Source organism: Streptomyces ipomoeae 91-03 (genome assembly GCF_000317595.1).
GTDB classification, from domain to species: Bacteria; Actinomycetota; Actinomycetes; order Streptomycetales; family Streptomycetaceae; genus Streptomyces; species Streptomyces ipomoeae.
The window spans coordinates 1-57671 of sequence record NZ_AEJC01000406.1; the positions used below are offsets into that span (position 1 = coordinate 1).

Annotated in this window: 38 protein-coding genes and 1 riboswitch (1 of these 39 running past the window's edge); of the genes, 12 read left to right on the forward strand and 26 right to left on the reverse strand. The window is 71.6% G+C overall.

Annotated features, from left to right (window positions below):
• From STRIP9103_RS26775 to STRIP9103_RS26795, 6 genes are all read right to left on the reverse strand, one after another.
• A partial coding sequence (locus tag STRIP9103_RS26775; protein ID WP_009323909.1) for an RtcB family protein occupies positions 1-270 on the reverse strand: 270 nt, incomplete at its 3' end.
• A 651-nt stretch (positions 271-921) separates the two neighbouring features.
• Complete coding sequence (locus STRIP9103_RS26780; RefSeq protein WP_009323945.1) at positions 922-2136, reverse strand: hypothetical protein; 1215 nt, start codon at positions 2134-2136, stop codon at positions 922-924.
• Between the two features lie 229 nt (positions 2137-2365).
• Positions 2366-3565 carry a vWA domain-containing protein gene (locus STRIP9103_RS26785; protein WP_009323934.1) on the reverse strand — a complete coding sequence of 400 codons (1200 nt, stop codon included), beginning with the start codon at positions 3563-3565 and terminating at the stop codon, positions 2366-2368.
• Complete coding sequence (locus STRIP9103_RS50125) at positions 3562-3717, reverse strand: hypothetical protein (protein ID WP_009323937.1); 156 nt, start codon at positions 3715-3717, stop codon at positions 3562-3564. Before STRIP9103_RS50125 ends, STRIP9103_RS26785 begins: the two co-directional genes overlap by 4 nt.
• Complete coding sequence (locus STRIP9103_RS26790) at positions 3714-6410, reverse strand: DUF5682 family protein (protein WP_009323947.1); 2697 nt, start codon at positions 6408-6410, stop codon at positions 3714-3716. Before STRIP9103_RS26790 ends, STRIP9103_RS50125 begins: the two co-directional genes overlap by 4 nt.
• A 95-nt stretch (positions 6411-6505) precedes the next feature.
• Positions 6506-7798, reverse strand: coding sequence for an ATP-binding protein (locus tag STRIP9103_RS26795; protein ID WP_234022299.1), 1293 nt, complete (start codon positions 7796-7798; stop codon positions 6506-6508).
• Between the two features lie 133 nt (positions 7799-7931).
• On the opposite strand from STRIP9103_RS26795, the gene STRIP9103_RS26800 reads away from it, so the two are divergent.
• Together STRIP9103_RS26800 and STRIP9103_RS26805 are read left to right on the forward strand one after the other, a co-directional pair.
• On the forward strand, positions 7932-9302 hold the full coding sequence (locus STRIP9103_RS26800) for an SWIM zinc finger family protein (protein ID WP_009323920.1): 1371 nt from the start codon (positions 7932-7934) through the stop codon (positions 9300-9302).
• 220 nt (positions 9303-9522) lie between these two features.
• Positions 9523-11130, forward strand: coding sequence for a DUF5691 domain-containing protein (locus tag STRIP9103_RS26805; RefSeq protein WP_009323951.1), 1608 nt, complete (start codon positions 9523-9525; stop codon positions 11128-11130).
• Between the two features lie 271 nt (positions 11131-11401).
• Here STRIP9103_RS26805 and STRIP9103_RS26810 read toward each other — a convergent pair whose 3' ends face one another.
• Positions 11402-11818, reverse strand: a complete 417-nt coding sequence (locus STRIP9103_RS26810; RefSeq protein ID WP_048821040.1) for a cobalamin B12-binding domain-containing protein — start codon at positions 11816-11818, stop codon at positions 11402-11404.
• Positions 11819-12528: 710 nt separating this feature from the next.
• On the opposite strand from STRIP9103_RS26810, the gene STRIP9103_RS26815 reads away from it, so the two are divergent.
• Positions 12529-13389 carry an esterase/lipase family protein gene (locus STRIP9103_RS26815; RefSeq protein ID WP_009323949.1) on the forward strand — a complete coding sequence of 287 codons (861 nt, stop codon included), beginning with the start codon at positions 12529-12531 and terminating at the stop codon, positions 13387-13389.
• A gap of 404 nt (positions 13390-13793) precedes the next feature.
• Positions 13794-15434 carry a M23 family metallopeptidase gene (locus tag STRIP9103_RS26820; RefSeq protein ID WP_048821041.1) on the forward strand — a complete coding sequence of 547 codons (1641 nt, stop codon included), beginning with the start codon at positions 13794-13796 and terminating at the stop codon, positions 15432-15434.
• Between the two features lie 352 nt (positions 15435-15786).
• Here the strand turns inward: STRIP9103_RS26820 and pcrA are convergent, their stop codons facing one another.
• Positions 15787-18315 carry a DNA helicase PcrA gene (pcrA, locus tag STRIP9103_RS26825; protein WP_009323925.1) on the reverse strand — a complete coding sequence of 843 codons (2529 nt, stop codon included), beginning with the start codon at positions 18313-18315 and terminating at the stop codon, positions 15787-15789.
• Positions 18316-18599: 284 nt separating this feature from the next.
• A riboswitch (cyclic di-AMP (ydaO/yuaA leader) is annotated at positions 18600-18773 on the forward strand.
• Between the two features lie 9 nt (positions 18774-18782).
• Here pcrA and STRIP9103_RS26830 point away from each other — a divergent pair.
• Positions 18783-19979 (forward strand): C40 family peptidase, encoded by a 1197-nt coding sequence (locus STRIP9103_RS26830; RefSeq protein ID WP_009323953.1) that lies wholly within the window; start codon positions 18783-18785, stop codon positions 19977-19979.
• 16 nt (positions 19980-19995) lie between these two features.
• Here STRIP9103_RS26830 and STRIP9103_RS26835 read toward each other — a convergent pair whose 3' ends face one another.
• Positions 19996-20349 (reverse strand): hypothetical protein, encoded by a 354-nt coding sequence (locus tag STRIP9103_RS26835; RefSeq protein ID WP_009323967.1) that lies wholly within the window; start codon positions 20347-20349, stop codon positions 19996-19998.
• A 481-nt stretch (positions 20350-20830) separates the two neighbouring features.
• On the opposite strand from STRIP9103_RS26835, the gene STRIP9103_RS26840 reads away from it, so the two are divergent.
• Positions 20831-21910 (forward strand): C40 family peptidase, encoded by a 1080-nt coding sequence (locus STRIP9103_RS26840; protein ID WP_048821042.1) that lies wholly within the window; start codon positions 20831-20833, stop codon positions 21908-21910.
• A gap of 295 nt (positions 21911-22205) precedes the next feature.
• Here STRIP9103_RS26840 and STRIP9103_RS26845 read toward each other — a convergent pair whose 3' ends face one another.
• Together STRIP9103_RS26845 and STRIP9103_RS26850 are read right to left on the reverse strand one after the other, a co-directional pair.
• Positions 22206-23009 (reverse strand): LuxR C-terminal-related transcriptional regulator, encoded by an 804-nt coding sequence (locus STRIP9103_RS26845; RefSeq protein WP_009323912.1) that lies wholly within the window; start codon positions 23007-23009, stop codon positions 22206-22208.
• A complete protein-coding gene (locus STRIP9103_RS26850; RefSeq protein ID WP_009323929.1) occupies positions 23006-24331 on the reverse strand; it encodes an ATP-binding protein in 1326 nt (441 codons plus the stop codon). The genes STRIP9103_RS26845 and STRIP9103_RS26850 overlap by 4 nt, the downstream gene beginning before the upstream one ends.
• 130 nt (positions 24332-24461) lie before the next feature.
• Here STRIP9103_RS26850 and STRIP9103_RS26855 point away from each other — a divergent pair, with 130 nt between their 5' ends.
• Entirely contained in the window at positions 24462-26078 is a 1617-nt protein-coding gene (locus tag STRIP9103_RS26855) for a PspC domain-containing protein (RefSeq protein WP_078614053.1), read from the forward strand.
• 591 nt (positions 26079-26669) lie between these two features.
• On the opposite strand, the gene STRIP9103_RS26860 is transcribed toward STRIP9103_RS26855, so the two are convergent.
• On the reverse strand, positions 26670-27206 hold the full coding sequence (locus STRIP9103_RS26860; protein ID WP_009323917.1) for a DoxX family protein: 537 nt from the start codon (positions 27204-27206) through the stop codon (positions 26670-26672).
• A 451-nt stretch (positions 27207-27657) separates the two neighbouring features.
• Positions 27658-28911 carry a hypothetical protein gene (locus tag STRIP9103_RS26865; RefSeq protein WP_009323972.1) on the reverse strand — a complete coding sequence of 418 codons (1254 nt, stop codon included), beginning with the start codon at positions 28909-28911 and terminating at the stop codon, positions 27658-27660.
• Between the two features lie 349 nt (positions 28912-29260).
• Between STRIP9103_RS26865 and STRIP9103_RS26875 the strand changes: the two genes are divergently transcribed.
• Positions 29261-30139 carry a DUF4429 domain-containing protein gene (locus STRIP9103_RS26875; protein ID WP_009323956.1) on the forward strand — a complete coding sequence of 293 codons (879 nt, stop codon included), beginning with the start codon at positions 29261-29263 and terminating at the stop codon, positions 30137-30139.
• Positions 30140-30170: 31 nt separating this feature from the next.
• Here the strand turns inward: STRIP9103_RS26875 and STRIP9103_RS26880 are convergent, their stop codons facing one another.
• Positions 30171-30965 carry a class II aldolase/adducin family protein gene (locus STRIP9103_RS26880; protein WP_009323931.1) on the reverse strand — a complete coding sequence of 265 codons (795 nt, stop codon included), beginning with the start codon at positions 30963-30965 and terminating at the stop codon, positions 30171-30173.
• Between the two features lie 262 nt (positions 30966-31227).
• Between STRIP9103_RS26880 and STRIP9103_RS26885 the strand changes: the two genes are divergently transcribed.
• Positions 31228-31704, forward strand: a complete 477-nt coding sequence (locus STRIP9103_RS26885) for a pyridoxamine 5'-phosphate oxidase family protein (protein ID WP_009323922.1) — start codon at positions 31228-31230, stop codon at positions 31702-31704.
• An 18-nt stretch (positions 31705-31722) separates the two neighbouring features.
• Here the strand turns inward: STRIP9103_RS26885 and guaA are convergent, their stop codons facing one another.
• Positions 31723-33303, reverse strand: a complete 1581-nt coding sequence (gene guaA / locus STRIP9103_RS26890; protein WP_009323897.1) for a glutamine-hydrolyzing GMP synthase — start codon at positions 33301-33303, stop codon at positions 31723-31725.
• 362 nt (positions 33304-33665) lie between these two features.
• On the opposite strand from guaA, the gene STRIP9103_RS26895 reads away from it, so the two are divergent.
• A complete protein-coding gene (locus STRIP9103_RS26895) occupies positions 33666-33968 on the forward strand; it encodes a chorismate mutase (protein ID WP_078614054.1) in 303 nt (100 codons plus the stop codon).
• A 733-nt stretch (positions 33969-34701) separates the two neighbouring features.
• Here STRIP9103_RS26895 and STRIP9103_RS26900 read toward each other — a convergent pair.
• The 6 genes from STRIP9103_RS26900 to STRIP9103_RS26925 form a co-directional block, all read right to left on the reverse strand.
• A complete protein-coding gene (locus tag STRIP9103_RS26900) occupies positions 34702-35388 on the reverse strand; it encodes a hypothetical protein (RefSeq protein WP_234022300.1) in 687 nt (228 codons plus the stop codon).
• A gap of 474 nt (positions 35389-35862) precedes the next feature.
• A complete protein-coding gene (locus STRIP9103_RS26905) occupies positions 35863-37662 on the reverse strand; it encodes a GMC family oxidoreductase N-terminal domain-containing protein (RefSeq protein WP_009323893.1) in 1800 nt (599 codons plus the stop codon).
• Positions 37663-37741: 79 nt separating this feature from the next.
• Positions 37742-39373: a succinic semialdehyde dehydrogenase gene (locus STRIP9103_RS26910; RefSeq protein WP_009323974.1), complete on the reverse strand. Its 1632-nt coding sequence runs from the start codon at positions 39371-39373 to the stop codon at positions 37742-37744.
• 148 nt (positions 39374-39521) lie between these two features.
• Positions 39522-41360 carry a serine/threonine-protein kinase gene (locus tag STRIP9103_RS26915; protein WP_009323936.1) on the reverse strand — a complete coding sequence of 613 codons (1839 nt, stop codon included), beginning with the start codon at positions 41358-41360 and terminating at the stop codon, positions 39522-39524.
• 138 nt (positions 41361-41498) lie between these two features.
• Complete coding sequence (locus STRIP9103_RS26920; RefSeq protein WP_009323911.1) at positions 41499-42890, reverse strand: diacylglycerol/lipid kinase family protein; 1392 nt, start codon at positions 42888-42890, stop codon at positions 41499-41501.
• Between the two features lie 22 nt (positions 42891-42912).
• A complete protein-coding gene (locus STRIP9103_RS26925) occupies positions 42913-43461 on the reverse strand; it encodes a hypothetical protein (RefSeq protein ID WP_009323965.1) in 549 nt (182 codons plus the stop codon).
• Positions 43462-43610: 149 nt separating this feature from the next.
• Here STRIP9103_RS26925 and STRIP9103_RS26930 point away from each other — a divergent pair, with 149 nt between their 5' ends.
• Positions 43611-44516: an alpha/beta fold hydrolase gene (locus tag STRIP9103_RS26930; RefSeq protein WP_009323961.1), complete on the forward strand. Its 906-nt coding sequence runs from the start codon at positions 43611-43613 to the stop codon at positions 44514-44516.
• On the forward strand, positions 44492-46789 hold the full coding sequence (locus tag STRIP9103_RS26935; protein ID WP_158696913.1) for a glycosyltransferase family 4 protein: 2298 nt from the start codon (positions 44492-44494) through the stop codon (positions 46787-46789). The genes STRIP9103_RS26930 and STRIP9103_RS26935 overlap by 25 nt, the downstream gene beginning before the upstream one ends.
• 38 nt (positions 46790-46827) lie before the next feature.
• Here the strand turns inward: STRIP9103_RS26935 and STRIP9103_RS26940 are convergent, their stop codons facing one another.
• From STRIP9103_RS26940 to STRIP9103_RS26960, 5 genes are all read right to left on the reverse strand, one after another.
• Entirely contained in the window at positions 46828-48525 is a 1698-nt protein-coding gene (locus STRIP9103_RS26940) for a serine/threonine-protein kinase (protein WP_048821044.1), read from the reverse strand.
• A gap of 163 nt (positions 48526-48688) precedes the next feature.
• Positions 48689-50473 carry a serine/threonine-protein kinase gene (locus STRIP9103_RS26945; RefSeq protein WP_009323969.1) on the reverse strand — a complete coding sequence of 595 codons (1785 nt, stop codon included), beginning with the start codon at positions 50471-50473 and terminating at the stop codon, positions 48689-48691.
• A 470-nt stretch (positions 50474-50943) separates the two neighbouring features.
• Positions 50944-52791 (reverse strand): serine/threonine-protein kinase, encoded by a 1848-nt coding sequence (locus STRIP9103_RS26950; protein ID WP_009323923.1) that lies wholly within the window; start codon positions 52789-52791, stop codon positions 50944-50946.
• 242 nt (positions 52792-53033) lie between these two features.
• Positions 53034-56237 (reverse strand): protein kinase, encoded by a 3204-nt coding sequence (locus tag STRIP9103_RS26955; RefSeq protein ID WP_009323899.1) that lies wholly within the window; start codon positions 56235-56237, stop codon positions 53034-53036.
• 462 nt (positions 56238-56699) lie between these two features.
• Positions 56700-57671 carry the final stretch of a serine/threonine-protein kinase gene (locus STRIP9103_RS26960; protein ID WP_009323943.1) on the reverse strand. The gene runs 1239 nt beyond the window's last position, so the window shows 972 of its 2211 coding nt (coding positions 1240-2211); the start codon falls outside the window, past its right edge; it ends in the stop codon at positions 56700-56702.

The window sequence follows — 57671 nt, forward strand, 5'->3', positions numbered from 1 at the left end:
CAGATCCCGCGGGAGGTCGGGGTGCCCGGGCGGGAAGGCGCGGGTGGCGCCCTTGCGGTGCACGCACAGTCGGCGCCGTGCTCCGGCCACCGTATGGGTCTCGATCTTGGCGAGATTGTGGGAGACGTCGTACACCAGCGTCAGCCGGGCTCCCGTGGCGCGGCGGAAGACCCGGCGGGCCGCGTCCGACAGCAGTTGGCGGTTGGCCCGGCCGTAGTTGGCGGCGGCGGCCATCGCCCCGAGATAGGCGCGTCCTTCGGGCCCCTTCAAGGCCCTCCCATACCACAGAAGGGCCCCCGGCGGGTGATCCCCTCCCCAATGGGGACCATCCGCCCACCCTCCGCCCGCCTCCCCCGAACACGACCGACGGATTTCGGCCGTCCGGGTTCACACCGGTCGGAGAGTCAAGTTGTGAGCCGGTTTCCCTGCGCTGGTTGCCGTGCGCGGGCCGACTGTCCGCTCGCCGACTGTCCGCTCGCCGACCGCCCGTCCGCCGACCGCGCGTTACGTCAACTGCCTGCACGCCGGTCGTACCGGGACGCCGGTCGACCGCTGTCCGCCGACTACCTCAGCCGCCTGCTGCGTCGGCCGCCTGCCACGTGGCCCGTCACCCTCGGACGCGGCGCGGGACGTAGCCGGGCGCGACCTGGACGATGGCGGTGGTGGGCGATGGTGGAGGTGGTGGAGGCGGCCCGTCGGTGACGTCGCTCCGGCCGCGCCGTCGCTTCCGTTGCCGGTCCGGGAGTGGGGGACCAGCGGCCGGGCACCTGGGGACTGCCGTCACCGTCAATCCGACGAGGTCGTGGCTCCGGCCCCGAGGGGCCTGCGCCCGGGCCTCCGGAAAAGGGAAGCGTGCCCGGACGACAGGCAGGCCCTGCTCCACCCCCGCGACAGGTCTGGCGGGGAAGCGGCCGGCCTGTCCTAGCCGGGGAACTCGGGGATGTCCCGGTGCCGGTCCCGGGTCCCGTCCGCGACATCGGCCGCGGAGACGCCGGGCACGAGGCTCAGCGGCGCCCTGTGAAGAGAAGTGACGGCGAGCGGCTCGGCATGCCGTGGCCCACCGTTGTCGGCGGCGGAGTGCCCACCGAGCGCGCCGGTCGGAAGGTCGTCGGGACTCTGCGGCCCGGGCAACCGCGCGGTCCGCGCATCCCCGACCCCGGCGTCCCGATGCCCCGCCGCCACGGCCACCACGCCGCCGCCCCAGGCCTGCGGCCCCTGCACGACGACATCCGGCCCGGCGTCCCGCTCACCGCCGACGACCTCGACAGCACCCGCCCTCTCGGCCCCGGCGCCGCCCGGCACCTGCGGCGCCACATCAGCGGGCAGGGTCTTCCCGGGCAGCACGGGCGACACCGGCAGCCCGGGCAGTTCCGGCAACTCCGGAAGCCCAGGCAGCTCCGGAAGCTCCGGCACCTCGGTCACCGGCGGAAACTCCGACGACACCTCGCCCAAGCCCTCGGCCACCGACTCCACGACCTCACCGATCGGCCGTACGACCTGATCGGCGACGGGCTGCACAAGGCCCTCGGCGACGGGCTGAACGAGGTCTTCGGTGATGGGGCGTACGACGTCATCGGTGACGGGCCGTACGACGTCATCGGCGACCGGCTCTACGAGGCCCTGGTCGACCGGCCGTACGACGTGCTCGGAGACCGGCTCAACCACCTGCTCGGCAACCGGCTGGACCACAGGCTTCGTCACCGGCTGGACCACAGGCTTCGTCACCGGCTCGACGACGCGCTCCCTGACCGGGACCACCGCATGACCGACCGGGGACACCGCACGGACCGCACGGCCGACCGGGACCACGGCGCGACCGACGGGCGACAACGTCCGGTCGATCAGATCCTCGTCGGCGCCCGTGTGCCGCCCGGCCTTCCGGACGGAGCGGCCCGTCTCCTCCGCGGTCGCCCCCGCCGAGGGGACGAGCCCCGTCGCGGTCGAAGTCAGCGTCGTACCCACAGAAGGCGGTGACGTCGGCACCCCGTCCGCCGCGCTCGCCCGCTCCCCGGAGAGCAACCCGAGCACGAACAGTCCGCCGACCAGCAGCATCACCTGCGCCACTCGGCGTCCGGCGGCCCCGCGCAGCACGCGCAGGGCGACACCGGCACCGGGCGGAACGGCTGCTGGAGTCAAGGCGGGGAGCTTCCTCCCGTGCGGCGGAACGACGAAGCAAGGGTGAAGATGCGAACAACCGTGTGAAGGTCGTGAGGCGTTGCCGATCCTCGCACGGGAATCCCGTCGTCGCGCAAGCCTCGGGTCACCGATGCGTTGTCATGTCCGCTTTTCCACGTCCTCTGTCCGGTTCTCAACTCTTGCCACGGACGACGCCGCCCAGGCCCACGCTCACCCGCCGCCCGACGGATCACGCGCTCTCCGGTATCGGCAACGGCCGCTTCTCGATCGCCGCCGCCATCACCTCGGGGAACAGGTCGGGCGTGCAGGCGAACGCCGGTGCGCCCAGGGCCGAGAGAGCCGCCGCGTGCTCGCGGTCGTACGCCGGCGCCCCTTCGTCTGAGAGCGCGAGCAGCGTCACGAACTGCACCCCCGACGCCTTCATCGCCGCCACCCGCTTCAGCATCTCGTTGCGTATCCCGCCCTCGTAGAGGTCGCTGATCAGCACGACCACCGTGTCGGCGGGCCGGGTGATCTGCGACTGGCAGTACGCGAGCGCCCTGTTGATGTCGGTGCCGCCGCCGAGTTGGGTGCCGAAGAGGACGTCGACGGGGTCGTCGAGCTGGTCGGTGAGGTCGACGACGGCCGTGTCGAAGACGACCAGCCGGGTGCTGATGGACCGCATGGACGCGAGCACCGCCCCGAACACGGACGCGTAGACGACGGACGCCGCCATCGACCCCGACTGGTCGATGCAGAGGACGACTTCCTTCTTCACCGACTGCGACGCCCGCCCGTAACCGATCAACCGCTCGGGTACGACCGTCCGGTACTCCGGCAGATAGTTCTTGAGGTTGGCCGCGATCGTGTGGTTCCAGTCGATGTCGTGGTGGCGCGGCCGGTTGACGCGGGCGCTGCGGTCGAGGGCGCCGGTGAGGGTGGCCCGGGTGCGGGTGGCGAGCCGCTTCTCCAGATCCTCGACGACCTTGCGTACGACGGCACGCGCGGTCTCCTTGGTCGTCTCCGGCATGGCCTTGTTGAGGGAGAGCAGCGTGCCGACGAGGTGGACATCGGCCTCCACCGCCTCCAGCATCTCCGGCTCCAGCAGCAGTGTGGACAGCCCGAGCCGGTCGATGGCGTCCCGCTGCATGACCTGCACGACGGAGGAGGGGAAGTACGTCCGGATGTCCCCCAGCCACCGAGCCACCGACGGCGCCGACGCCCCCAGCCCCGCCGAACGGTCCCGCCCCGACTGCGGCTTGTCCCCCTTCCCGTACAGCGCGGTCAACGCCTTGTCCATCGCCGCGTCCTGCCCGCCCAGCGCACACCCGGTGCCGTCCGCCGCGTCCCCGCCCAGCACCAGCCGCCAGCGCCGCAACCGCTCGTCGACGGCGCCCGCGTCCGGGTCCACCTCGGCCGTCCCCGGCGTCCTTGCCTCGCCTGTCGTCATCCGCGCACCCCCGTACGAGGCCGGTCCCAGAGCGGGATCACCCGCACGGTCGCCGTGGCACCGTCGCCGGATCGCGCCCCGGGCCCATGCCCGTACCCGGCGTCCACCGCGACGGCGGCCTGCCTCGGCTCCCTCGGTTCGTCGGTCTTCATCCCGTCACCCCCACGAAGTCGTTCACAAGGTCATGCGCGATGTCGTCGGCGCCGGCCCTGCCGTTGTCCTCGGCGTTCCCCTGGTCGCCGTCCAGGCCGAGCAGCAGCCGCACCACCGGCAGCACCGCGTCCGCACGGTCGCCGTCGAGTTCGGCCGCGAAGCCCGGTATGCCGGCCCCGCCGGGCGCCGCGCTTTCCCGCCGCCCCGGCCCGCGCCGCACCAGCTCGCCCAGCGTTCTGCGCACCCCCGGCTCGTACGCCGAGAACGTCCGCCGCAGCAACGGCAGTACGTCGGTGAACGCGTCCCCCGGCACCCCGGTCAGCCAGGCGTCCACCAGCCCGAGCAGCCGCTCGTCGTGCACCAGCAGCATCCCGCCGCCCGAGCCGCCGCCGACGAACCCCTCGATCCACGCCGCCGCGTCGGCCGGCGCCGTACCGGGCGACAGCACGAGCCCCATGAGCCGCGCCGCCTCGTCCTGCGCCAACTCCCCGTCGTCCAGCAGCAGTCGCACGGCGCGCCCCCGGATGACGCCCGGAACGGTGTCCCGCCCGGAGAGAACGCGGAGCACGGAGTGCCAACGGGCCCGGATGCCGCTCCGCGTGTCACCGTCCGGTGCCGCCGACTCCGCCTCGTCCGGCTGATTCGTCCGGTCGATGTGATCCGCCCGATCAGCCGGGGCGGCGTGCTCCACCGCTACGGCGTCGCCCAGCAGCCCCACCGCCCCGTGGACCGCGTCCACATGGCGACGCATCTCCTGCGCGGCTTCCGCGTCGAGGGCGGCACAGGCGGGCGGGAGCCCGACGAAGATCCGCTCGGCGAGGCCGGCGGCGACCTCGGCCAGCGCCCGGGTGTCGGTGGCGCGGACGTCGCCGTAGCGGAGGGAGCGGACCAGGGCCGGGAGGGCCTGGGCGAGGTGGCCGACGTCGGCGTCGAGGGCGGCGCGGTCGGCGAGCACCCGCATCACCACCGGCAGGGCGTCCGGCAGTTCGGCGAGGAGACAGCGCTCGGCGAGTGCGGTGATGTCGGCGAGCGACTGGGCGGAGAGGGCGTCGGCCTCGGCCTTCGCGGTGGCCGCGGAGAGCACCGTGGTGCCCCACACCCCGGCCTCGGCGACCCGCACCGCCAACTCCGGTTCCCAGCGCAGCCGCCAGGTCTCCCGGAACGTCCCCGTGCTGCCGCGCGAGGCAGCAGGCTCGCCCCACTCGATGCCGAGCAGCCGCAGCCGGTGCAGGAGGCGGCTGCGTTCGGCGTCGTTCTCCTTGCGAAGGTCGAGTTCCAACTCCCGCTCCAGCGCCTCCGGCTTGAGCCGCAGCCGCCGCTGCAAGCGCGCCAAATCCCGCTGCAACGGCACCGCCGGAGCCGCCGCCGGCACCTCCCCCAGCACATCGCCGACCACCAGCCGGTCGTGCACCAGCGACAGCGGCACGTCCGAGCCGTCGCACATCACCGCCCGTACGGCGTCGGTGGTCTCCGTCAGCCCCGGCAGCGGGCGCCCGCGCATCGCGGCGAGCGTCTCGGCCAGCCGTACCGCCTCGATGACATGCGCGGAGGAGACGATCCTGTCCTCCTCGCGCAGCAGCCGGGCCACCTTGGTCAGCCACCGCTCGACGGGACGGTCGGGCGCGCCGAACAGATGCCCGTACCAGCCCGGCGAGTCGATCCCCGCCCCGTAACCGCTGGCCCGCGCCAGCCTCCGGTGCGTCCACGGCACCCAGGTCATGTCGGCCTTGACCTTGGGCAGCCCTCTCAGCAGCGCCCGGTCGGCCGCCACGGTCCGCTTCTCCCGCAGCGCGGGCACATGCCAGGCCCCGCACACCACGGCCACCGCGTCGTCCCCGAACTCCTTCTGCGCGGCCCGCACCTGCAACCGCATATACGCCTCACGCACCGGATCCCGGTCGGGGCCGCCGTCCCCGTACACCTCCCGCAGCGCCCCCATCGCCTCCTCCAGCACGACGAACGGCGCGAAGACGTCCCCACCGGTCCCCCGATGCTCGACCACGTCCTCCCACCACCGCTCGGCATCGTCGTAACCAGCGGCTTCGGCAAGAGCCCCGAGCGGATCGACCCGGGCCGCTTCCCCGGCCGGCTCCCCATCCGCCTCCCCGGTCGGCTCCCGATTCGGGTCCCCGGTCGGCTCCTCGGCCGGCGCTTCCCCGCTCGGCTCCGCAGCCGCGCCCTCGGTCTCCTGCCCACCCGAGGCCGCCGCTCCTTCAGCCGAGTCCTCAGCCGAAGCCGCCACGTCGGCCGAACCCCCGGGAAGGGCCGCCTCCTCATCAGATGCGGACGCCCCAACCGCGGCCGCTTCCTCCGGCGGCGCGCCAGAACCCTTCGGCGGTGAGCCGGTCCCCTTCGGCTCGGCAGCCGCCGTCTCCTCCTTCGCCCAGGCCAATGTGTGCGTGGCCGGCAGGTCGATGAAGCGGGCGGGGACGCCGTGGCTCAGGGCCCAGCGGATGGCCACCCACTCCGGGGAGAACTCGGCGAGCGGCCAGAACGCCGAGCGGCCGGGTTCGTCGACGGCGTGGGCGAGGAGGGCGACCGGGGGCCGCATGTCCTCGTCGGCGGCGAGCGGGATCAGGGCGTCCGCCTCCGGTGGCCCCTCGATCAGCACCACCCGGGGCCGGGCCGCCTCCAGCGCGGCCCGCACCGCGCGCGCCGACCCCGGCCCGTGATGCCGCACCCCGAGCAGCAACGGCCCACCGTCAGTCGACCGGCCCCGTCCCGGCTGCCCCTCCCCCTGACACTCGTCGGACGACTGCACCCCGACTCCCCGCTCCTCATGCCCCGTCACGCGCTCACCTCACGGCAGGCGCGGTAGAAGTCCGTCCAGCCGGTGCGTTCGCGGACGACGGTCTCCAGGTACTCGTGCCAGATGACGCGGTCGGCGGCCGGGTCGCGGACGACGGCGCCGAGGATGCCGGCGGCGATGTCGGAAGCGCGCAGGACGCCGTCGCCGAAGTGGGCGGCGAGGGCGAGGCCGTTGGTGACGACGGAGATCGCCTCGGCGGTCGACAGCGTGCCGCTGGGCGACTTCAGCTTCGTACGGCCGTCCGCCGTGACCCCGTCGCGCAGCTCGCGGAAGACCGTGACGACGCGGCGGATCTCGTCGATGCCGTCCGGCGCGGCCGGCAGGTCGAGGGAGCGGCCGATCTGGTCGACTCGGCGCGAGACGATGTCGACCTCGGCGTCGGCGCTCTCCGGCAGCGGCAGCACCACCGTGTTGAAGCGGCGGCGCAGGGCGCTCGACAGGTCGTTGACCCCGCGATCGCGGTCGTTGGCCGTGGCGATCAGGTTGAAGCCGCGGACAGCCTGTACCTCCTGCCCCAGTTCCGGGATCGGCAGCGTCTTCTCGGAAAGGATCGTGATCAGCGTGTCCTGGACGTCGGCCGGAATGCGGGTCAGTTCCTCGACGCGGGCCGTCATGCCCTCCGCCATGGCCCGCATGACGGGGCTGGGCACGAGGGCGTCACGGCTCGGGCCGTGGGCGAGCAGCTGCGCGTAGTTCCAGCCGTAGCGGATCGCCTCCTCGGGCGTGCCCGCCGTGCCCTGCACGAGCAGCGTGGAGTCGCCGCTGACGGCCGCGGCCAGATGCTCGGACACCCAGGTCTTGGCCGTGCCGGGCACACCGAGCAGGAGCAGGGCGCGGTCGGTGGCGAGGGTGGTGACGGCGACCTCGATAATGCGTCGCGGACCCACGTATTTGGGTGTGATGATTGTGCCGTCGGGCAGTGTGCCGCCGAGCAGATACATGGCGACGGCCCACGGCGACAACTTCCAGCGGGCCGGACGGGGCCGGTCGTCCTGTGTTGCCAGCGCGGCGAGTTCGGCCGCGAAGGCGTGCTCGGCGTGCGGTCGCAGGGCCTCACCGCCGACCGGTTCCGCGATTCCTTCGACTCGTTCCGATCCTTCTGCCCCCTCCGGGCCTTCCGACAGCTCCCCGGGCTGTCCCGTGGGCGTGTCCGTGCGTACGTCTGCGCGCTCACCCGGGCGCGCGTCTCCGTGCGCATCCGTGTGCGCGTTCGCGGGCGCGGACTGGTTGTGGCTCGGGTCGACGGTGGTCGTTTCAACGGACGCAGGCATGGCTGAGTCCCCCTCCAGCTCGGCCGGTTCGGATCTGGTCACCAGACTGCACCAAGCCACTGACAATCCAGTCTGACCTGCGAAAATTGACTGGCGCAAGCCAATTGTCAGTGGTGGGATCTACCTTCGAAACATGACTCAGCAGGGGGTGCGCTGGACGGCTGAGCAGGTGCTGGCACTGGCGCCTGACGCAGCGTCGCGCAAAGCCGGAAGCAAACTCGCCGCGGCCGGACCATGGTCGCAGGCGGGCACTTCGGACGAGGGGACGGTGTGGGGACTATGCAAGGGCAGTGGAAGCAAGCCGTATCAAACGATCGTCGACGTAGCGGACTCCGCCGGGCCCGCGTACAAGTGCAGTTGTCCGAGCCGCAAGTTCCCGTGCAAGCACGCGCTGGGGCTGCTGCTTCTCTGGGCGGGCGGCGACGGTGCGGTGTCACCCGGGCAGCCGCCGGACTGGGCGGAGCAGTGGTTGTCCGGCCGCCGCGCGCGTGCGGCGGAGAGGACGACGATGACGGGCGCGGCATCTGGGGCCACGTCCGCTGATCCCGAGGCGGCGCGCCGCCGGGCCGAGCGTCGCGCCGAGCGGATCACCGCCGGCGCGACGGAGCTCGAACAACGCCTGACCGACCTGCTCCGCGGTGGCCTGGCCACCGCGGAGCAGGCGGGGTACGGGCTGTGGGAGGAGACGGCGGCCCGTATGGTCGACGCCCAGGCTCCCGGACTCGCCGCGCGGGTCCGGGAGTTGGGGGCCATACCGGGATCGGGCCCGGGCTGGCCGGTCCGGTTGCTGGAGGAATGCGCCCTCCTCCACCTCCTCGACCAGGGCTGGCTCGGCCGGGACCGGCTCCCCGAGGGCCTCGCGGCCACGGTCCGCTCCCGCGTCGGCCTGCCCGCTTCCCCGGACGGGCCGCCGATCCGCGACCGCTGGCTCGCCCTCGCCCAGTACGACACCTCCGACTCCCGTCTCACCACCCGCCGTATCTGGCTCCACGGCGCCGAATCGGGCCGTACGGCACTGCTCCTCTCCTATGGAGCCGCCGGCCGCGCACCCGAGCTGTCGCTTCCTGTGGGGCTGGCGTTCGAGGCGGAGCTGTCCGCATACCCGGGCGCGGGGCAGCTACGGGCCGCCCTGGGCGAACGATTCACGGCACCCGAGCCGTCCGACATACGACCACCGGGGACGACCCCGGCCGACGCGGCGGCCCGCTACGGCGAGGCCCTGCGCGACGACCCATGGCTGGACTCCTACCCGGTCACCCTCACCCGCGTCATACCGACCCCGGACGGCGACTCCTGGCAACTGACCGACGCGGACACCGACCTGGCTCTCCCCATCACCCAGTCCGCCCTCTCCCGCCCGGGCCTGTGGCGCCTGGTCGCCCTCTCCGGCGGCAACCCCGTCACCGTCTTCGGCGAATGCGGCCATCGCGGCTTCACTCCCCTGACGGCATGGGCGGAAGGGGCACAGGGGCCGACGGCCGGGCAGGCGGTGGCATTGTGCTGAGGAAAGCGGGCCGATCTCGCCCCCGGGACTCAATCGCACTCAACTCCCCGGGGCTTGCCCTCACCCGTCGCCCCGGGCTCGACGGCACGCGGTACGACCAGGTCGGCACGCGCGTGGACCACAGTCACCCCGTCTGCGATCCCGCGCGGCTCCCCGGGACTGACCGCACTCGCCTCCCCAGACCTGTACGACCGACCGTCCCGGCACGGAAGGAACACTCATGACCAGCACTTCGGCCGCTTCGACGGGGCCCTCCTGGGAGGAGCTCGTCACGACGGCGCTGCTCGGCACGGATCGTCGTACGCCTCCGGGGTCGGGGCCCGGCCGGGAGGCGCCAGTGGCGCTGCTGGACGCGGCGGCGGTGGAGACCGTGCGGCGCAGGGCGGGGATACGGCCCGTACGGGCGGCGGCGCGGCCGGAGCCGGCGCTCGCGGACGTACGGCCGCCGCTGCCGCCCGCCGCGGCGCGCAGGCTGGCGACGCTGCTGGCCGACCGGCCCGGCGCGGGTGGGGGCCGCCGGGGTGCGGCTCCCGATCTGATGGAGCTGTTGCCCCAGTGGCTGGCGCTGGCGAACGCGTACGGCTACGCGCCGCCACCGGAGACGCTGCCCGCGCTGCTCGACGCGGCGCGTGGCCGTACCGACCTGCGGCCCGCCGCCCTGGCCTTCGCCGGCCCGCGGGCGTTGTGGCTGGCCCGGCTGAACACGGACTGGCGTTTCGCGCTGCGGGCCGCTCCCGGCAGCGGCGAGGCGCTGCCGGCAGCGGCCGAGCCGGAACGCGTCCAACGGCTCTGGCATGAAGGCCTGTTCGCGGAGCGCGTCGCCCTGCTCACGGCGCTGCGGGCCCAGGACCCCGCCGCCGCACGCGAGTTGCTGGCCGCCACCTGGTCGACGGAACGGGCCGAGGACCGGCTCATGTTCCTCGACACTCTCCGAACGGGGCTGGGGGCGGAGGACGAGCCGTTCCTGGAAGGGGCTTTGGCCGACCGCAGTCGCAATGTGCGGGCCACGGCGGCGGAGTTGCTGTCCGCGCTGCCCGCCTCGGCGCTCGCGGGGCGGATGGCGGAGCGGGCGACCGCCTGCGTCTCCGTCGACCACATGAGCGACACGCCCACGATCGTGGTCGAGGCCCCGCACGAGTGCGACCCGGGCATGGAACGCGACGGTGTGCAGCCGAAGGCTCCCGCCGGGCGGGGCGAACGGTCGTGGTGGCTGGGCCAGTTGGTGGAGGCGGCACCGCTCGGGGCGTGGTCGCGGCGGTTCGGGGGGCGTACGCCGGAGGAGATCCTGGCGCTGCCGGTCGCGGACGACTGGCAGGGGGAGCTGCACGGGGCGTGGTGCCGGGCGGCGGTGCGGCAGCGGGATGCCGGGTGGTCGCGGGCGCTGCTGGGCGCGCCCTCCACGCCCGAGGCCGGGGGGCCGGGGGCCGTGTCGCTGGCCGAGCGGGCCAAGTTGTTGGCGACGTTGGGGGATGAGGAGCGGGCCGAGTGGGTGGCCGGGTTCATCGGCACGCACGGGTTGTCGGAGGCGTTTCAGTTGTTGGGGGTGTGTGCGGTCCCGTGGGCTGCGCCGTTGGGGCGGGCGGTGGTGGACGCGCTCGACATCGCGCGGGATGCGGGGAGTTATCCGTGGAGTTTCAGTGGGGTGATGGGGTTGGCCGAGCGGTGTCTGGATCCTGGGGAGGTGGGGCGGTTGGAGCCGCTCGCGGCTGTCGCCGAGGAACCCGAGGATGCGGTGCCGGGGGCCGGGGGGTACTGGGCCGAGGCGTTTCAGCGGCTTGCGACGACGCTGCGGTTGCGGGCGGCGATGTGGGCCGAGCTGGCGCCGTGACTTGTCCCTCTTGTCTCGCCCCCGCCGCCCCATCTCCCAGGGGCTGCCGCCCCTTCGGCCCCGCCACGCCATCCAGCTCGAGAGGAGGGGGTTGGTTGGCGGGTGCGGGTTGTGTGTGATTGCTCACGCAGTTCCCCGCGCCTGAAAGAGCCCGGGCGCGCCCCGCGCTTTGAGGGGCGCGGGGCTGTATCGATGTGCGGCTTCGCCGCGATGGGGGAGCGGCCAGCCCCCACTCATCCGCAGCCGACAATGCGGCCCGACCGCCGGAGGCCTACGCCTCGGCCGGCTGGCGGACGTTCGTGCGCACCCAGTCCACGATGGACGCGGTCGTCGCGCCCGGGGTGAAGATCTCGGCCACACCCTTCTGCTTGAGAAGTGGGATGTCGGCGTCGGGGATGATGCCGCCGCCGAAGACGAGGATGTCCTCGGCGTCGCGCTCCTTGAGGAGGTCGATGACGGCGGCGAAGAGCGTGTTGTGGGCGCCGGAGAGGATGGAGAGGCCGATCGCGTCGGCGTCCTCCTGGATCGCGGTGTCGACGATCTGTTCCGGCGTCTGGTGGAGGCCGGTGTAGATGACCTCCATACCGGCGTCGCGCAGCGCCCGCGCGATCACCTTGGCCCCGCGATCATGGCCGTCGAGTCCCGGTTTGGCCACCACCACGCGGATCGGACCGGCTGCCACACCCATCACTTCCTCCATGAAACGACTACAACCAACCCGTAACTAAGCACAGCCGCACAAAAGGCGCGAACCGTGCGCACCGCACACTCACTACCCGCCGCACTACGTCCGCACGCCATCGGTTCCGCATCCACAGAACGGCTACCAGCACCACACCACCGGAGAAGTGAACGAACGTTATCTCCAGCATCCCGCACCCCGCAGTTTCGCGGTGGATACCGAGGGGGAAATCACACGTAGGACACGTTCGCCGCGCACTGTTCCCGGTTTCCGCGGCTCACGCGTCGCGGGGATCGAGGATGATCACGGCATCCGTGCCGTACGTCCGGGCCCTGTGGCGTGCGCGCCAAGGGGCGGGTGCGGCCGCAAAGGAGAGTCGTCGAGAGGGCGCCGCACCACCCCGCTGTCCGTGGGAGGCCACGGCGCGGTGGGGCGGACCGGCGTTCGGCAGGCGGCGGATGACAGAAGGGCAGCAGCGACAGACGGGACGCGGGGGAATCAGGAGGGCCCTCGCCACAGCACCGCTGCACCATGCGTCGCGCACTCATCACGTGCCGTAGTAGCTGTGGGACGCATCACGCACGCACCAGCGTCCGCGTACCGCCTACGTTGCGCACACAAGTCATCCGTCATCCGTCACCCGTGATTTCGGCTCTTCACAAAAGCATACGGGGGGAGGCAGAATCGGCCGCCCGTTTGTCGCCGGGAGGTCGGGCATGAAGGTCATCGGGGCGATAGCGCCTTTTGTACCGCTCTGTGAGCGGTTGCTGCCGATCAGGCTGGCAGGGCTCTCCATGGCGCTCGTCAAGGCGACCGCCCTGGAGTTGGCGATCCTCGCCGGGCATCTGCTGCTCTACCCGTCCGGGATCGCCCAGGAGCGCCGGACCCCGCCCGCACTCCCTTCAGCCGACACCCCCCGCCTCCCGACCGAGGACAAACCCCCGGTCGTCCTCCTGCACGGCTTCATCGACAACCGTTCCGTCTTCGTCCTGCTGCGCCGCGCCCTCGCGCAGCACGGCGGCCGGCACATCGAGTCGCTCAACTACTCGCCCCTCACCTGCGACATCCGCACCGCCGCCGAGCTGCTCGACCGGCACATCGAGGACATCTGCGAGCGCACGGGGCAGGAGCAGGTGGACGTCGTCGGGCACAGCCTGGGTGGACTGATAGCGCGGTACTACGTGCAGCGGCTCGGCGGCGACCGCCGCGTCCGTACGCTCATCACGCTCGGCACCCCGCACGGCGGCACCCGGGTCGTACCGCTCGCGAACGCGCACCCGATCGTCCGCCAGATGCGTCCGGGGTCGCAGGTCCTGGAGGACCTGCGCGAACCGGCGCCGGGTTGCCGTACGCGCTTCGTGGCGTTCTGGAGCGACTTCGACCACCTGATGGACCCGGTGGAGACCGCCTGCATCGACCACCCGGACCTGATGGTGCAGAACGTCCAGGTCACGGGCATCGGCCACCTCGCCCTGCCCGTGCACCCCGCCGTCGCCACAGGAATATGCGAGGCGCTCGACACACCCTCCACGGGAGCCCGCCCCACCGCCCGCCCCGGCGGCCTGACCGTGGCGTAGGCGGCGCAGGACGATCAGATCGTGGCGCAGGGCAGTCCGATCCTGACGTAAAGCGGACTGAACTTGGCGTAAACCCGGCGTATGCCCATGCGCCCCCGCCACGCGTCCGGGCCGCGATACCCCTCCGGACAACAACCACGCGCCCCACCGCAGGCCCGCCGTCACGTCGCGGAACGCCCCGGCCCCCGCAACTCGGCCGCCCCACGACCCCCGCACACAGCCGTCCGATATCGAACAGGTTTCGAACACAAAGCCAAAGTCGTACCCACAGGCCGCCGAAAGACGCTCGAATGCCCGTTTCCTACGGCCGTGAAACCCGTTGAAGATTGTCGCGCCCGCATACCGCCGGGTACAGTCGCCGCACTGCTCTGCCAGCCCCTGTCGTCGAGGCGAAAGAGAAGTTGGTGAACGATCGTCACCCGTCGGGGACCGCAACATCCCCGGCTCCGGCTTCCGAAGCCGATCCGGCGCACTTCGCGTCGTACGGCCAGCAGGGAGCCACCTTCGGCGGCGACTTCACCACGTACGGGGACTACACCGCCACTGGTTTTGAGTCCGGTCCCGACTCCGGCACCGGCGCGCACGCGACCGCCACCGGCACCTTCGCGACCGACCCCCTCTTCGGTGACCTGCCGGGCAACGACAACGGCACCGGTTCCTACGACGCCTCGCAGTGGTCGACGGGCAGCCACCAGACGCTGAACTACGACCCGTACGCCGCGCAGCACCATGCCGCGTTCGACACGGGTAGCTACGACACGACGTCCTGGTCGGCCGGTTATGAGCACCTCGCCCAGGTTCCGGCGCAGTCCACGGGCCCCGATTCCAGCGGCCAGTGGGACGCGAGCGGCTGGCTGCAGGCGGAACAGCTCGACCGGACGAGCCAGTTGGGCGCCGACCAGACCCAGCAGTGGGTCGGCATCCAGCACTTCGCAACGGGCGTGTTCGACGCCACGCAGTGGAACAGCGACGGCGCGTCCGCCACCATCGACGAGCACGGCGGCGACACCCCGGAGTCACACGACCACGGCGACGGCACTCCTGACTCGTACGACCACGGCGGCGGTACCCCCGAGTCACGCGACGCGCACGAGCATCCCTCGGCCGAGGCCATGGTGTTCGCCCAGCAGGCGACGGCGACCTTCGAGCAGATCGCCCCGTACGACCAGGACCACCCCCTTCCAACGGACGGCGAGTTCGAGGTCGACGACGCGGACCGCGCCGGTCTTCTCGACGGCGAGGAGGAGGTCACCCCGGCCGCCCCCCGGAACCCGAGCCCCGGTCGGGCGGCTGCCCGCGCGGCCTCGCGTTCGCGTCGTCGTGCTCCGGCCAAACGTTCCGCCCTGCTGACCGTGGCCGTTCCGTCGGCCTGTGTCATGGGTGTCGCGGGGATCGCGGCGGCCTCCGTCGGCGTCGGCGGGGACGACAACACGGAGACAACGGCGGCGACCAAGTCGGACGCCACCGCGGTGAAACCGTCCATGGCCAACAACCAGCTCGACACCCAGCTCGAAAGCCTCTCCGCCGAGGCGGACGACTTCGCCGACCGGGCCAGCCGCACCCAGGAGCGCATCGACCTCAAGGCCCAGCAGGAGCTGGAGCAGAAGAAGGCGGCGGCGGAGGCGGCCCGCAAGGAGCGGCTGCGCCCGAAATTCGCGCTGCCGGTCTCACAGCACGGCCTCAGCGCGTACTACGGGCAGGCCGGCGTCAACTGGATGTCCCTGCACACCGGCATCGACTTCCCCGTCTCCTACGGCACGCCGGTGATGGCCGCGACCGACGGCACCGTACGGACGCAGTGGAACAGCGCCTACGGCAACATGGTCATCGTGACCGCCAAGGACGGCACCGAGACCTGGTACTGCCACCTCTCCACGTACAAGGTCGCCTCCGGTACGACCGTCAAGGCCGGCGACGTCATCGCGTACTCCGGCAACTCGGGCAACTCGACCGGGCCGCACCTGCACTTCGAGGTGCACCCGGCCGGGGGCTCCGCCATAGACCCGTTGCCGTGGCTCCGTAGCCATGGGCTGGACCCGACGTAGGTGGACACGCGCCGGTAGGTTTGAGCACCCCCTACTGGGGTGAGCCCCCCGGCCCCCCGGCTCCCATCGGCCTCCGGCCTCGTCCTCAGCCGCCGGACCGGACTTGATCGAGCTGCGGCTGGCCTTATCGAGTCCAGGGCGCATTTACCGAGTCGGCTCTCGGCTCACTCTGTCGGCTTCGTGATTCGCTCTGTGCGCCTTCGCGTTCATGCTCGCCGTGTGAGTCCGGACGCGCCTGTCGAGCGACCGCACCGATACCCGGGGATGTCCCCGACCTGGGCACGCCCCGTTGAGTTCCACTCCCGGGCGCGCCCCGTCGAGAGCCCCACTCCAGGGGGCACGCCCCACCGAGTTACAGCTTCTCCACCGGCGCATACCGCAGCAGCAGCCTCTTCGGCTTGGCGTCGCCGAAGTCGATCGTGGCCTCCGCGTTGGCGCCCGTGCCCTTGACCGCGACGACCGTGCCGAGGCCGAACTGGTCGTGGGTGACGCGGTCGCCCACGGCGAGGGAGACCACCGGCTTCTCGTCGGTGCGGCGGGTGGCGAAGCCCGACGCGCCGGAGGCCGAGGAACGCGAGCGGGACGACGACAGAGAGGACGCGATGCCGGCGGCCGGGCCGGAGGAGACCGGCGCGGTGGCTCCTGTCCGCTTCCACTCCAGGTACGGGGCCGGGATCTCCTCCAAAAAGCGGGACGGCGGGTTGTAGGAAGGCTGGCCCCAGGCGCTGCGCATGGAGGAACGAGTGAGGTAGAGCCGTTCACGCGCGCGGGTGATTCCCACGTATGCGAGGCGACGCTCCTCCTCCAGCTCCTTGGTCTGGCCGAGGGCGCGCATGTGCGGGAAGACGCCGTCCTCCATGCCGGTCAGGAAGACGACCGGGAACTCCAGGCCCTTGGCGGTGTGGAGGGTCATGAGCGTGATGACGCCCGAGCCGTCCTCCTCGTCGTCGGGGATCTGGTCGGAGTCGGCGACCAGAGCGACCCGCTCCAGGAAGTCGGCGAGCCCACCGGACGCCGCACCTGCACCGGCGCCTTCGCCCGCGTCGGCGCCCTCGCCGGCACCGGCTCCGGACTCCTGCTCGAACTCCAGGGCGACGGCGGCGAGTTCCTGGAGGTTCTCGATCCGGGTCTCGTCCTGCGGGTCGGTGGAGGCCTGCAACTCGGCGAGGTAGCCGGTGCGTTCGAGGACCGCCTCCAGGACGGCGGCCGGGCCGGCGCCGGACTCGACGATCGTCCGGAGGTCCTCCATCAGCGTGTTGAACCGCTTGACGGCGTTGGTCGAGCGGGCGGCCATGCCGTACGCCTCGTCGACGCGCTTCAGCGCCTGCGGGAAGCTGATCTTCTCCCGCTGAGCGAGGGCGTCGATCATCGCCTCCGCGCGCTCGCCGATGCCTCGCTTGGGCACGTTGAGGATGCGACGCAGGGGGACGGAGTCCTCCGGGTTGGCGAGGACGCGCAGGTAGGCGAGGACGTCGCGGACCTCTTTGCGCTCGTAGAAGCGGACACCGCCGACGACCTTGTAGGGCAGGCCGACGCGGATGAAGACCTCTTCGAAGACACGGGACTGGGCGTTCGTACGGTAGAAGACGGCGACGTCGCCCGCCTTCGCCTCACCCGCGTCCGTCAGCCGGTCTATCTCGTCGGCGACGAACTGCGCCTCGTCGTGCTCGGTGTCGGCGACATAGCCGGTGATCTGCGCGCCCGCGCCGGCGTTGGTCCACAGGTTCTTGGGGCGGCGGGACTCGTTGCGCTCGATGACCGCGTTGGCCGCGCTCAGAATGGTCTGCGTGGAGCGGTAGTTCTGCTCCAGGAGGATCGTCGTCGCATCCGGGTAGTCCTCCTCGAACTGGAGGATGTTGCGGATCGTCGCGCCGCGGAAGGCGTAGATCGACTGGTCGGCGTCACCCACGACACACAGCTCGGCAGGCGGTACGTCCCACTCGTTGGGCGGTACGCCGACGGGGTGCTCGGAGGTGCCGACCAGCTCCCTGACCAGGGCGTACTGGGCGTGGTTGGTGTCCTGGTACTCGTCGACGAGGACATGCCGGAAGCGGCGGCGGTAGTGCTCGGCGACATCGGGGAAGGCGCGGAGCAGATTGACCGTCGTCATGATCAGGTCGTCGAAGTCGAGGGCGTTCGCCTCGCGCAGCCGGGACTGGTAGAGGGCGTAGGCCTGGGCGAGGGTCTTCTCGAAGCCGTCGGAGGCCTGGGCGGCGAAGTCCTCCTCGTCGATCAGCTCGTTCTTGAGGTTGCTGATCTTGGCGCTGAAGGACTTGGGCGGGAAGCGCTTGGGGTCGAGGTCCAGGTCGCGGCAGACCAGGGCCATGAGGCGCTTGCTGTCGGCGGCGTCGTAGATGGAGAAACTCGAGGTGAAGCCGAGCTTCTTCGACTCCCGCCGGAGGATCCGTACGCACGCGCTGTGGAAGGTCATCACCCACATCGCGTTCGCGCGCGGGCCGACGAGCTGCTCGACGCGCTCCTTCATCTCGCCCGCGGCCTTGTTGGTGAAGGTGATCGCGAGGATCTGGCCCGGGTGGACGTTCCGCTCGGCGAGGAGATGGGCGATGCGGTGGGTGAGCACCCGGGTCTTGCCGGAGCCGGCGCCGGCCACGATGAGCAGGGGGGTGCCGGCGTGCACGACGGCCGCGCGCTGGTTCTCGTTCAGCCCTTCCAGCAGCGCCGCCGCGTCGATCGCCGGGCGGGGGGCACCGTCGCGGTAGTAGGCGTCCCGGTCCGGCGGCACGTCGAACTTCCCGCCGAACAGATCGTCCGGAACCGACTCCGGTACGTGATCGTCCTCGGGCGGTGGCGGAGGCTCCTCCTCGTGCCCACGAGGGGCCTGGAGGTCCGCCAGGAAGCTGTCGTCAAAGAGGCTGCTCATCGCTCTCCGAGTCTAGGCGCCCCCACTGACAGCGAGGGGCCGCCCCGGGAAGTCCGTACCGAATGATTCCGGACTCACGCACCGGACGATCTTCGGACGCCCGATCATCACTCACCGCACCTGTTCTCTTACGGTGAGCGATCGAACGTACCACCTATCGCGCCCGCGAGGCCAAGGTCACGAAAACGTATCGGGCATATCGAACATCAACCTTCACACGGGCCACACGAGTTGGCTAGCGTTTTGGTGGGCCGTACGACCCAACCGGCGAACGTCGCCGGGCCGCACGGCCTCCGCCGAGTCCGGTACGCCTTCCCGTGGCAGCCGGAGCCGGGGACCCACCGACCTCTGGGGTGAATCGACCCGACCGCCGTACGCGGCGAGGGTCGTAGGGCAAACCTTCCGAAGCTTGCGCCCGAACCCGACAGCTAACTCGGTAGGCGGATTACGGAAGGAGTCGCCGAACCATGGCGCACCGCAAGCCGCGTCCGGCCGGCCGAACGCGCGCGGGCATACGCACCCCCGCTCTCGCCACCGCCGCCCTCACCTCCGTGGCCCTGCTCTCCCAGACGGCCCAGGCCGCCCCCTCGACCGACGACAGGCCCAGCCTGGAGGAGGTCGAGAAGAAGGTGGACGCCCTCTACCGCGGAGCGGAGACGGCGACCGAGAGCTACAACTCGGCCAAGGAGAAGACGGCCAAGCAGAAGAAGAAGGTCGACACCCTTCTCGACGACGTCGCCCAGCGCACGGAGAAGCTCAACGAGGCACGGGAGCAACTGGGTTCCTTCGCGGCGGCGCAGTACCGCACGGGCGCGGCCTCCTCCGACACGGCGGCGCTGCTGCTGGCGGACAGCCCGCAGGACTACTTCGACCAGAACCAGCTGATGGATCGGTTGACGGACCGCCAGAAGGCCGCCGTCGACGACTACATCACACAGCAGGCCGAGGCGGCCGAGCAGCGCCAGAAGGCGACCGACAGCCTCGAACAACTCACCGAGTCGCAGAACGCCCTCAAGGCGAGCAAGGCCAAGGTCCAGGCGAAGCTCGCCAAGGCCCGCGAGCTGCTGTCGCAGCTGACCGCCGAGGAGAAGGCCCGGCTCGCGGCGATCGAGCAGCGCGAGCAGGAGGAGGCCGACCGCCGGGCCGAGGAACTGGCCCGTCAGCAGGCGGCGGCCCAGTCAACGGCGCAGGGTACGCAGGAGGCTCAGCAGGAGACCTCCACAGGCGCGGCCACTGAGACGAACACGTCCACGGGCACGGCCGCCGAGACCACCACGACCACGACGGTCGAGGACTCCACCTACGCCTCGAAAGCCGCCAAGGCCCTCACCTTCGCCCGCGCGCAGATCGGCAAGCCGTACGTCTGGGGCGCCACCGGCCCCGGCTCCTACGACTGCTCCGGCCTCACCCAGGCCGCCTGGAAGGCCGCCGGGGTCGATCTCCCCCGCACCACCTACGACCAGGTCACCGCCGGCACCACCATCCCCCTCACCTCCGCCAGGCCCGGCGACCTCATCTTCTTCTACGACAACATCGGCCACGTCGGCCTCTACATCGGCAACGGCATGATGATCCACGCCCCGAAGCCGGGGGCGTACGTTCGCGAGGAGTCGATCTTCTACGACGGCGAGGGGTCGATCCACAGCGTGGTGCGGCCGGCGTAGGCGACGCGCCGGTCACTCACGTCCACAGCACCGCGATGAAGATGTTCGCGGTGGTCAGTGCGCCCACGAGCCCGAACAGGGGCTTGTCGACGGTCTCGTCGTCCCGTTTCACATAGACCAGGCCCAGGATCACGATCAGCAGGGCAAGTTTGATTCCGATCTTGAGGTTGTTGACGGGCTGGTCGTCGGCCTGGCTGAGACCGACGAGAACAGCGCCGGTGACGAGCATGGTCAGGGCGCCGTGGAGCATCGCGGGGACGAAGCGGGCGGTGCCCTGACTCATGGCCTTCATCTGGGTGAGGAAACCGCCGAGGAGGGAGGCGATGCCGATGATGTGGAGGGCGACGAAGAGGTGGATGAGTACGTCCATGGGCGGAGCCTAGTAAGGAGCCTCTGGTCTGCTGGACACCGGGCCCGCCGCCGTCAAGGACGCGCCATCCGCCATCGGGGCCCGTCGACAGTCAAACAATCTTGCATATATGCACCCCATAGCATCATTTCGTCCCTTCCGGCTCGAAATCGCCGCATCGGTCATCGCAGAGCGTGGAGTCGGCGGCGCCAGGACCGGATCACGGTCACATACGGTCACCTCGCGGTCGGTGCGCGCCACTTCCGTACAACGTGTTACGGGGCCGACACGGACAGGTTTAGCGTCCTGCACCAGGTGACCGGCTCCCCACCGCCGCCCGGGCCAGGGGCGGCAGTCGGACACCACCGCCGAGGAGGTCCGGCGGCGTCCCGCTCCCCCCTGTGCGGGCCGCCGCCGGACGCGTAACCGCTCCCCCAGGCGGTCTGTGCGCACCGAACGTGTGCGTACGGACGGCGGTCGTACGAGAGGACATGGAGTCCACGTGGCAGCGCACCGCAAGCCCAGACAGCGCTCGCTCGGCGGCCAATCGTTCCGCTCCGCCGCGACAATCGCCCTCGCGGGCGCCGCGACCGCGACCGGATTCGACGGCACGGGGCACGCCGATCCACAGCCGACACCCGACCAGGTCAAGGCGAAGGTGGACAAACTGTACGAGGAGGCGGAGGTCGCCACCGAGAAGTACAACGGGGCGAAGGAGAAGGCCGACAAGGCTCAGGAAAAGCTGGAGCAACTGCGCGACCAGGCGGCCCGCCGTACGGACCGGCTCAACTCGGCGCGCGAGGAACTGGGTCCGCTGGCGGCGGCGCAGTACCGGAGTGGAAGCATCGACCCCTCGTGGCAGCTCGCGCTCTCCGGTGACCCGGACCAGTATCTGGACCGCGCCGAACTCGCCGAGCTGGTCAGCAGCCGACAGGCGGCGGACGTGGCGTCCGTACGGCAGCAGTTGCGGGAGATCGAACGGCTGCGCGGGGCCGCCCGCGTCGAACTGGGCACCCTCAAGTCCCGGCAGGCCGATCTGAAGCGGCACAGGAAGACGGTCACCTCGAAGTTGACCGAAGCACGCCGGCTTCTTGACCGGCTCACAGAGGAGGACCGTGTGCGCCTCTCCGCGCCGGGCGCCGGCGCGGGACGCGCCTCGCGCTTCTCCTCGCCCTCCGGGCGCCTCATCACCGGCCCGGTCTCACCTGCCATCTCCATCGCCGACGCCCCCAACTCCCGTGCCGCCGCGGCCATTTCCTACGCCTACTCCAAGCTCGGCAGTCCGTACGTCTGGGGCGCCACCGGCCCCAACGCCTTCGACTGCTCGGGCCTGGCTCTGGCGGCGTATCGTTCCGCCGGTGTCTCACTCCCCCGCACCACCTATGCCCAGATCAACGCCGGCCGCCGCGTCGCCCGCTCCGAACTCCGCCCCGGCGACCTGGTCTTCTTCTACTCCGGCATCAGCCACGTGGGCATCTACGTCGGCAACGGCCAGATGATCCACGCCCCGAACCCTTCGGCCCCGGTACGCGTGGCACCACTGGACGAGATGCCGTACGCGGGAGCCACGCGGGTGGCTTGAGCGGGGCGGAGGCTCGGGGCAGGGGCGCGGGGTGGGCGGGAGCCCGGCAAGTGGGGCGCGGGACACCATGGCCAAGGCAGCGCGCGCAGTCGGCAGCGTCAGAGGCGCGGCCAGTGCGCGGAGGCGCGCCGGGCGCCGTGGGGCGGCCGGCACGCGGAGGCACGGCGGGTACGCAGAGGTGCGACTGGTACGCAGAGGTGCGGCCGAAAGTCCAGGCGGGTGCGCGGTGGAACGGCGGTCGTACGCCGCCCCGCCCGCCCGTGGCCCCGGGTCACCCCGGCGTGACGGTCACCGGTCACACCAGCCGTCGTGCCGTCGCCCACCTCGTCAGCTCATGCCGGTTGGAGAGCTGCAACTTCCGCAGCACGGCGGAGACATGGGACTCCACCGTCTTCACCGAGATGAACAGCTGCTTGGCGATCTCCTTGTACGCATAGCCGCGGGCGATCAGCCGCAGCACCTCGCGCTCGCGCTGGGTGAGACGGTCGAGATCCTCGTCGACCGGCGGGGCGTCCGTGGAGGCGAAGGCGTCGAGAACGAACCCGGCCAGGCGCGGCGAGAAGACCGCGTCCCCGTCCTGGACCCGGAAGATGGAGTCGACGAGATCGGAGCCCGTGATCGTCTTGGTGACATAGCCCCGCGCGCCACCGCGGATCACCCCGATGACGTCCTCCGCCGCGTCCGACACGGACAGGGCGAGGAACCGCACGGGTTGCTCCGTGTCCGCCATCAACGCCGAGCAACGGCGCAGGACCTCGACGCCACCGCCACCAGGCAGATGGACGTCGAGGAGCACCACCTCGGGCCGCGTGCTCGTGATCACCGAGACCGCCTGGTCCACATCCGGCGCCTCGCCCACGACCTCGACACCCGTACGGTCCGTCTGACCGATCTCGGCCTGAACTCCCGTACGGAACATACGGTGATCGTCGACCAGCACGACCCGCACATGCCGCCCGGGCCCGGAGCCGCCGGCCCGATCGGGCTCGCCCTCGGCCGGCCCGGCTGCCGGCACGGCCGGACCTTCCTGGCCCTCGACCGGTCCGGTGCCCGAACCGTCCTGTGCGGCAAGGTCGTTCGCCCCGTTCGCGTCACTCATGACGTCGTCTCCGCCCTCTCCATTTCCAACTCGACCTCCGTGCCGCCGTCCGGTACGGCGCGGAGCCGTGCCGTACCGCCGTTGCGCTCCATGCGGCCGATGATCGATTCTCTGACGCCCATGCGGTCGGCGGGTATCGCGTCGAGGTCGAAGCCGGGGCCGCGGTCGCGGACGGACACGAAGACCGTGCTGCCCTCGACCTCGGCGTAGACCTGTACGGCGCCGCCCTCGCCACCGTACTTGGCGGCGTTCACCATCGCCTCGCGCGCGGCCTGCATCTGCGCGGTCAGTCCCTCGTCGAGGGGGCAGTCACCGACGACGACGACCTCTATGGGGACGCCGTGCTTGTCCTCGACCTCGGCCGCGTTGCGCCGTACGGCCTCGGCGAGCGTGCCGGGCTGCTCGTCCTCGTCCTTGCCCGTGCCCTCGGGCTTGTACAGCCAGTTGCGCAGGTCGCGCTCCTGGGCGCGGGCGAGCCGGCGGACCTCGCTCGGGTTGTCCGCGTTGCGCTGTATCAGCGTCAGCGTGTGCAGCACCGAGTCGTGGACGTGGGCCGCTACCTCCGCGCGTTCCTGGGCGCGGATGCGCATCAGGCGCTCCTCGGAGAGGTCCTGCGTCATACGGACGAGGTACGGGCCGGCCAGCAGCGTTATGCCGACGAGGACCGCGAGGGCCGCCTGGAGCACCGAGCTGAGGTGGGCGGCGGAGCCCTGCAGGACGAATATCCCGGAGACGCCCGCGGTGACCAGCAGAACTCCGGCCACCGTACGGAGCAGAGTGAGCGTGCGCCGACGACGGCCGACCTCGGCCCAGCGTGCCCGCCGCGCGTTGTCCGCCTGGCGCCAGACCAGGGCCACACCGGCAGCGACGAGCACGGTCGGCACGAGATACGCGGTGGCGCCGTCGCCCAGGTTCACATTGCCGACGAAGACCATCGCCACGACGACCATGAGGAGGAGGGCGACGATCTGGCCCCGGTCCGGCTTGCGGGCCACCAGTCTGCGGCGGCCGTCGGGGGAGGTTTCGGTGGCGATGGCCGGGGGCCGCTGATTGTCCACTCCGCCCACGCCGAGCGGCACGAAGAACCAGAACGCCGCGTACACCAGGGCGCCCAGGCCGTCCGCCATGAACAGCCCGACGAACACGAGCCGCACCCAGGTCACAGGCAGGCCGAGATGTCCGGCGAGCCCTCGCGCCACGCCTCCGAGCCAGCGACCGTCGCTGCTGCGGTAGAGCTTGCGCGGGGGCCGCGGAGTGTCGACTGGCAGTGCTGCGGCTTCCGGCATGCCATCGATGTTCACACGCATGGCGGATCGAGGCATCAGGGTCGACCCCCGAGACGCCCCTGATCTTCGGACGGCCCATGATCGAACGCCTCCCCGGGCCGATATCAGGGTTCGACCAGGGTCATCCCGACTGCCATCGGACCGGCTCGGCGGTCACGATGGACGCATGACGGATCACCAGCACGCGGCATGGGAGCCGGGCCCCGGCTCGGGTCCCGGCACCGAGGGGCCGACCACCGGCTCGCAGGACGCCGTGCCCCCACCGGGCACGGCGAAGAAGCCGCGCGCGGACGAGGAAGCGGGTACGGGGACACCCCCGTACGCGGGCGCGGGTACACGCACGGGCGCGGGCGCACGCGCAGATCAAGCGGACCAAGCGGGCAACACCGACGCGGCAGCTCGGGCGGACGCCCCTGGGCCCGCGGGCCCAGGTGGTTCGGCCGGGGACGGTACCGCTGGGCCTGCCGCTTCCGGTGGTCCGGCCGGTCCCGCCGCTCCCGGCGACCCGGGCGGAGCCCCCGCGCCTCCGTCCAAGTTCCGTCGCGACCGGCGGTACAAGATGGTGGGCGGTGTCTGTGCCGGGCTCGGGCGGCAGTGCGACATGGATCCGGTGATCTTCCGGATCGTGTTGGCGGTGCTCTCCGCGACCGGCGGCCTCGGCCTCATCTTCTACGGCTTCGCCTGGCTCTTCGTGCCGTACGACGACGAGGAGGAGAACGAGGTACGCAAGCTGCTGACCGGCAGGGTCGACGGCCACGCTCTGGCGGCCGTGCTCTTCGCACTGGTCGGCTGCGGCGTGTTCCTCACCATGCTGAGCAACAACACCGCCCTGACCTTCTCCGTGGTCGTGTCCCTGCTCCTGGCCGGCGCGGGGTACTGGTCGCAGCAGCGCGGTGCCCAGGACCCCGATCCACTGGCCGCGCAGGCCGTCGCCGACGCCCCGCCGGAGGCCCAGGCGCCGCCCGTGGCCGCCGCCTACCCCTCCTGGTGGCGCGACCCGATAGTCAAGGACGGCACGCATGTGGGAGGCACGGGCTATCTGTGGGGCCCGTGGGAGAGCCGCGATCGGGACATCGCGGCTGCGGTCAACATCGCCCGGGGCACGCCCCACCGCCAGGACATACGCACCGCGCGCGGGCCGAAACCGCGTGGGCCACGCTGGATAGGCGGCTGGGTCTTCCTGCTCGCGTTGCTGGCCGGCGGCCTCGGCACGAGCGCGACGTGGGAGGACCGCGCACTGGCCGCCAGCTTGCAGACCGGTCTGGCCTGCGCGCTGGTCGTGCTCGGCCTGGGCATAACCGTGAGCGCGTTCCTGGGCCGTACGGGAGCGGGCTCGATCTTCCTGGCCGTGATCACGGCAGGCCTCCTGGCCTGCGCGGCGGCGCTCCCGGCGGACATCACCACCGAGTGGGCCCGTACAGAGTGGACACCCCGGAACGCGGCGAGCCTGGCCGACCGGTACGAGTTGGGGACGGGCGTGGGCACGCTGGACCTGACGAAGGTGGATGTGCCGAAGGGGCAGACGCTGGCCACGAGCGTGGAAGTGGGCGCGGGCAAGGTGAAGGTGGTGGTCCCGTCGGACGTCACCGTGCGGTTCGACATAGAGGTGGGCCTCGGTGACATCCAGTTGCCGGGTGAAGACAAGGAGGACGTGGATGTGGCACCGGACAAGCGTGATCAGCTGACGCTGTCCCCGGCGAAGGGTACGAAGAGCGGCGGCACGATCACCGTCGACCTGGAGGTCGGTGTGGGACAGGCGGAGGTGGCCCGTGCTGCGGCATGAGTTCAAGCCGGGCAAGCTCGTCGCCGGTGCCTTCCTCACCTTCGCCGGTGCCCTCTATCTCGGCGACGCGCGTGGCGCCTGGGAGACACCGTGGTTCGTCGTGATACCGCTCGTCATCGCAGGCCTGTGCCTCGCGGGCGTGGTGGCTTTCCTGAACCACGCGATACGTGGCCATCGGGCGTCGGGGCGGAGGGGGCAGGTGGGGACGACAGGGCTCGCAGGGTCGACGGGTACGGCGGGAACGGCAGGGTCGACGGGTACGGCAGGAGCGAAGGGCGCGGCAGGGTCGGCTGGGCCGACAGGGACAGCTGGATCCACCGGGCCCATGGATCGGGGGAACGACTTGGGCCGATAGGGCTTGAGGGTTCGGTGGGGCCGCCGGCCTCGGATCAGGGGCGGCCCGCCTCGGCAGGGCAGCCGGAGTGAGGGTCGAGGCCCTGAGCACGCCGGTGTACGTCGTGGCCGCGGTGGAACGAGTGGGGGGTGGACAGTGGGGCGTCAGTGTGGACGGCGGCTTCGTGGGCCCCGAGGGCGCGGCGGCTTCGTGGGCTGACGGTGCGGTGGCCTTGGGGGGCCGGTGCGCACTGGGTCTCAGCGGTAGTTGCCGACGCGATGCCTGCTGCCGCGTCGGGAGCGGAGGGCGGCGTCGACCGAGAGGATGGGGGCGCCGGCGAGGATGAGGGGGATCCAGGCCATGAGGTAGGGGAGGTCGTTGCCGAAGTAGTACGGGGAGGCGGACCAGCTGACCGTCAGCCAGAGGCTGAGGGAGATGAGGGCGCCGCCTACGGCGGCCAGGCGGGCCAGGAGGCCGATGAGGGTGCCGATGCCGACGGCCAGTTCGCCGATGGCGATGGCGTAGCCGAAGCCGACGGGGTTCTTGAGGGCCATGTCGATCAGGGCCGGGATCGCGGAGGCGTCGCGGGCGGCGCTCATCATGTCACCGATGGAGCCGGAGCCGGAGTCCGCCATGAAGGCGCTGTCGGTGAGTTTGTCCAGGCCGGCGTAGATGAAGGTGATGCCGAGGAAGACGCGTAGGGGAAGGAGGGCGTAACGGGTGGCTGCGTCTCGCCAGTCTCCGCCGCCGTCGCGGTAGGGGGTGTGGGAGTCCGTGCGAATGCCGTGAGTCATCAGTCTGCGCCGCCTCTTGTCCGCCGTGCCGTTGACCCCTCAACAGACGATACGGCCGGAGGGGTGGGAGCGTTCAATGACGCGTCGGAGTTTTTCCGGCTTGCACGGTCTCGTCCTGTGGTCGTCCGGCCCCAGTGACTGTTCGCGCCCCGCCGCCCCTACCCCTCCCATCCCCAGGGGCTGCCACCCCTTCGTCCCGCCTCGGGGCTTCGCCCCGGCGCCGGTCAGGGGCGTTGTGCTCCTGGTCGGAGCCAGGTGCGTGGAGCATCTCTGAACTCGTGGGCTCCGCTGCTCGAACGTGCGGCTGTGGGCGGTGTGGCAGTGCTGGGCAGTGGGAGAGTTCGGGGCGGTACGAGGTATTCCGCTGTCGCGGAAGGGCTGGACGGTGTGGGAAGTCCGAGCGGTGGTGCGCGGAGTTGACGGCTCGGAGCGGAATCGGTGGGTCGGTGGTTCAGTCGGCTGAGACCTCGATGGTGTAGCGGTTGGTTTCCACGCCGGCTGTGGTGACGACCTGGACTTCGACCTTGCCGGGTTCGATGTCGGCGGGGACGGGGACGGTGAGGACGGTGTCGGTGGGGTTGTTGAAACCGCCGGGGACGGGGACGAGGGGGACATGGACGTGGACGGGGCCGATGCGGACGACCATGCGGGAGAGGCGGTCGGCGGTCTGGGCGCCCGGGGGGACGAAGCCGGCGCCGCGGATCTCGATGTCGTCGCCGTTGCGGATGGGGGCGTCGAGATCGCCGGCCTCGCGGGCGCGGACCACGGAGAGGATGACGGGGCGGCCCCCCTCGGCGTACTTGCCGGCGACGTAGGTGGCCGCCGAGACCAGGACCAGGAGAGCCAGGCCCCAGGGGAGGTCGGGGAGTTGGTCGGGGCGGCGGGCCAGGCGTACCGCCGCGAAGATCAGGGCCACGGTGCAGATGATCACGTACTGGATGTCCGTGAAGCTGCCTCGGCCGGAGTCGTCGGTGAGGAGGTCGGCGGCGCGGGGGCGGTGGGCGCGGACCTTCTGGAGGCGTTGGGCGAGGACACGCAGGCCCACGACACGGCGGACCAGGACCGCGATGCCGCAGACGACGGCCAGGACGGTCACGATGCCCGCGCCGCGGGCGAGGTCGAGGCCGGAGATGAGGGCGTCGCGGTCGCGGTGGTCGGAGGCGGCGGCCAGACGGCCGGCCAGGACGAGGATCGTGAAGACGACGAAGAGCACCCAGCCGGCCGCGACCGCGCGGGAGGTGGAGAGACGGTTGTCCTCGCCGATGACCGGCGCGAGGGCGCCGCCGCGCGCCCGGTGCAGATAGCCGGTGCCCGTCAGCGCCACGGCCACCAGCAGGGCGGCGACGAGGCCGGAGGTGCGGGCGGCCGTCCAGCCCGCGCCGATCGCGGTGAGCGACTGGATGAGGAGCAGCGCGACGACGGCGATCCACACGACGATCGCCGTGCGCAGCCACAGTCGGCCGAGCCATGCCTCGCCCTCGGCCCGGCCGCGTTCGGCGACGACGGCCGCGGACTGGGTGAGTTCATCGGAGACCCACTGCCGGGAGGCGGACGCGGAGTGCGCGACCGCCGCGGGCAGCCCCTGCCCCGACGCGAACTCCTCCCGCTTCAGCAGGAACTCGGCGACCGCCCGCCGGTGTCCCGCGCGCGCCCCGTGCGGGCAGTCCCCACACATGCACCCGCCCTGATGGGTCCCCGCGCCCATGCCCCCTCTCGCCTCCTGCACCGCCACGCCCGAGCCCGCCTTCCCACGCCGCGTCCGCATACGCGGCCGCTTCCCCTCGGCATTCGCCGTCGCCAGAACCATCGAAACCATCGCCGGCACCACCACCGTGATCGACGCCGTCATCCGCATCGGCGTCGTCACCGCGATCACCGGGGCCTCGTACGTACGTCCGCGCACTACCACAGGCGTGCGGACGTACAACTGCCCCGTGATGTCAGCGAATTGTGCCGTACGGAACACGGCCCGCGTCCGGCAGGGGCGCTGAGCGCAAGGAGAGCGCGGGGTGAAGCGCCGGTCCCCGTGTTGACCCGGCTGCGAGAATCTCTCCATGGCCGAGATCATCCAACGGGACGGGACCTGGGCCTTCGACGGTGGCACGGTCCGGATCACACCGGGGCTGCACCGTTCCGTGGCGCTGTTCCGGCAGACGTACGGGGAGATCGCGGTGCCGCTGGAGGCGGTGTCCGGTGTCGTGTTCGAGCCCGAACGCAAGCGCGGGCGGCTCCGGTTACGACTTCGCGAGGGCAGCGATCCGCTGCTCCAGGCCACCGGCGGACGGTTGCCGGACGCGGCCGACCCGTACCGGCTGACGGTCGATCTGGACCGCTCGGGGGTCGCCGAGTATGTGGCGGAGGAGATACGGCAGGCCATGCTCCTCGAACAGACCACGAAGGAGCCCGCCAAGGCCTATCTGCTGCCCGGGCCGCCGGTTCCGGTGTCCGTCCGGTCCAGCGACGGCACGGTCTCCTTCGACGGTACGCAGGTCAGGATCGACTGGAACGACACCTCCGACCGCGTCAAACGCGCGACCGGCCCACGGATCATCGATCTCGCCGATCTCGTCCAGGTGGAGTGGCTGCCCAACTCCGGTCACGAGGACGGCTTCCTGCGCTTCGTGACCCGCGAGACCGTGTTCTCCGAACTGCCGCCCGAGAGGGACCCGTTCGCCCTCGACCTGTGGGGCAGTACCCGCCGCGACCTCCTCACGGCCCTGGTCGCCACGGCCGTCACCGCCCGACTCCCCCACCCGTCGACTCGCGCGAACGGCCACGTGGACAGAGCGCGACCGGCCGAAGCCGCCGTCCCACCCCCCGACCACGACGTCCTCCTGCGCCGCCTGCGGGAGCTGGGCGCGTTGCACCGCGATGGCGTGCTCACGGACGAGGAGTTCGCGGCGACGAAGGCAGCGGTCCTACGAGACTTCTGATCGGCATCGGCGCACCCGGCAGGAACGACCGTCAGCTCAACAGATCCGGCTCGCTCCGGCTGATGTCCTGCCACAGCGGCTGGTAGTTGATCCACGCCACCAGATCCCCACCGGCCTGCTCGCGCGTCGCCACGGCCAAGCGGTGGTCGATGAGGAGCGGTCGTCCGGCCGCCTTCGCGGTGAGCTGGACCTGGGCCGAGCGTTCCATCGACAGGAACCACCACGCGGCCGCGTCCACCGAGTCGCCGACGGTCAGCAACCCGTGGTTGCGCAGCACCAGGGCCTTGCGGCTGCCCAGCACCGCCGCGATCCGTCGTCCCTCGTCCGCGTCCACGGCGACACCCGTGTAGTGGTCGTAGAGCGCGTGGTCCTCGTAGAAGGCGCAGGACTCCTGGGTGATCGGCTCTATCAGGTCGCCGAGCGCCGCCAGCGCGCGCCCGTGCACGGAGTGGCAGTGGGCGACGGCGACGACGTCGGGGCGGGCGGCGTGCACCTGGGCGTGGACGGTGAAGGCGGCCTGGTTGACGTGGTAGCGGCCCTCTATCACCTGCCCGTCCTGGTTGGCGAGCACGAGGTCACTGACCGTGACGTGCTTGAACGGCATCCCGAACGGGTTGACCCAGAAGCAGTCGCTGAACTCCGGGTCGCGCGCGGTGATGTGCCCGGAGACGCCGTCCTCGAATCCGAGCCGCCCGAAGATCCTGAGGGCCCCGGCCAGCCGTTCCTTGCGGTGCTGTCGCTCGTCCGCCGGCGTCTCGTGCATCGGCGGCATGGCGAACCGCAGCTGGTCGGTGGGTAGCGGCAGGGGCGGTGTGGGCCCGTGCATGTGTCCTCCAGACTGACTTCCTTTACGAAGCGGAAGTTACCGCCGGTCGCCCGGGCAGAACAGGTCCGTCCCGTGAAGAGAGTACGCAACCGTTACGCAAGTCACGGAAGCGCGGTAGCGGGGCCGCTGGGGCGAGCGGTGCGACCTCGCGGCCCAAACCGTGCGCCGCCCGGGTCAAGCCGTGCCCCGGCCGGGGCGACTGGGCGAAGGTCGCCGGGGTAACCGGACAGAGGTTGTCGGGTATCCGCGTGAGACTCGTCGTATGCCACCGAACAACTGGGCGGTCTTCGTCGCCGCCGAACCCGAGCTCGCCGCCATCGTCGAGGCCCGCTTCGGCGCCTTCACCCACCACGCCCTCGCCACGCTCCGCAGGGACGGCTCTCCGCGTACGACCGGGCTGGAGGTCACGTTCCGCAACGGTGAGCTGTGGCTGGGGATGATGCCGGGCTCGCTCAAGGCGCTCGACCTGCGCCGCGACCCGCGCTTCGCGCTGCAGGCCAATCCGGGCCCGGGTACGGAGATGGGCGGGGGTGACGTACGGATCGGCGGGCGGGCCGTCGAGGTCGACGATCCCGAGGTCAAGGCCGCGTACGGCGAAGAGGTGGAACCGCCGGAGCCGTTCCACCTCTTCCGCACCGAGCTGACGGAGGTCGTACGGACCTACGTCGAGGACGACAAGTATCTGGTCGTCCAGGTCTGGAAGCCCGGAGAGCCGGTGCGGACCCTCAAGCGGACCTGACCTTCAGCGACCGGAGGGTCACTCCCACTCGATCGTGCCCGGCGGCTTGCTGGTCACATCCAGGACGACGCGGTTGACGTCGGTGACCTCGTTGGTGATCCGGGTGGAGATCTTCGCGAGGACGTCGTACGGCAGTCGCGACCAGTCGGCGGTCATGGCGTCCTCGGAGGAGACCGGGCGCAGGACGATCGGGTGGCCGTAGGTGCGGCCGTCGCCCTGGACGCCGACGCTGCGGACGTCCGCGAGCAGGACCACCGGGCACTGCCAGATGTCACGGTCGAGACCGGCCGCCGTCAGCTCCTCGCGGGCGATGGCGTCGGCCTCGCGGAGCAGGTCGAGGCGGTCCTTGGTGACCTCGCCGACGATGCGGATGCCGAGGCCGGGGCCCGGGAACGGCTGGCGCTGGACGATCTCGTCCGGGAGGCCGAGCTCCTGGCCGACCATCCGCACCTCGTCCTTGAACAGCTTGCGGAGCGGCTCGATCAGCTTGAACTCGAGGTCCTCGGGGAGGCCGCCGACGTTGTGGTGGGACTTGATGTTGGCGGTGCCGGTGCCGCCACCGGACTCGACCACGTCGGGGTACAGGGTCCCCTGGACGAGGAACTCCACCGCCGGTCCCTCGTCCGCGATGATCTCGGCCTGTGCCTGCTCGAAGACGCGGATGAACTCGCGCCCGATGATCTTCCGCTTCTCCTCGGGGTCGGACACCCCGGAGAGCGCCTTGAGGAACCGCTCCTCCGCGTCGACGACCTTCAGCTGGACGCCGGTGGCCGCGACGAAGTCCTTCTCGACCTGCTCGGTCTCGCCCTTGCGCATCAGGCCGTGGTCGACGTACACGCAGGTCAGCTGGGAGCCGATGGCCTTCTGGACAAGGGCCGCGGCGACCGCGGAGTCCACGCCGCCGGACAGGCCGCAGATGGCGCGCTTGTCGCCGACCTGCTCGCGGATGGCGGCGACCTGCTCCTCGATGACGTTGCCGGTGGTCCAGGAGGGGGTCAGACCGGCACCGCGGTACAGGAAGTGCTCCAGGACCTGCTGGCCGTGCGTGGAGTGCATGACCTCCGGGTGGTACTGGACGCCGTACAGCCTCTTCTCGTCGTTCTCGAAGGCGGCGACCGGTACGACGTCGGTGGAGGCCGTGACCGTGAAGCCCTCGGGGGCGGCGGAGCAGGCGTCACCGTGGGACATCCACACCGACTGCTCGTCGGGGGTGCCCTCGAAGAGGGTGGACCCGGACTTGGATACGTGCAGGGGGGTGCGGCCGTATTCGCGCGCCCCCGTGTTGTCGACCGTGCCGCCGAGGGTCTGGGCCATCAGCTGGAAGCCGTAGCACATGCCGAAGACCGGGACGCCGGAGTCGAAGAGCTCGCGGTCGAGGCGGGGGGCGCCCTCGGCGTAGACCGAGGAGGGGCCGCCGGAGAGGATGATCGCCGCCGGGTTCTTGGCGAGCATCTCCGGGACCGGCATGGTGCTCGGCACGATCTCGCTGTAGACCCGGGCCTCGCGGACGCGACGGGCGATGAGCTGGGCGTACTGCGCACCGAAGTCGACGACCAGAACGGTGTCGGGGGCGTTGGCAGCGGGGGTCGCTGATGACACGGGGTGCCTTCCGGCGGTTGGGCGGGGGTCTGTGGTTGCCGAGTCTACCGGGGCACCCTCTGTTGATGCGGGCCACCGGGGGCTCCGCCCCCGGCCCCCGAGCTCTTCCGCCCACCCACCCGACTCGGTCGGCTACAGGGCGAGCGTCGAAGACTCCCGGATCGGGTGGCCATGGCGTGGCATACTGAGCCCCATGTTCTCGCACTCGACCTTTGTCTTTACCTATGGCAACCGGCCCGCCGGCTGCCATGGTCGTGTTGCTTGAGCTGCTGACAAGCGACTTCCCAGGCGCCCCGGGCCGACAAGGTCCGGGGCGTTCGGCGTTTTCGGGGCTTGTCGGGTCGGGGGGCCGTCTCCAACGGATGAGGAGCCCTGAGATGAGTGTGACCGCGAGCGACAGGACCGGTGCGCGTACCGCTGAGGCCGCTGATGTGATCAGTGGTGCTCGGGAACGGATCGACGCGCTCGACGACCGGATCATCGGACTGGTGCAGGAACGGATGGCGGTGTCGGCCGTGATCCAGGAGGCTCGGATCGAGTCGGGCGGACGGCGGGTGAACCTGTCGCGCGAGATGGAGGTCCTCGCCCACTACAGGGACGCCCTCGGCAAGCCCGGCACCGCGCTCGCCATGACCCTGCTGGAACTGTGCCGAGGACGTATCTGACCGACGCCGGCCCGGCGCCGCGATCGCCCCTGGTCCGCCCCGGCCGACCACCGGCCCGCTCAGATCAACCCCTGGCCCGCTCCGGTCCGGTCGACCACCGACCCGCTCCGGTCGACCACCGGCCCGCTCCGGTCGACCGCCGACCCGCTCCGGTCGACCGCCGGTCCGGCCGGCAGGCCTGACCGGTGCCGCCGTCAGGCCTGCCGGTCTCCCCGATCGGTTCGCCGGGCGGCGCTCAGTGGTCCGGTCCGTGCTCCCGGCGCGCGGCGGCAGCGCACTCGTGGCGCACGTACGTACGCCTTCTCTCTCACCCGTACGGCGCGTGACCGCCGTACGACACGCTTCGTTGGTCCCGGTGTCCGTGCCAGCCAGGTCCGGGCCCGAAAGAACCACGCGTGGCTCCGCTGGAGCGATGAGGCGTGCGGATCGTGCCGTGCGTCGTGGGACCTCGCTCCAGGGTTGTGACCGGACTGCAGGGGACAGCAGCCCGGTCACTCAAGAGAACGGTCGGCTCCGGGGACGCCCGGGGCCGACCGGCGGAATCTGTTCAAGGGTGGTCGAAACGGTTACGGAGGCCGTTCCCCGTCCAGCACGATGCCAGAACAGCCCGCAGTCACAGCCATAGTCGCAGTCGTCGTGCTCACCGAGAAGGGCCCCCGCGAACTCCTTCCGCGGGACCCTTCGTCATGCCGTACCTGAATCCGGGCCCGATGCCGTGCCTATATCCGGGCCGTCAGCCGGTCGCCTTCTCCAGCTTCGCCAGCTGGGCCTCCAGGACCGCCGTCGGCACCTGGGCCTTCTTCGCGTCGAGGATGTTCATCGCGTAGAACGCGGCGAGGGTCGAGCCGCTGCGCACCACGGTGAAGCTCATCGGTATCGAGGTGCCCTCGATGTCGCCCTTCAGCTTGTACGCGACGGCCTCGTCGCCCTGCTTCGGCGCGGAAAGGGCCTCGACGTCGCTGTACTTGTTGCCGACCTGCTCGTACTTGGTGCAGCTCTTCGTCGCCGTACGCAGATCGGCGATCACCTTCTCCGCGTCGCTCTGCTCGTACGCGAGGAGGGCGGCCGTGACCACCGTGCCGGTGAGGTCGCTCTTCTCGGTGAGGGTGCGGCCGACGCGGGCCTCGGCACCCGGGTCGGAGGTGAAGTAGAACATGTTCGCGAGGGGCTGGCAGGCCGCCGGGTTCGCGGGGACGGTCTCGGCGGGCATCTCGGCCGCGGACTTCTCCGCGATCTCGTATCCCTTGACGTCACCATCGGCCAGCACGGCCTTCTTCAGCTGGGCCTCGGTCAGCGCGGCCTGGCCCGCCGTGTCCTTCTTCTCGTCGGCGGCCGAGGCAGTCGCCGTCGCCGACGCCTTCGCGTCCTTGTCCTCGTCGCCGCCACCGCCGCAGGCCGCGGTGAATCCGAGCGCGGTCACGACCGACACGGTCACCACTGCCCGCGCCATTCTCGACGTCCCCGACCCCGGCTTCCCCGACTTCACGATCCCCGTCACGTTCCCCGTCCTCATCACTTTCGATGGTGCTCGTCTCATGCCTCACAGAGGCTGCACAGGGGGCCCATCAGATCATGTCCAGATCACGTTTGTGACATCGCGTCCCGGCAATCCCGGCAGCCACGTCAACCCGTCCCTTCCGTCACCCCAGCCTCATCAAGACGTGACTCACGTCACTCCAAAAAAGTGTGATCGCAAGGGCAACCCTTCACACACCTCGCCGGTCACACCCTGCATAAGTCACACCTGGGACTGCGCAAGGCGTCATGCCCCGCACGCAGGGAGACGCAGAAGAAGGACCCGCGCTCGGAGGGGGGTGCGGGTCCTTCTTCACTTCCTGCTTCTGCTTCGCCTTCTTCTTGCGCGCTTCGTCCTCTGCTACTTCTTCTACTTCTTCTACTTCTTCGGCGGCACCGTCGGCACCGTCGGCACCGGCATCAGCGGCAGCCGTAGCGCGCCGAAGGCGTTCGCCGGGACCGCCGGGGCGTGAGGGGCCACCGGGCGGAGGCGTTCGTAGGCCGCGCCGGGGGCCGGGCGGGGGTCGGGCTCGCCCTTGTTGGGCCAGTAGGACATCGCGCGCTCGGCCTGGGCGGTGATCGTCAGGGACGGGTTGACGCCCAGGTTCGCGGAGACCGCGGCGCCGTCGACGACCGAGATACCGGGGTGGCCGTGGAGGCGGTGGTACGGGTCGATGACGCCCTCGTCGGCGGTGACGCCGATGGGGCAGCCGCCGAGGAAGTGGGCGGTGAGCGGGGTGCCCATCAGCTCGCCCACGTTGCTGCCCGGGAAACCGTTGATCTCGGTGGCGATGGCGGAGGCGGCCGTCGTGGCGGACTCGATCTGGGTGGGGTTGGGGGCGCCGTGGCCCTGGCGGGCCGTCAACAGGCCCTTGCCCAGGCCCTTGGCCTTCAGACCGGTGGTGAGGGAGTTGTCCAGGGACTGCATCACGAGGGCGATGATCGTCCGCTCCGACCAGCGGCGGTTGGAGATCGAGCGGGCCACCAGGAGCGGGTGCTTGGCGGCGTACGCCAGCCAGCCGAGGACGCGTGACGCTCCGGACGCGGTGGCGCCGGCGTACGGGACCTGGACGATCGACAGGCCGCCCATCGAGTTCGATCCCTTTCCGTAGCGGACCGGCTCGATATGGGTGTTCTCGTCGGGGTGGATGGACGAGGTGATCGCCACGCCCCGCGTGAAGTCGACCTTGGGCGTGCCGTGGGCCTTGCGGTAGCGGCGGTTGTCGGTCTGGGCGCCGACCAGGGCCTCGGAGTTGGTGCGGGTGAGCATGCCCAGCCGGTCCGAGATGTGCGGCAGTTGGCCGTTCGCCTTCATGCGGTGCAGCAGGGTCTGGGTGCCGTAGGTGCCGGCCGCGAGGACGACCCGGCGGGCCTTCAGCACACGGGCCCTGCCCTTCTTGCGGTTGTCGGTCGGGAGGGTCGTCACGGCGTAGCCGCCCTGCGAGTCCTCGGTGAGCGCGACGACCGTCGTCATCGGGTGGACCACCGCGCCCGCCTTCTCGGCGAGGTACAGGTAGTTCTCGTTCAGGGTGTTCTTCGCGCCGTGGCGGCAGCCGGTCATGCACTCGCCGCATTCGGTGCAGGCGTTGCGTGCGGGGCCCGCGCCGCCGAAGTAGGGGTCCGCCACGGATTCGCCGGGCGCGGCCTTGGCCGTACCGTCGGCGTCGTCTCCGTCGCCGAAGAAGACGCCGACCGGGGCCATGTGGAAACTGTCGCCGACGCCCATCCGCTCGGCGGCGGCCTTCAGGTGGACATCCGACGGGGTCGTCGTCGGGTTGAGCCGTGCGCCGAGCATGCGGCGCGCCTGGTCGTAGTACGGCCGCAACTCCTCCTGCCAGTCGGTGATGTCCTTCCACTGGGGATCGTCGAAGAAGGCCTTCGGCGGTACGTAGAGGGTGTTGGCGTAGTTGAGCGAGCCGCCGCCCACGCCGGCTCCGGCCAGGACCATGACGTTGCCCAGCAGGTGGATGCGCTGGATGCCGTACATGCCGAGTTTCGGCGCCCAGAGGTAGTTCTTGAGGTCCCAGGAGTTCTTGGGGAGGGTGGCGCGAGTGAAGCGGCGGCCCGCTTCCAGGACGCCGACCTTGTAGCCCTTTTCGGTCAGGCGCAGGGCGGTGACGCTCCCGCCGAAGCCCGACCCGATCACGATGACGTCGTAGTCGTAAGCGCCTTGAGGCACGTTTGCTCCTCGTTGAGTGTCCGTGCGGGCCGTCTGTGGTTGCTCGCGCAGTTCCCCGCGCCCCTGAAAGCGAAAGCAGCTAGCGCAACCGGAGTGCCTTCATCGCCCGGAGGCTGCGGCTCATGAACTGCGCGTACTTCTCGTCGTCCATGCCGAACGACGGGGCCATCGGCAGCAGGCGTTGCTGGGCCACCGTCTGGGCCTCGGTGTACTTGAGGATGCCCTCGGAGCCATGGCGGCGGCCCAGGCCGGAGTCCTTCATTCCGCCCATGGGGGACTGGACGCTGCCGTAGGCGGAGGCGTAGCCCTCGTTGACGTTGACCGTTCCGGCGCGGAGGCGGGCGGCGACGGCGTGGCCTCGGCGGCCGTCCTTGGTCCAGACGGAGGCGTTGAGGCCGTACGCGGTGGAGTTGGCCTCCTCGATGGCGGCGTCCTCGTCCGTGAAGCGGTAGATGGAGACGACGGGGCCGAAGGTCTCCTCCGTGCAGACCGCCATGGGTTCCGAGACGCCGTCGAGGATCGTGGGCTCGTAGAAGTAGGGGCCGATGTCGGGGCGGGCGACGCCGCCGGCCACCACCTTCGCGCCCTTCGCCACGGCCTCGTCGACGTGCCGCGTGACCGTCTCCAACTGGCGGTCGCCGACCAGGGAGCCCATGTCGGCGCCGTACGCGAGGGATGTGCCGAGGCGCATGGCCTTGGTGCGGGCGGCGAAGCGCTCCAGGAAGGCATCGGCGATGGACTCGTGGACGTACAAGCGCTCGATGGAGATGCAGAGTTGGCCCGCGGAGGAGAAACAGGCGCGGACGGCGCCCGCCGCCGCCTTGTCGATGTCGGCGTCCTCCAGGACCAGCATGGCGTTCTTGCCGCCGAGTTCGAGGGAGACGCCGACGAGGCGGGCGGCGGCGCCCTGGGCGACCTCGCGGCCGGTGCGGGTGGAGCCGGTGAAGGAGACGTAGTCGGCGTGCCGGACGACCTCGGGGCCGACGACGGGGCCCTCGCCGATGACGACCTGGAAGACCTCGGCGGGCAGGCCGGCCTCGATGAGCAGGTCCCGGGCCCAGAGGGCGGTGAGGCAGGTCTCGGTGTCCGGCTTCATCACGACCGCGTTGCCCGCCACGAAGGCGGGGATCGCGTCGCCGACGGAGAGTTCGAGCGGGTAGTTCCAGGGGGCGATCTGGCCCACCACGCCGCGCGGATGGCGGAGTTCGGTGACCTTCGTGAGGGTCGGTACAGCGCCGGTGTGCCGCTTCGGCTTGAGGTACGCGGGGGCCTTGCGGCCGTAGTGCCGGGCGGCGACCGCGACGGCCTGCACCTCCTCGTGGGCGTGCAGACGGGCCTTGCCGGTCTCCAGCTGGATCAGATCGAGGACCTCGGCCTGGCGTTCGAGGATGAGGTCGTGGAAGCGGAGGAGGACGGCGGCCCGTTCGCGCACCGGCACCTGGGCCCAGACGGCCTGGGCGGCGCGGGCCCGCTCGTAGGCCTTCTCCACGTCCTCGGGGGTGGACTCGGGCAGGTCGGCGAGCTTCTCGCCGGTGAACGGCGTGTGGTTGGCGGTCCTGCCGGAGCCGACCACGCCCTTGGTGAGCTGGGCGACCAGTTCCGGGGTGACCACGTCGGCTGCGGTACGGGCGCCGGCGGGGGCGGGGGCAAGGGGGTTGGTGCCGGTCGTCCGTGCCGTGCCGGTCTTTTCGGGGGCCTGCGAGTCCGTCATGACGCGCAGGGTATTCCGGAGCGGACGACTTTGGGTACCCGGCGGTAACGTGCTTTCACCGGCCGTACACACCGCGCCAGTGATCGGTGGCATGAATGCACTGATCAGCGCGTTGGGCGTCTGAGGTTCGGCCGCGAACTCGACTTCGTCACATCGCGAGGATCTTCAGGCGGTCACGCGCTCCCTTGAACACCGCCGTGCCCTTCTTCTCGTCCGGCGTTCCCTTCGGCATGTCCACGCGCAGCTCGTACATCCGGCTGTCGTCGGTACGGACGATCAGCTCCATGACGCGGGTGGGGGTGCCGTCCAGGTAGTGGGTGGTGTCGGCGAGTACCGCCTCCTGGTCGTGGAAGCTGGTGCTCGTGTACTGGGCCGTCGACTTCACGTCGCCCGACACGATGTCCGTGGAGTCCTTGGCCTGCTTCATGGGCGAGGTGGGCGCCTTGTCCCACTGGGTGAGCCGTACGTGGATGACCTTCTCGCCGTCGTACGTCACCGTGCGGGGGCGGCCGTCCTTGCCGCCCTCGGCGCGTCCGCGTTCGTAGGCGCCGGGGAGGGAGAGGACGGCGTTCAGCTGCTTTTCCTCGTGAGGTATCCAGCGGGTGCCGGCCGTGGGGCTCGGGTCGGCGCCGGAACTGTCACCAGGGGTGGCGCTGGGGCCGACGAGGTCGTCCATGTCCTTCGAGGGGACCTCCGCGTCGAACACCGACTCGGCGTCGTTCCCCGCGAGCGACGTGCCGAGCCAGACCCCGCCGCCGGCGAGGACGGCACCGGTGGCCGCCGCGATGACCAGGAGGCGGCCGACACCGCGGGTGGGGGCCGGTTTTTCGGCGGGGAGCGGGGTGTCGGAGGAGGCCGATGGGTCGGAGGGAGTCGGCGGTTCGGAGGAGGCCGCCGGCCCAGCGGAAGTCGGCGGTTCGGAGGAGGCCGCCGGCCCAGCGGAAGTCGGCGGTTCGGCGGACGCCGTCTCCTGCGGTTCGGGGGGTGCCGTCCTGCCGAGGCGTAGCGTCCCCGCGTCCTCCCCCAGCCGCTTGCCTGGGCCGGAGGCCTTCCCGGCCGCCACCGCCTCCAGTGCCGTCGTCACCTCGTCGGCCTCGGGGCGGGCAGCCGGGTCCTTGGCCAGGAGGCGGAGGATCAGCGGGGCGAGGGGGCCCGCGTGTTCGGGTTCCGGGGGCTCGGTGGAGAGGATCGCGGCGAGGGTGGACTCCAGGGTCGTACGGCGGAACGGGGACCAGCCCTCGACGGCGGCGTAGAGGAGGACGCCGAGGGACCACAGGTCGGAGGGTGGGCCGGCGGTGCGGCCGGACATGCGTTCGGGGGCGATGAACTCGATGGAGCCGACGAACTCCCCGCTCGCGGTGAGGGCTTCCTCGCCCTGGACATGGGCGATGCCGAAGTCGGTGAGGACGACGCGGCCGTGCGGTCCGAGCAGGACGTTCGCGGGCTTGACGTCGCGGTGCACTATGCCGACACGGTGCGCGGAGTGCAGCGCGCCGACCACGGCGAGGCCGATGCGGGCGGTCTCGGTGGCGGTGAGCGCGCCTCGGCGGAGCAGTTCGTGGAGGGATTCGCCGCGGACCCACTCCATGACGATCCAGGGGAGGCCGTCCTCGATGACGACGTCGTGGATGGTGACGGCGGACGGGTGGTCGACGCGGGCGGCGGCGCGGGCCTCGCGGTAGAGCCGGTGGGCGGCCCGCTGCCGGTGCTCGTCCGCCGGGTCGTCCGGGTCGCCCGGCAACCGGGGCTGTTTGACGGCGACTTCACGCTCGACCAGCTCGTCGACGGCCTTCCATACGGTGCCCATGCCGCCGGAGCCGATGCGCTCGGTGAGGCGGTAGCGACCACCGATCAGACGGCCGTCCAGGGGCTGGTCCAGCGGCTCGTCCGGCGAGTCGTCCGAGGGCTCGTCCGGGCGGTCGTCGGCTCGGGGCACCGAGTCGCCGTATTGAGGTGCGTCGTGCGGATGTTCGCCGTCGTCGCTCATGCCAACATCAGTACCGCGCGCGGCCGGACCTTGTCGACGTACCGCCCCGAGCGCTCGACGCGGGCGGCCCGCGCACACCGGAGAACCGGCACCGCGACCGACCCCGGCGCCCCACGCGCACGTGGGCCGGCGGCCCGGCTAGCGCCGGCGGTCCCACAACTCCTTGATCCAGCCGTACCGTTCGCGGTGCTTCGGCAGGGCGGTACGGCCGACGGCGGCGGCGAGTTTGCGCAGGCGGCGCCAGTCGAGCGGCGGTTTGGGCTCGGGGACACCGGGGCGGTCGCGGGGGACGCGTACGCGCAGCGCCTTCTGGGCGATACGGCAGTGGACGGGGGTGGGCAGGACCAGGGCCTCGCCGTCGACGCCGACCTCTATCTCGGGGCGGTCGGCCTCGACGACGATCTCGTCGGCGACGAGGAGGCTGAGGCCGGGGGCGTTCGGGCCGAGGACCAGCCCGGCGGCCTCGGCGGCGCTGTCGACGCGGACACCGACGACGCCGAGCACCCCGGCGTCAAGGCGCTCGCGGCGGCCGAGGCCGACGAGGTCGTCGCTGCGGTAGACGTTGTTGCTGACGAGCACGGCCTGGGGCGCGTCGATGACGGCGTCGCCGATGCGGGCGGTGAGTCTCGGGCCGCGCTGGTGCGTGAGCAGGTCGGGCAGCAACTGGAGGGTCGTGCCGACCTTGTCGTCGCGGTACGCGGGGCTCTGCACGACGGCGGCGTAGGCGCCGAAGGAGGCGTTGTTGACGAAGGGGTGGCCGCTGGCGTACCCGAGGTCGACGTGGAGTTCGACGCCCTTGTCGGTGAGGGCGTCGAGGCAGGCGGCGGGGTTGCCGCGGTCGAGGCCGAGGTCCATGGCGAAGTGGTTGCGAGTGCCGGCGGAGATGACGAGGAGGGGGACGTCGTATGCCGCCGCGATGGCCGCGACCTGGGCCTGGGTGCCGTCACCGCCGGCCACGCCGAGCAGGTCGGCGCCGTTTCGGACGGCGTCCCGGGCCAGTACGGCGACGTCCTCGTGGTGGGTGGGGTCGAGGAGGTGGACCGTCGCGCCGAGTCGCTCGGCCTTCTCCTTCAGCCGGAAGCGCTCGACCTTTCCGCCGCCGGACTTGGGGTTCATGATCAGGAAGGGGCGTTCGGGCGGGGGCACGCGGTGCTCCGTGATCTGCACCTGATGGGACTTGGTGCTGCTGAGGGCGAACTTCCCCAGCCAGACCGCCACGCCCCACAGCCCGAGCGAGACGACCACGACCCACAGCAGGTTGACGACGGCGAACCACCAGATGATGGTGAGCGGCGCGGCCACGGCCAGCACGCCCGCCGCGATCCGGGGAGCGCCCCGGCGGGTCAGCACCCACCACAGCGAGGCGGCGGTGAGGCCGACACCGAGGAGGAGTCCCGCGACCAGGAAGAGGCTCGCCCCCCTCGCGTAGCCGAGCGGCAGGAGTACGGCCAGCGCCGCGAGGCCGAGCGCGAACCGGGCCGCCCACCGCTGTCTCGCATGCGCCCGCACGTCCAGGTGTTCGATGCCCACGCTCGCTCGCCCTTCGCGCCGATCATGCACTCGTCACGGCATGGTAGGGCCAAGCCGCGGGAAACGGTGACGGCCCCGCGGACAGCCGCTTGGTCATGGTCGCGTCGCCCTCGGTGGGGGCCGCGCCCAGGGTGGTCGAACCGTCGTAGTAGGTCAGCTCGTCGGAGATGACCTGGGTCTTGCGGTTCGGGGTGGCGGAGCAGTCGACGCCGACCTTCTCCACCCGCGACACGTACACGTACAGGCGCAGGCTCGCGTTGTCGGCGTACTCGGTGCGGGTGCACTCGTTGTCGGCGACGCCGACCTCGCCGTCGTCGTCGACGCGCAGGACCCGGCCGGTCCTGTCGTCGTGGACGGTGGTGGACCTGGTGTGCCGCCAGTTCCCGGAGCCGAGCGACACATAGGTGTCGACGGAACCCTGCTCGATGTAGCGGGCCCGGCGCGTGCCCCAGTCCTCGACGCGGGTGGCGGTGACCGCCGTCCAGGAAACGGTGACGGAGCGTTGCGTGACGTCGGAGGCCTCGCGGTTGGCGGTCGTTCGAGCCGGCCGCCTATAGTCCGGATTGCTCACGCACAGCAGGCCGCGTGAGCGCTCCCCCGGCTGCGGCAGGGCGTGTGGGCAATCCCCCCGGCCGCGGACGTCTCGGTCGAATCCCGTGCCCGGGGACACCGGTCGCCTGCCGTCAGGTCTTCTCGAGTCCTCTGGAAGGGCAGGTAGCCGTGCGTCGGCTCTGGGGTTGTCTCATTCTTTGCGCCGCCACCGTCGGGACCCTCCTCGTCGTCGACGCGCGCGGCAGCGAGGCCGACGGCCGCCACGAGGCCGCGCACTCCTACGGCTCGCACCCCCGGCAGACCCTCGACGCCTACTGGAACCCCGCTGGTGAGGAGCAGGGCGGGGAGCAGCCGGGCATCGTGATCCTGCACGGCGGCCACTGGTACGAGGACACCGGCTGGGCCACCTGGTCCCGTCGCTTCGCGGACGCCGGGTACGCCGTCTTCGCCGTCGACTACCGGCTGAATTTCGACGCCCCCTGGCCCGCCCAGCGCACCGACGCCCTGTCCGCGCTGGACTGGATCGAGGACCACGCCGCCGACTTCGACCTCGACCCCGACAGGCTGATCCTCTTCGGCTCCTCCTCCGGCGGCCAGATCGCGACCGCCGTGGCGACATACGGCTCCGGCTCCTACCGCGTCGACGGCGTGGTCGCGCTGTCGCCCGTGGCCTCCCCGTACCGCGCCTGGCAGGACGGCAACGCCGCCACCGCGACCGACAGGCAGCGCAAGCTCCGCGACAACGCCTCGATCCTCGCCCGCTGCTACCCGGACCCGGCGGACACCGGCACCTCCGCCCACCCCGGCTGCTGGGACACCTGGCGGGACATGTCCGCCAAGAGCCGCGCCTCCGATGCGGACGACGCCCCCATGTACCTGATCCACTCCAAGGGCGACTTCGTACCGGTCCAGCACTCGCTCGACCTCGAAGCGGCCGAGGAGGTCGACCACAACATGCCCGCCAATGGGGTCATGGTGGAGACGGTGGCCGGTTCCTCGCACGGCGGGGCACTGTTGGACGAGTCGGACGTGGCCGACCGGGTGCTGTCGTGGATCACCGAGAGGACGTCATAGGACCGATGAAGATCACCTTCCTGCTCCACAACGCGTACGCCATCGGCGGCACCGTCCGCTCGACCCTGAACCTCGCCGGGACGCTGGCGGCCCGCCACGAGGTCGAGATCGTCTCGATGTTCCGCACGGCCGAGCGGCCCCTGCTCGGGGTGAGCGGCAAGGTACGTCTGGTCCCGCTCGTCGACGAACGCACCGACTCGGCGTCGTACGACGGCGGCCATGAGCTGATGTCCCGCCCGTCCGCCGTCGTCCCGCCCACCGAGGTCCTCGCCCACCGCTACACCGCGCTCGTCGACGAACGCCTGCGCGCCTTCCTCGACACCACCGACGCCGACGTCGTCATCGCGACCCGCCCGGCGCTGGTCGTCTTCCTCGCCGGGCACGGCTCGGTCGGCGTCTCCGGCCCGTCCCGCCGCCGCCCGCTGCTCATCGGGCAGGAGCACCTGTCGTACGACAACCATGTGCCCGGGGTGCGCGCGGCGCAGAACGAGGCGATCGGCCGCCTGGACGCCTTCGTCACCGTCTCCGCACGGGACGCCGCCGACCACCGCCGCCGACTGCCCGGGCTGCGCACCCGGATCACGAACATCGCCAACGCCGCGCCCCGCCCCAAGGCCGAGCCCTCCGACCTGCGGGCCTCGCTGGTGGTCGCCGCCGGGCGGCTGTTCCCGGTCAAGCGGTACGACCTGCTGATCGAGGCGTTCGCCAAGGTCGCGACCGAGCGCCCCGAGTGGCGGCTGCGGATCTACGGCCAGGGTCCCGAGCGTGCGGCTCTCCGCACCGCCATCGACAGGCTCGGCCTCAACGACCACGTCTTCCTCATGGGCCCGCACGCCACCCTGGAGACCGAGTGGGCCAAGGCCTCCGTCGCCGCCGTCAGCTCCGAGTGGGAGTCCTTCGGCATGACCATCCTGGAGGCCATGCACGCCGGCGTCCCCGTGGTCGCCACCGACTGCCCCCACGGCCCCGGCGAGATCATCACCGACGGCTCCGACGGCCTTCTCGTCCCGCCGGGCGACCCGGACGCCCTCGCCGCGGGACTGCTCCGCCTCATCGACGACACGGACCTGCGCCGCCGCCTCGGCACCGCCGCCCGCGCGACGGTCCAGCGGTACGCGCCGCGCGCGATCGCCGCCGAGTACGAACAGCTGATCGCGGAACTGCGGGAGGCCCGTACGCCGGCTGCGGTGCGGCTGACGCGGCGGGTACGGCGGGGGCTGGGGGCGCTGTGGCCTCGGGGGGCGGGGGATGCGGGGGCATCGGTGTCGGCGAGTGCCGATGGGGCGACCCGCTCCAAGCCCCGTGGCGCCGCCGGACCGGTTCAGCCGACGCCGGTCGATGCCGCCGCGGCTTCGGGCGGGGCCCCTGCTCAGGGCGCCAAGCCCCGGCCGTTGCGTCCGAAGGCCGACTGCCGGGTCGATGCGGCGGGGGGCGTACGGATCTCGGTCGGCGCTTCCGGTGTGCCCGGCGCGGCCGGGCGGGGCGTCGTGCTCGTACTGCGTCGGCGGCACGGTGACGACGAGTTCCGCGTGCCGCTGGAGCGGGAGTCGGCGGACGACCCGAAGAGCCCCTGGACCACCACGCTGAGCCGCGCCGACCTGACCCTCGCCGAGGGCCGCTGGGACCTCCACGTCGAACGGGCCGCGGACGGCACGCGACGCCGGCTGCGGGCCGGACTGGTCGAGCAGCGGGGGCTGTTGAGCGCGGCGGCGGAGATCGCGAAGGCCGAGGGCACGGGGCCGGAGGTGAGGGGGGCCGACGGCAGCAGCCCGGTGGCGTGGTGGATCCCGTACGCCACCAAGGACGGCTACCTCGCCCTGCGGACCTTCCACCGCACCACCCACGCCGAGGTCACCGCGCTGCCGGTCGGCGAGGGCGCGATGGCCGTGGAGGGCGTCCTGTACGGGGCCGAACTCGGCGACGGGGCGGCCCTGGTGGGCGTCGCGCGGGGTGAGGACGTGGCCGGCTTCGAGGCGCCGGTCACGACCGCCGGCGGGCTCGACGAACGTACGTTCCAGGCCCGGCTGACTTCCCTCCCGGAGCCCGCCGGGCCCGACAAGACCGTCTGGGACCTGTTCCTGCGCCCCACCGCAGCCGCCGAACCCATCCGCCTCGGACGCCTGTTCGGCGACATCGTGGACCGCAAGGACACGGACAAGTACCCGGCGGTCGCGCTCGACACGGCAGCCGACGCATCCCCACAGACCCCGGAGGCGCCGGAGGCCCGCTTCTTCTTCACCGTCACCAACGACCTGGCGGTCAGCCTCTCCTGAGGCACCGAGGGATACGGATCGCCGAGACGCCCCAGGGCCTACATGTTGTGGATCTCCAGAGTCGCGAACGCCGTGTCGGCGATCTCGCGGCCCTGTTCGGTGAAGTGCCCCTTGGCCGGATAGTCGACCCAGAGCCGGTACACGTCGCCGTTGCCCGCCCGGTAGTAGAGGAGTCGGGCCTCACGCCGGACCGGGTTCTGACTGTCCGTCGTCGAGTAGAAGATGGTGTTCTCGGCGGCCTTGCGTTCCTTGTACTTGGCCTCGTGGGGCTCCCCCTTGGGCGCGGGCTCGGCGGAGATGTCCCAGCTGTACTCACCGTCCTTGAGCACGGCCCAGTCGGAGTACGCCATGTCCAGCGCGGTGTTCGGGATCTCCCCGTCCTTGTCGTCCTTCTTGATGTCCCGGTCCACGGTGATCCAGAACGCGCCGCTCGGGTCGGCGAACCTCACGATGGTCCCGTCCGTCTCGTCCGGCTCGTACGGGCGTTTCACGAAGCCGCCGGGCACACCGACGCTCGCACCGATCTTCTTGCCGGCGTCCCGCTGCTTCCACCCCTCCGGCAGCGGCCCCGCGAACGGCTTCGCGATCACCAGGTACGCCGTCACCGCCGCCGCGACGACCGCCGCGCCGAGCCCGGCCAGGGTCTTGCGGCCGAGGCGTATCTGTATGCCACCGCCCTTGCCGCCGGGTGCCTGCCCCTGCCCGGGACCGAACCCGTCCATGCCGAGGACCACCTGGGTGGGCGCCGGTGCCGGCGGGTTGGCGGCCTGTTCCAGCAGGTCGCGCACGCGGGCGGCGGTCGGACGGCCCGCGGGGTCCTTCTGCAGCAGGCCGTTGATGGCCTCGGCCAGCGGCCCCTTGGCCGAGGCGGGTACCGCGGGCGTGGCGTTGAGCACGGACTGCAGGGTCGCGGGGGTGTTGCTGCGCCGGAACGGCGAGACCCCCTCGGTGGCCGCGTAGAGGACGACGCCGAGCGACCAGAGGTCGGACGCCGGGCCGGGGCGCTGGCCCAGCACCCGCTCGGGAGCGATGTACTCGGGCGATCCGACGAAGCCGCCGGTGTCCGTCAGGTTGGTCTCGCCCTCGATCTGGGCGATGCCGAAGTCGGTGAGGACGACCCGGTCGTGGCGGCCGAGGAGGACGTTGTCGGGCTTGACGTCACGGTGCAGGATGCCCGCCGCGTGCGCGGCCTCCAGGGCACCGAGCACTTCGAGGCCGATTCTCGCCGCGTCCCGCACCCCGAGGGTGCCCTCCTGGAGCGCCGCGCCCAGTGAACGCCCCTGCACCAGTTCCATCACGATCCACGGCTGGCCGTCCACCACTGCCACATCGTGGACATTCACGACCGCCGGATGATCGAGTCTGGCCGCCGCGCGCGCCTCACGACGCATCCGCTCGAAGGCGTTGGCCCGTTCGCGCTCGGGAAGATGGTCCGGTACGCGGGGCTCCTTGACGGCGACCTCACGGTCCACCGTCTCGTCCTTCGCCCGCCACACCGTGCCCATGCCGCCATGCCCGAGCTTGGCGAGCAGCCGGTAGCGTCCCGCGATCAGACGTCCGGTACCGGGGTCCTGCGGAGGCTGCGGCGACGGTACCGGTCGCTGAGCCACCGGTGCGGGCTGCGCATACGGGTTCCCCGGGTACGGCACAGCCGGCTGTGGCGGTTGCAGTCCGAAACTCGTCGGCTCGTCAGGTCCGTAGCCCGATCCGTAAGGGGCTCCCCCGTTGCTGCTCATACGCTTATCTGTATCGCGGCAACCCCGCCCGCTTCCACCCCGGTCGCTTTCCGGTCACAGACCCGTGACGCGGGACATCGCTTATCTCCCTATCGGTCATGTGCGAAGGCCCTGCCCCACGGCGCCCGATGGCCGGCTTCAGCCACGTACGAGCGCGTCCGCCTCAGCCACGTACGAACGTGTCCACCGCCACGTCGAAGTACTCCCTCGCCTCGCTCACCTTCCCGACCGGCGCCGAGACCCACACGTCGTACAGCCGCCCGTCCTGCTCCCAGCACAGGTCGTACGTGTGTCTGGGCCCCTCCGCCGCGCTGAAGCCGTCCCAGGTGAACTCCCAGAGCGCGGCGTTCCATCCGTCGTGCGTGGTCTCGGCGACCCGCCCGTACCGATAGCCGGGGTTGGTGGAGGGCCCCTTCTCGTGCGCGCGCTGCATCACCGTAAGCGGCCCGCCCTCCTCCGGGGCGCCGAGTTTGATCCCGATCCGGATCTCCTTCCCCGGCGCCATGTAGAAGACCCGCTCCCCCTGCGGCTCGCGTGTGAATCCCTCCGGCACGGCGAGGCTGAACCCCCGCTCGTCCTCGGCGAGTCGATACCCCGAGGGCACGGTGGGGGCGGTCGCGGCACGTGAAGGCGTACGGGTGGGGGTGCCACCGGCCGACGTACCTGCAGCACCCGACCTGTCCGATGTACCGGAAGTACCAGCCGTATTGGCCGCGCCGGACGGGCCCGAAGCGGTCGCCGTGTCCGAAGCGGTCGCCGTACCCGGCGTACGAGGCGCCGAAGTCGACGGCGATCCACCTCCGTCGCCACCGTCCCGCATGAGCAGTGCCGCCGCCGAGACCCCGGCCCCGGCCATCGCGGCGACCAGCGCGGCGGCGACCAGCACACTCCGGGTGGACTGCGGCTGCCGCCCCTGCGCGGGCTGCTCTCGAAGGGCCGCCGCCGAGTCGGACGCGGGCGGCTCCTGCGCCCGCCCACCGGCCGACGGCGCGTCCTGGGCCCCGGGCTCGGCCCGCTCGTGCGGCGCATCCCACCGGGTGGGCGTGTACCCGCTCGGTGCCCGCGACAGCCTCGGCGTTCTCGGTGTCCTCGGCTCGTGCGCCGCCCTCGGTGTCCGGCCGGTCTCCCGGAACGCCCGCAGCATCCGCTCCGCCTCCGCCGCGTCGAGCCGACGGTCCGGATCGCGTTCCAGCAGCCCGCGTACGACGGGGAGCAGCGGCGCGGCCTGGGCCGGTGGGCGGATCTCGTCGAAGACGACCGCGTGCAGGACTCCGCCCAGCGAGTCGCGCCGGAACGGCGACTCCCCGCTCAGCACGGCGCACAGCAGCGCGCCCAGCGACCACAGGTCGGACTCCGGCCCGGTCCGAACCCCGGACATCCGTTCGGGCGCGGTGTACTCGGGGGAGCCGACGAAGGACCCGCTCTCGGTGAGCGTGGTCGCGCCCGCGACCTGGGCGATGCCGAAGTCGGTGAGGACGACCCGGTCGGTGCCGGCCTCCAGCAGGACGTTCGCGGGCTTGAGGTCGCGGTGCAGCACCCCGGCGTCATGGGCCCGCCGCAGCGCGCCGAGCAGATCGAGGCCGATCCGGGCCGCCTCGCGCGCGTCGACCGGGCCATGGGTCGCGATCCGCTCCGCGAGCGAACCGCCGTCGATCAACTCCATGACGATGTAAGGGCGTTCGTCCTGCTCGACGACGTCGTGCACGACGATGATGTGCGGGTGACTGAGCCGGGCGACCGCCCGCGCCTCCCGCAGGGTGCGTTCGCGCCGCTGCCGGGACCGCTCCTCCGGGAGGGAGTCGTCGAGGGCCAGTTCCTTGACCGCCACCTGCCGGCCGAGGAGCTCGTCGGTGGCACGCCACACGATGCCCATACCGCCGCGGCCGATCCTGGCCTCCAGCCGGTAACGGCCCGCTATGACACGGACGTTTTCCCCCTCGGTCCCCATGCGCCCCATCATGCCGCACCGGACCCAAACCCTCCGGTGCCGCGGCCCCGGCCTGGCCGACAAGCGACGTACGCACGTCCGGCAACCGCCGTGCACACACCGCGCGCGGGCCCCGACGGGCGGCGACGTGAGTCGGCCACGCAGGTGACGGCGCCGTGGGGCACACCACCGGCGGCACCGAGGCGACGCTCCCTGCCGACGGTACGAAGGCGAGGTTCCCCTGCCGGCGACACGAAGGCGACACGCCCCCACCAGCGGCACGAAGCCGACACTCTCCGCCAGCGACACGAAGGCGATGCTCCCCGCCGGCAGCACAAAGCCGAGGCTCCCCCGCAGCGCCATGAAGCCGACACTCCCCCGCCGACGGCACCAAGCCGGCACTCCCCCGCCAACGGGCGGGGACGCGAGGCGGCCGGGCCTTCGTTCGCTGGGCGTCACGCCCGGCGGGCGCAGAGCAGGCGCCCTCGCCGTCAGTTCTGCGGTGGCCGCCAGCTGCGAAGCACCGTCTCGAACTGTTCCCGCGCGGTCTCCCAGTCCTCGACCGGCGAGGACATGTAGATCGTGTACTCGACACCGTCCCGGGCCAGATACGTCTGCTCGATGGCCCGGCGCGGCCCCGGGAACTCGGTGTCCTTGGCCAGCGCGGTCCAGGTGAAGTCCCACAGCGCCCCGGGGCGGTCCCGGTAGATGTTCTCCTCCAGGCTCACCCGCTGGTACCCGGCCAGCCGGTCCCGCACCTGCTCCTCCAGATCGACCTGGTGGTGGTACGGGCTGTCGAAGTCCGGCGACTCGTCCACGGCCACCCGCACGAAGTGCTCCCCGTTGTCGGGCGTGTAGTCGATCTGCGCCCCCTCGACCTGCCGCTTCCACCCCTTGGGCAGAGCGAGGCTGAAACCCTCCGGGTCCTCGACCCGTACCCACCCGTCGGGCACGCCGTCGGTCACCGGTTGCTCTCCGCCGTCCGCCCCCGAGTCACCCGTCGCGTCGGCCGTACCGGCGGTTCGCTCCGCACCGGTCGAGACGGAACTGCTCCCCGCCCGCACCTCGTCCACGTAGTACAACGCGGCGGCGGCCCCACCCCCGACGAGCGCCGCCACCAGCACGACGAGCGCCACCGTACGAACACTCCCGCGCCGCCGGGGAGCAGCGGTGGCGGGCCGGTGAGCCATGACCACCGGCCCCGCCGAGCCGGCCGGCGTCCCGTGCTCGACAGGAACCGTGTGGGCTCCGGGCACGCCGGGGCTCACGACCGAGGCGTGGTGCCCGGACTCGTACGCGCCCGCCCCACGCGCCTCCGCCCCCGACACATCCCGTACGCCCTCACCCCGCGACCCTCGTACGCCCCTGCCCTCACCCCGCGCCTCCCGGACATCCGCGCCCGGCGCACCCCGTACGCCCCGCCCGTCCGTGGCCCCGTCCCATCCCCGCGCGGCCCCATCCGGCCCCGGCCCCGAACCCCCCGCCTGCCGCCCCGTCGGCACGTACGCCTCCGCCTGCCGGGGTCGGCGTCCCTCCGCCGCCTCGGCGAGCATCTGCTCGGCCTCCTCGGCTCCGGGCCGAACGGCGGGGTCCTTGCACAGCAACGCGGTGATGACGGGCCCCAACGGCCCCGCGGCCACCGGCTCGGCGGCCTCCTCGTCCACCACGGCCTGCATGGTGGTGAGCGGTGTGGTGCGCCGGAACGGCGACTTCCCCTCGACCGCCGTGTACAGCGTGGCCCCCAGCGACCACAGGTCGGACGCGGGCCCGGGCTCCTGCCCGCGCACCCGCTCGGGGGCTATGTAGTCGACGGACCCGACTATCTCCCCGGTCCGCGTGATGGTCGTGTCGCCCTCGACCTGGGCGATGCCGAAGTCGGTCAGCATGACCCGGCCGTCCTCGGCGAGCAGCACGTTCCCCGGCTTCACATCGCGGTGCAGTACGCCGGCCCGGTGGGCGGCCCGCAGCGCGCGCAGCACCCACATCCCGATCCGCGCCGCCTCCCGCGGCTCGACACGCCCCCGCTCCCTGACCGCGTCGGCCAGCGAGACGCCCTCGACCAACTCCATGACGATCCACGGCCGGTTGTCGTGCTCCAGCACGTCGTGCACGGTGACGACCGCCGAGTGGTTGATCCGCGCCGCCGCACGAGCCTCCGCCCGGGTACGCCTCAGCAGTACGGTCTGCTCGTTCTCCGAGACGTAGAGTGCCGCCGTCAACTCCTTGACCGCGACCGCCCGGTGCAGCACCACGTCGTGCGCACGCCACACCCTGCCCATGCCACCGCTGCCGATGATGTCGACGAGCCGGTAGCGGTCCGCGAGGAGCAGACCCTGCATCTGATTCACGTTGCCCCGCAATGTTCTTGACAGGGTCAGATTAAGGAGCGGCCCTCACCTCGGGAAACCGGCACGACCGCACAAAGACATCACTGTGACGGCTGTCGCTCCCGCCCTCGCTCCCGCCCTCGCTCCCGTGGGGCTTCCGCAGGGCTTCCTTGGGGCTCTCGTGAGGCTTCTACGCGGCTTTCGCAAGGCTTCTCCGAGGCCTTTCGCGAGGTTTCGCGGCGGCGCGGCGACGCTCAGCCGGTCACCCGATACGTCTTCGACGCCTGCTCGTACAACCGCGTCACCTCGTCCCGCTCGGCCTCCGGCCCGCGCAACTGCACCACGTGGTAACGCCCGTCGACGAGTATCGCGAGATTCCGTACGAAGACGCCGCGCCCCTCGGAGTCCTGCCAGGTGAACTGCCCCTCGGCCATGGTCACTCCGCCGACCTCGATCAACCGCATCCCGCCGGACGTGGCCCAGGTGGAGTCACGGAACGGCTGCAGCTCGCGCTCGTCCTCCCGCTGGTACTTCAGCGGATCGCTGCCGTACGTCTGCGTGCTGTCCCGCCCGGGTACGAGGATCAGCTCGAACTGACCCTGGGAGTAGGCGATCTGACCGCGCCCGTTCTTGGGGCTGCGGTCCCACCCGTTGGCGACGGCGACCTCGAAGCCCGCGGGGTCCTTGCGCAGGGTGAACCCCTGGGCGACATCGGGGTTGCCGGTCTGGGTCTCGGTCGACCCGGACGACTCCGACGGGCTCGCCTCGCCCTCGCCTCCGTCGGGCGTACCGGCGTTCTGGTCGGGCCGGGGCTCACTGCTCGCCTCCGGCGCGGAACTCGGCCGCGCGGCGGTGTCCGTACGGGTGCCCGTGTCGCCGCCGTCGCTGCTCGGTTCGGCCTTCGGCATGAACACCATGGCGTACGTGACCGCCGCGGCCAGCGCGAGCAGGACCAGCAGGAGCAGGTTCCGGCCCAGGCTGCGGGGCCGCGGGGGCTTCTCCGGCCGGGCGCGCCTGTGGCGGGCGTGCGCGCTGGTCGCGGGCAGCCCTGCGCGACGCCTGCGGACGAGTTCGCCCCGGCGCCGTACGATCGGCAGTCGGCTCGCGTTCACGGGCGGTGCCGCGACGACATGCGCACCGGCCTCGGGCTCCGGCGCCGACCGCACGAGGGAGCGCAGCCAGCCGCGCAGCTCCTCGAAGTCCAGCCGTTCGGTGGGATCCTGGCGCAGCAACGACTCCACGACCGGCCGCAGCGGCCCGCACTCCTCCGCGAACGCGGGCGGCTCCGAGCAGACCAGTTCCACCAGCTCGGCGGTGTTCTCCTCCGGGTACGGCGCATGCCCCTGCACCGCGCGGAACAGCAACGCCCCGAGAGCCCACAGATCCGTCGCGGGCCCGATCGGCGCCGCCAACTGCCAGTTCTCATGCACCGGCCCGGCCTGCTCCGGCGCCCACCGCTCCGTCACCGGCCCCACCAACGCCATCCGCGCCTGCCGCGCCCGCTCAGCGGCCAGCGCGGTGGCAGGACCACGCGGAGGAGCACCCGCGGGGACGACACGGTCCCAGGGGGTGGTGTGCGTACCGTGCGGTGGCGTGGGCGTGACTATGTGCCCGTGCGGTGGCGTGGGCGTGACTGCGTGCCCGTGCGCGGGGGTGAGGTGCGTGCCGCCCGGCGGAGTCACGGCGGTGCCGTGTGCCGGGGTCGCCTGTGCGCCGTGGACGTCGCGCGCCGGGGCCGCCTGCGTGGTGTGGGGGCCGTACGCGGGGGGTGTCTGTCCGCCCTGGGTGTCATGCGCCGGAGGCGTCTGTGCGCCTTGGGTGTCGTACGTGCTGTTCGCGTGCTCGTCGTCGAGCGTGAAGGTGACGTCGGCCCGACCACCGGCGCCGCGCACGCCGCCGTACGGGCCACCGCCGTACGGCGAGTTCGAGCTGCCGAGCGCCCGGACGCTGTAGGGGCCGCCGCTGTTCGTACCCGCCGCACCGCCGCCCTGGGCGCCGTCCCCGAGCGAGCCGCCGTTCCGTGTGCTGTAGCCACCCGTGCCGGTGAGGCCCTGGGGGCCGTTGTCAGTGTGGGCACCGATGCCGGAACCGGAGTCATCGGTGGGAGGAAGAGCCGGGTTCCCCGAGATCCCTTGGTTCCCCTGCCCGTTCCCGCCGGGCGCCACCGTCCCGCCGCGCGGCAGCGCGCCATGCCAGGTGTTCGTGGCACCGCCGTTGGTGCGGACGCCGTACGGGTCGGCGATCCGGCCGGGCGGCACGGGACCGGCCCCCGTCCCGGAGGTCGGCTCCCCGGCCCGCCCGGGAGCCGACGGTGCCGTACCGTCCCGATCCGCCCCGGGCGCCGGCCGCTGCTCGGGCAACGCCGTGCCGGGGCCACTCCCTTGGCCGACGTCCACACGAGCCGCGGCCCGGGCTCCGGCCCGATAGGCCGCGATCGCACCCGCCCGCGCCGCCCGGACATCGTCCCCGGCGTCCAGCGCCCGCTGCCCCCCGGACGCGTCCGCGACCGGCGCCGCACTACCGGCCCGCGCCTCTATGGCGGCCCGCCGCGCGGCCTCGGGATCCTCGACTTCACCGCCCACCCCGGGCCTGCCACCACGGCCACCGCCGAACGCACCGCCCCCGGCACCACCCGACAGAGCGCCGCCCGCCAGAGCACCCCCGGCCGAGACACCACCGGCAGCCGATGCCCCACGCCCCACGACACCCCCGGGCGCTCCCGAGCCACCGCCGGGCGCCCCCGAGCCGCCCCGAGGCCCCACGGCGTCCTGAGACACTCCAGGGCCACCGCCCTGCGCGCCCGGATTCCCCGGCTGCCCCGGACTCCCCTCGAAGTCCCGCTCCCGTACCGGCACCGGGTCATACCCACACAACGCCTCTTCCGCGGCCCCGACCGCCAGCCCGGTGAGCATCACCCGGCCGTCGTCGCAGACCAGCACCGTACGAACGGTGATGTTCCGGTGCACCCACCCATGCGCGTGCAGCGCCCACAGCGCGGTGAGCACGTCGGAGGCGACCTCGGCGGCCCGATACGGGGACAGCGGCTGCTCCTCGAGCAGCGTCTCCAGCGTCCGCGCGGGCACCAACTCGCTCACTATCCACAGCGACCCGCCCTCGGTGAACACATCGAAGACCTGGTCGAGCCGGGGATGGTCGGGGATCTGCGCGGCGGCCTGCGCGGCCTCGACGGCCCGCAGTACGGCCGGGTCGGTCGGCCGGCGCGTGGTCCGCGCCGCGCCCCGGCGCGCCCCGCCGTCCCGTGCCACATACCCCTCGGGCAGCCCGTCCGCGCCGAGCACTTCCGCCTCGACGACCTCGGGCAGCGGCACCTGCCGTATCAGGACTTCCTGTCCGCTGTAGGTGTCGAAGGCCCGGGTGTCGGCGAGTTCGTACTCGTCGGACGGCGGCAGCGGCAGGCGATAGCGATCCGCGAGTACTCGTCCCGCGTATTCGTCCACGATGCCCTCCCCCGGCCCCCTGGTTGGTCAATTCCGTTCGCCTTGCGTCCCGTTCCGCTCTGGATGCATACGGTCCGCAGCCATTCACGATACGTGCCGGAGGCAACTCTCATTGAGGGGATGCGACATTCCACCCGCCTCGAAAGCGCTCGAACGCCCTCGATCTTCCCCGGAACACCCGCCCCCGAACTCACCCTCCGGGCACAACTCTCCACGCCGAACTCACATAGAGGGAGCTCACACCGCCTCGCGCCCCCTCACGCCCTTGCAGAGCGCCCCGAGTCGCGGCACGGACTCTCACATGTCCATAACGACATGGGCACCGGCGCACAACGGCCGTCCGCCGACCCCCGACCGCAAGCCGTCCCGGGCGCTCGGACCGCCGCACGGGCGCATGCCGTCGCACAGGCGCATACCACCGCACGCACCGACCGTGGCCTACGCCCCGCGCCCTTCGGCCGCCTACGACTTGGGCTTGAACGTCGTGGTGAACGTCCGCCAGGTGTCCTTGCGCAAGTCACCGCTCCACTCGGACGCCTTGGCGGTGTACATCAACGCGTACCCCTGCCGGGGGTTCACCACGAACCCCCGGTCGATCGACCGGTACTTCGTGCCGCTCTCGACATAGGTGAACTCCCAGTCGGCCGTGTTCCAGCCCCGGTAGTCCACCGCCTCTATTCGGAGCCGCTTGTACTTCGAGCGTGTCATGTACTGCTCTTGGTTCTCCCAGTCCGCGACCGGGTCGTCCTTCGGCGTGGTCGTCCACCCGATGAGCAGCTTCTGCCCGTCGGGCCCGGCGAACCGGGCACCCGCAGCACTCGTCGACTGGTACTTCCACCCCTCGGGCAGCCCGATCGAGAACCCCTGACTGCTCTTGTACGTCTCGGAGGCCGTGACCCCCGACTCCCCGGATCCGTCACCGCTCCCCGACCCGCTCGACGCACCCGACCCGGTGTCCGGCGAACCACTCGCCGTACCGGCGGACGCACTGGCCTCCTGCGTCGTCTGACCGTCCGGGCTGGGAGCGGAGTTCTCGGTCTCGTCCTCGTCCTTGTCGGCCTCGCCGCCGCTCCCGGACTTCACCCCGCTGGAGGCAGCCGCCTTGGTGTCACTGCCCTGGCTGTTGTCCGAGGCACCGTCGTCGCCGCCGTAGGTGAGCGCCAGCACGGTCCCGAGGACGGCCAGCACGACCGCCACCGCGATGACCGTCAAGGTCCGCCGCGACACCACATCGGTGATCGGCGCCCTGGGCACGGGCCGCGGCGGCAGATCCGGCGGCGGCATCTCGGGCCACCCCGCAGTCCGCCCAGCCGAAGTGGAGTTGCCCCCACCGACGTCACCACGCACCCCGGCCCCGGCCGTCGCACCCACCGAGGTGCCCGAGCCCTGCCCCGAGGCGGTTCCGGCCTTCTCGGCCGCCGGGCCGCTCACGGC

What these genes read in the sequence shown, in the direction of transcription:
- STRIP9103_RS26785 (WP_009323934.1), bottom strand. Translation starts at nt 3,565, where the DNA reads ATGACGACAGGCGAGGCAAGGACGCCGGGGACGGCCGAGGTGGACCCG.
- STRIP9103_RS50125 (WP_009323937.1), bottom strand. Translation starts at nt 3,717, where the DNA reads ATGAAGACCGACGAACCGAGGGAGCCGAGGCAGGCCGCCGTCGCGGTG.
- STRIP9103_RS26795 (WP_234022299.1), bottom strand. Translation starts at nt 7,798, where the DNA reads ATGCCTGCGTCCGTTGAAACGACCACCGTCGACCCGAGCCACAACCAG.
- STRIP9103_RS26800 (WP_009323920.1), top strand. Translation starts at nt 7,932, where the DNA reads ATGACTCAGCAGGGGGTGCGCTGGACGGCTGAGCAGGTGCTGGCACTG.
- STRIP9103_RS26805 (WP_009323951.1), top strand. Translation starts at nt 9,523, where the DNA reads ATGACCAGCACTTCGGCCGCTTCGACGGGGCCCTCCTGGGAGGAGCTC.
- STRIP9103_RS26810 (WP_048821040.1), bottom strand. Translation starts at nt 11,818, where the DNA reads ATGGGTGTGGCAGCCGGTCCGATCCGCGTGGTGGTGGCCAAACCGGGA.
- STRIP9103_RS26815 (WP_009323949.1), top strand. Translation starts at nt 12,529, where the DNA reads ATGAAGGTCATCGGGGCGATAGCGCCTTTTGTACCGCTCTGTGAGCGG.
- pcrA (WP_009323925.1), bottom strand. Translation starts at nt 18,315, where the DNA reads ATGAGCAGCCTCTTTGACGACAGCTTCCTGGCGGACCTCCAGGCCCCT.
- STRIP9103_RS26830 (WP_009323953.1), top strand. Translation starts at nt 18,783, where the DNA reads ATGGCGCACCGCAAGCCGCGTCCGGCCGGCCGAACGCGCGCGGGCATA.
- STRIP9103_RS26835 (WP_009323967.1), bottom strand. Translation starts at nt 20,349, where the DNA reads ATGGACGTACTCATCCACCTCTTCGTCGCCCTCCACATCATCGGCATC.
- STRIP9103_RS26845 (WP_009323912.1), bottom strand. Translation starts at nt 23,009, where the DNA reads ATGAGTGACGCGAACGGGGCGAACGACCTTGCCGCACAGGACGGTTCG.
- STRIP9103_RS26850 (WP_009323929.1), bottom strand. Translation starts at nt 24,331, where the DNA reads ATGCCTCGATCCGCCATGCGTGTGAACATCGATGGCATGCCGGAAGCC.
- STRIP9103_RS26855 (WP_078614053.1), top strand. Translation starts at nt 24,462, where the DNA reads ATGACGGATCACCAGCACGCGGCATGGGAGCCGGGCCCCGGCTCGGGT.
- STRIP9103_RS26860 (WP_009323917.1), bottom strand. Translation starts at nt 27,206, where the DNA reads ATGACTCACGGCATTCGCACGGACTCCCACACCCCCTACCGCGACGGC.
- STRIP9103_RS26865 (WP_009323972.1), bottom strand. Translation starts at nt 28,911, where the DNA reads ATGGGCGCGGGGACCCATCAGGGCGGGTGCATGTGTGGGGACTGCCCG.
- STRIP9103_RS26875 (WP_009323956.1), top strand. Translation starts at nt 29,261, where the DNA reads ATGGCCGAGATCATCCAACGGGACGGGACCTGGGCCTTCGACGGTGGC.
- STRIP9103_RS26880 (WP_009323931.1), bottom strand. Translation starts at nt 30,965, where the DNA reads ATGCACGGGCCCACACCGCCCCTGCCGCTACCCACCGACCAGCTGCGG.
- STRIP9103_RS26885 (WP_009323922.1), top strand. Translation starts at nt 31,228, where the DNA reads ATGCCACCGAACAACTGGGCGGTCTTCGTCGCCGCCGAACCCGAGCTC.
- STRIP9103_RS26895 (WP_078614054.1), top strand. Translation starts at nt 33,666, where the DNA reads ATGAGGAGCCCTGAGATGAGTGTGACCGCGAGCGACAGGACCGGTGCG.
- STRIP9103_RS26910 (WP_009323974.1), bottom strand. Translation starts at nt 39,373, where the DNA reads ATGACGGACTCGCAGGCCCCCGAAAAGACCGGCACGGCACGGACGACC.
- STRIP9103_RS26915 (WP_009323936.1), bottom strand. Translation starts at nt 41,360, where the DNA reads ATGAGCGACGACGGCGAACATCCGCACGACGCACCTCAATACGGCGAC.
- STRIP9103_RS26940 (WP_048821044.1), bottom strand. Translation starts at nt 48,525, where the DNA reads ATGAGCAGCAACGGGGGAGCCCCTTACGGATCGGGCTACGGACCTGAC.
- STRIP9103_RS26945 (WP_009323969.1), bottom strand. Translation starts at nt 50,473, where the DNA reads ATGGGGACCGAGGGGGAAAACGTCCGTGTCATAGCGGGCCGTTACCGG.
- STRIP9103_RS26950 (WP_009323923.1), bottom strand. Translation starts at nt 52,791, where the DNA reads ATGCAGGGTCTGCTCCTCGCGGACCGCTACCGGCTCGTCGACATCATC.